Source organism: Labrenzia sp. OB1 (assembly GCF_001624695.1).
In the GTDB taxonomy this organism is placed as follows: domain Bacteria; phylum Pseudomonadota; class Alphaproteobacteria; order Rhizobiales; family Stappiaceae; genus Roseibium.
On sequence record NZ_JSEP01000012.1, the window covers coordinates 57672 to 114507 of the forward strand.

Sequence of the window (56836 nt, forward strand, 5' to 3'; positions counted from 1 at the left end):
GCTGCAGGAAATGCCGTCGGCGTCCCCGGCATCTGCGACCGCCAGCTCGAGCGAAGCACCGGTGGTGAACATCCTGTTCGGCACGCAGACAGGCAATGCTGAAACCGTTGCCATGGATGCCGCCGGTGTCGCGAAATCGAAGGGCCTGAGCCCGGTTGTCCAGGCGCTCGACGATGTCGACCTCCCTGCCCTTCAGACCATGTCCCACGTGATCATCGTCATATCGACCTATGGCGAGGGCGAGATGCCTGACAATGCGCAGCTGTTCTGGGATGCTCTCATTGCTGAAACGGCCCCGAGGCTTGAACGGCTGACCTTCGGCGTGCTGGCCCTTGGCGACACAGGTTACGACGATTTTTGCCAGGCCGGAAAGCTGATCGACATGCGCCTGGAGCAGTTGGGCGCACGGCGCCTGTTGGCGCGTGTCGATTGCGACATCGATTTCGAAGATGCCGCAGCCGGCTGGATCGAAGATGCCCTTCCGAAAGTTGCCAGTGAGCGAAGCGCCACTGCGGCGGAGGCAGGTAGTGACGAACGGCCGATTGGAAAGCCGGCCAGGCCGAAGTGGTCACGCAAGTCTCCCTATCCTTCCCGTGTTGCCGTCAACAGGCTTCTTTCCCGAGAAGGGTCAGACAAGGAAATCCGGCACTTCGAATTTGCTCTTGGCGACAGCGGCATCTCCTACAGTGCAGGCGATGCGCTCGGCGTCATGCCGGTCAACGACAACGCTCTCGTCGATTGGATCCTGCACTGGTTGGGCTCCGGCCATGACGCCTCGGTCGATGGCGTCGAAGGCCCCTTAGGTGAGGCGCTGAAGCACCGGTTCGAGATTTCCACACCATCGAAAGACCTGATTGCCGAGATCGAAAGGCGGGCCGGTGACGGGGAACTCAGCCACATCGTCAAGAACGGCGACAAGGAAGCGCTGGAAGCCTGGCTCTGGGGCCGGGACTGCATCGACCTTCTGGGAATGCTGCCGCAGCAGGGGCTCTCGCCAGCGGAGTTTGCCGGCCTTCTCAAACCATTGCAGCATCGGGCCTATTCCATATCCTCCAGCCCGCTGGAGGCGCCGGACCATATCCATCTGACCGTTGCCAGCGTCAGGTACCGCACCTTCGGGCGCGACCATGGCGGTGTCTGTTCAACCCATCTCGCCGACAGGATCGCCGATGGTGGCAGCACAGGCATTTTCCTGTCGCCCAACAATTCCTTCCGCCTGCCGGAAGATACGGACCGGCCGGTCATCATGGTCGGACCGGGAACAGGAATCGCACCGTTCCGTTCCTTCCTTCAGGAACGGCGGACCTCGGGCGCCAAGGGGTTGAACTGGCTGTTCTTCGGCGATCAGCACAAGTCTCATGATTTTATCTACGAGGACGAACTGAGCACTTTCAGCGAACAGGGCATTCTCAACCGTCTCGATCTCGCATTCTCCCGGGATCAGGATCAGAAGATCTATGTCCAGCACCGCATGAAGGAGAACGGCAGGGATCTGTTTGCATGGCTGGAGGACGGAGCCTGCTTCTATGTCTGCGGTGACGCCACACGCATGGCCAGGGATGTGGATCGAGCCCTGCACGACGTCATTGCCGAATTCGGGTCTTTCTCACCAGAGGAAGCAGACGTCTATGTCGCCAATCTGAAGCGCGAAAAACGTTATCTCCGAGACGTTTACTGAAAACCATTTCCAGATGCACAAGGCCGGGGAGCCAGAGTTCGTGAACAAGATCGTCAGAGGAAATGAGTTCGGGCCGAAGCTGGTGGTGAGCAACAAAACCGGCTCGCGCGGGTCGGCTGCGGGCAGAAGCCACTGCGAGCTTGCAGATCTCTATCTGTCCGCCGGCAGACGAGCGCGCGGACTGGATGAAGGTGTCGATCTTCTGAAGGACTGGTTGCCGGGCTTTGAGCGTGCGATTGCCTCCACCGCGAATGATTGCGCGGTCATGAGCGAAATCGGCGTTTATCAGATGCCGATGATTTTCGGTGAAGAGCTGAAGTTCGACAATTCGGGCATTGCGACCAGATTGCTGCCGGCCGGAATCGAAACCCTGGTCGCCGTAGAAGCGGACGTTTCCCGCAAGGAAGCGCCATCGCTGCAGATCTTCGATTTGGAAGGCCGGACGGTACACAAGTGCCATATCGCCTCTCTTTCGGATCAACTGGCATTCGATGTCCTGATGTACGGCACGCGCGAGAAGGAACTCGCAAACAGCCTGCCAGGCCCCTTTTTCAGCTTTCTGTCCGAGACCCTGAAACCAGCAGGGCAACTGCCTGCTCAAGACTTCAGCCAACTTGGCGTTTCGGAGAACCTGGATGCCTGTCTGCTGAACCAGGGAAAATCCCGCTACGAGCGGTTGAAGAAGATGGGCCGAAGCGAAGCCTGGACGATCGACCGGCAGGTCGTTCCGCATGTTCTGCGTTATTTCAGCGAACTGCGCCAGCCGCTGACTGTCTGTGTTCCAAGCACGACCTGCATGCAACTTAAATCGGGCCGCCTTGACGATGTGATACGGCACGGAGACCTGATCGAGCTGACCGCCGAATCCAACCGGACATTCTTCGATCCGGCAGCAATTGGGGAATTCTGGATTGTGCGGTCACGGCACAGCCTGTCGCTCGAGTGCTATTCGAAATCGGGCACCTGCGTTCTGGTGTTCGTGCAGGACCGGCCTGCGGAGAGCCTGTTCAATCAATCCTGGATGGAAATTCTCAAATCACTGAACCCGGCCACCAGAGCCAATCGCCTCAAAACCGGAAACCGGACCTGAGCAATGCCCTCACAAGATCGAGGAAGCGGAGGAAACGATGTCTGCAAACACGCTGGACGAGACCGGCAACCGCGATACGAAATCGCCTTACTTGGCGGAGCAACTGTTTGTCTTCGGTCTGCGCTGCGTACAAAACGGATTTGACGACAGTTATCTCATGCAATGGCGCGACGTCTGGAACCGTTATACCGGTCTTTTCGGTGCTGACGGCTCCCGGCCCCTGCTGGATGCACTTTGGAACTTTGTGCGGGTTTACCGGTGTCACGCGAAGAATCCGACCGGGTATCACTGTCTTGAATGCCCCTGCATGGCCCGAGACGAATATCTTTTGATGGCCCTGATCTCCGCCTTGCAGCATCAGGATGAAACCTGTGCGGCGAAATGTCTGCGCGAAATCGCACGGGGAGCAGGCTGGTGGGAACTTGAAACCCATGCCTGGCAACTTGCGGCCGAGTACCTCAGCCTCCGGCAGCGCTTTTTCCCAATCTCCGCCAGTGATGTCGACATGACACTCCAGACCACGGACGCACTGCGCGACGCGAAAGACGCCACTTTGCATTGAAACGCGAAACCGACTGCTGCGCTCTCATCCAAAATTGTTTTCAAGAAGACTGGCGGAAGCCCAACATGAATAAGACTGTCACCGACAGCAGATATAAAGCCGTTCCGATCCTGTTTTCTTCGGATCTGCGGCGCAGCTCCATGTTCTACAGCGACGGGTTGGGATTCGCGGTCTACCGGGAGAGCGACGGCCTGAGAGCCCGCCGCACCGAGCTGGATCTGAAGATCACGCCTATGACGGATGCGGAGCTTATGTCCAATCTGAGCGTTGTCTTCCACATCGACGACATCCGCAAACTCCATGACGAGTTTTACGGCCGTTCCCTGCCTGATCTTGGCAATGTCCGACAGGGAATTTGCGGGAAATCTCAATTCTCTCTGACCGATCCGGACGGCAACAGTCTCTATTTCATTGAAGCCGCCTGAAACAATCCAGCCAACCCACGATGAGGAAACATGTCCCAGCCAACCCGTACGGAAACCGACTCCTTCGGCGCCCTTGAGATTCCGGGCGACAGCTATTTCGGTGCCCAGACCGCCCGTTCCCTGATGAATTTCCCGATTGGAAGCGAGACCATGCCCGCGCCTCTGGTGCACGCGCTGGGCGTGATCAAGCAGGCGGCGGCCCGTGTGAACCGGGCGCAGGGAAAGCTTGCTCCGGAAATTGCCGAAGCCATCGAGCAGGCAGCCGGTGAAGTGGCGGCTGGAAGGTTCGATGAGGAATTCCCGCTTGTTGTCTGGCAGACAGGATCCGGCACCCAATCGAACATGAATGCCAATGAAGTCATCGCCAATCGTGCGATCGAGATCCTTGGCGGTGAGATCGGCACAAAGACCCCGGTCCACCCGAACGACCACTGCAACATGAGCCAGTCGTCCAACGACACATTTCCGACGGCCATGCATATTTCCGCGGCACGCGAAATCAAGGAAAGCCTGCTGCCCGCGCTAACCCATCTGAAATCGGCTCTGGCGGCCAAATCGGCCGAGTGGTCGGAAATCGTCAAGATCGGCCGTACCCACACCCAGGACGCCACACCGTTGACCCTCGGCCAGGAGTTCGGCGGCTATGCGGCTCAGCTTGAGCTTGGAATTCGGCGGGTCACTGAAGCACTCGACGGACTTTACGACCTGGCGCAGGGTGGTACCGCCGTGGGCACTGGGCTCAATACGAAAAAGGGCTTTGCGGAACAATTCGCCGCCCAGGTGGCCGACATCACGGGGCTGTCGTTCCGCTCGGCTGCGAACAAGTTCGAAGCGCTGGCGGCGCATGACGCCTATGTTTACGCCCATGGCGCCTTGAACACTGTTGCCGTTTCGCTGTTCAAGATCGCAAACGACATCCGCTTTCTCGGCTCCGGACCAAGGTCCGGCCTCGGGGAGCTTTCCCTGCCGGAAAACGAACCGGGGTCCTCGATCATGCCCGGCAAGGTCAATCCGACGCAATGCGAGGCGCTGACCATGGTCTGTGCCCAGGTGCACGGCAATCAGGCCACGATTTCCTTTGCCGGAAGCCAGGGACATTTCGAACTCAACGTTTTCAAGCCGGTCATGGCATTTGCCATGCTGCAGTCGATCAGGCTGCTTGCCGACGCCTCGGTCAGCTTTGCCGACCGCTGCGTTACAGGCATCAGGGCCAATGAGGCCAACATCACGGCCCTGATGGAGCGTTCTCTGATGCTTGTGACGGCACTGGCGCCGGCCATCGGTTACGACAAGGCGACCGAGATTGCCAAGACCGCGCACAAGAACGGAACCTCCCTGCGCGAAGAGGCCCTCGGTCTCGGCTATGTCACGGCAGAGCAGTTCGACGCACTTGTACGCCCCGAGCAGATGATCGGTCCGAGCGACTGAAGCTCTCGAAAATCCGGGACACAGGTGAACCTGAGCCTTGACCCTGGCCTTCACAAAGCTGGTTTCGGTTGTGAACGAACGCAAACCAGCGCTGTTTCACAACCGAATTCCGACAACCCGGGTTGAGCATGAGCGTTAAAGTCTGATCATCCCAGCATCCACATTGACGCATTGGCCTGTCATCCAGCCCGCATCGTCCGAGACGAGGAATGCCACGACCTTGGCGATGTCGGCCGGCTGGCCCTTTCCGGGCATTGCCTGAAGCATCTCGACAAAACCGAAGCTCTCCGCATGCGGACTGACTTTCACACCGTCGGATTCAGTCAGCCCCGGCGTGACGGCGTTAACGCGAATTCCGTATTTGCCGACTTCTGTTGCCAGCGCACGGGTGAAGCCGATCACACCGCCTTTGGCCGCCACATAAGCCGACATGTTGGGCGTGCCTGCATAAAACGCATTGGACGCGATGTTCAGCACCGTTCCCTTGCGCCCGGCAGCCCGCATCATGTCGGTCGCCTTGCGGCTGGCGATAAAGACGCTCGTCAGATTGGTATCGATGATCTTCTGCCAATGGGCGAGATCGACATCGTCCCAGGCGATGAAGGGAACGATGGATGCGTTGTTGACGAGGATGTCGATCGCACCTTCCTGCGCTGCGTCCTCGAGCATCTTCTCAACCTGTGCGGCATCGGTGGAATCGCAAGTCACACCCTCGGCACCTTGACCGATCTCGGCAGCGGCGGATTTGGCTCCTTCACCATTGATATCGGAGATCACGACCTTGGCGCCGGCATCGGCCAACGCCTGGGCAATTGCCTTGCCGATGCCCTGTGCGCCCCCGGTTACGACTGCCTTGCGGCCATCAAGACTTGTGCTCATTCACTCAATCCTTTCGTTGTTGCAGTGCCCGGTTCTAGTCGTCTATCGCTGCGTCCCACGCGGCCTGAGCAGCAGCAAGTCCTGCCGCCACATCCACCGTTGCACCAGAGGCCTTCAGAGCACCGCCCAGGGCGGAGACCGCCAGAAGGGCGTAGGCCGGTTGTGCGGTCGGTCCCATGTGGCCAATACGGATCAGCTTTCCCAGTGTTTCAGCCCGGCCGGCCGACATGGACACCCCATAGCGAGCCCGCGCCTCCTTGAGCACAGGACCGGCGTCAATGCCGTCAGGCATTCGTACGGCCGTTGCGGTTGGCGATGCGATGTCTTCCGAGGCCGGCCAGAGGTCCACACCCATCGCCTTGATGCCTTCACGGCAAACTCTTGCAGTCAGCGCATGACGCTCCCAGACGGCTTCCGGGCCTTCTTCGAGATAGCGGTCAAGCGCGGCATCGAGACCGTTGATCTCGGCCACGGACGGCGTGAAAGGGAATGGCTCGGTTTTCTTCCAGGCGTTCTTCCAGTCCGTGAAGCTGAGCATGGAAGCAAACGGAGCATCGGGATTGCCCTCGATCTTGGCCCACCCCTGTGCGGAGACGGCGACGAGCGACAGCGATGGCGGGCAGCCCAGGCACTTGTTCGGGCCTGTGACGTAAACAGCTGCCTGACTGGAGGTCGGACCCGTCGGCATTCCGGCCCAGGACGACACCGCGTCTACAAGAAGCAATGCCCCCGATTCAGCGGCAACGGCACCAATGGCATCGATATCATTGATAGTTCCCGACGGAGTGTCATGGTGGCAAACGCAGACCACACTGACCTCTGGGTTTTCCTTGAGGAACGAGCGGACCTGATCGGGATCGATCGCAGTGTCATAGGCCACTTCGATCTCTTCGACCCTCTTGGCATAACGCTTGGCCCAATAGCCAAAGCCCTTGCCATAGACGCCGGAGGCAAGGTTCAGCACCACGTCCTCCTTGCCTATCAGGGACGCTGCTGCGCCTTCGAGCGCTAGAACCGGCTCACCCTGAAGGATGAGCGGCGGCAGATCGCACGCCAACGCCTTTTGCGCCTTCAACGTGACATTCTCGAAAAAGGCTTGGAACGCAGGGTCGTAATCGTAGAGCACTGTTTTACCCAATGCGCGCAGCACCTCGGGATAAGCGTCCACAGGGCCGGCCGTGAGAGTGAAGACCGGCGATTTCGTTTCGGGATACTTCATCGGGTGCTCCTCAGCCGTAGAAATTCACGCCGGTTCTGTAATCCTTGAAGCTCTCAGGATCGTGGCTGAAGAGAACCTCGGCGTTCTTTTCCTTCTCGATTTGCTTCAACCGCCGCATCGAATTCACACCCGCCACCGGATCGATGTGAAAGCCCGCATTGATGTCGTTTTCGTAGTTCTTGCGGGTATAGGCAGCATCGAGCGTCAACAGCAGCGGACGGCGGGTACCGAACTCCACCAGCAGCGAATAGTGACCGACCGTGTGTCCCGGCGTGTAGATCAGGGTCACGCCTGGCGCGAGTTCCACGTCGCCCTCGATCAGTTCAAACTTGGTGTTGCCTGCGGTCTGCCCAGAGGTAAGCTGATCGGCCATCCCGCGCGCTTCGGCCACGTCTTTAGAGAAGGCTAGATCGGAGTAGCCAAGAACCTCGAAAGGCTGGCACCTGGCGGCCTGCGGCAACTCGTCCTTGTGGCAGATCTTCTTTGTGTCGGGGAAAAACTTGTTACCCCCGACATGATCGAAGTGGAAATGCGAGTTGAACAGGACGTCAATGTCCTTCGGCTCCAGTCCCAGAAGCTTCAGTGCTCCCGGAATGGTTTGCTGTTCGCTCTGTAGGGGCTTCTCGAAGGACAACGCCTTGTTCACGTGGTCGATATCATAGCCTGTATCGATCAGGAATTTTCCCTTGGGATGATCGACGAGCACGGAATAGACCGGAAAACGAACTTCACCGCCCGGTCCCTTGTTCCACCAGATATGGAACCCGTCCAGCACCAGCGAACCTCCGTCGAGCAAATAGACTTTGGTATCAGCCATGTCACTTCTCCTTCATGTTGCCCGGTCCCCGTCTTCAGGAATGGGAATGGTAGGTAGCGGCGCGTTAGCGGGCGCCGCGTTCATAGGCAGCGCCCAGTGCCGCGGGCAGTTTCGCCCGGCGGCCGAAAAGCACCAGGACCAGCATCACCGCCGCAAAAGGCAGCATCTGGATAACGTCGGTGGGGATGTTCGACCCCGCGACCTGCAGTGCGGTGGTCAACGACAGCGCGGCTCCGAAAATCAGTGAGCCGATCAAGACCCAGAGGGGCCTGCCCCGCGCCAGCATGGCGAGAACTATGCCGATGAATCCTGCACCGCCGGTCATGAAGGGAATGAACAGCCCTGCCCCGATATTGGCGAGATAGGCACCGCCGAGGCCAGCCATGGCACCGGTGAACAGCACCGCGACGACGCGAATGCCGAGCACGTTGCCGCCGGCCACGTCCAGCGCCGCCGGACGCTCCCCGGCCGCACTCAAGGTCATGCCAAGATTGGTGCGCCGATAAAGGTATGCCAGCACCACGACAGCGATAAGTGCGAGATAGACGATCAGATGCCGCCCGAAGAGGGAAGGTCCAATCACTGGCAGATCGGTCAATCCCGGGATATTCAACCGCTCGGGCGCAGGCAGGCGTGGATAGGTGCGGGAAAACTGAAAATGGTGGAGCAGCGCGGTTAGCCCTTCCACCCCAAGCGTCAGGCCGATGCCGATCACGATCTGGTTCAGGCCCAACCGGACGCACAGCACCGCCATCACAATGGCCGTCAGCACGCCGCCGAGAATGCCCCCGAGAAATCCCAGCCAAAGCGAATTGGTCTCGAAGGCGACGAGAAAGCCGACATAGGCCCCCATCAACATCATGCCCTCGATGCCGATGTTCAGCACCCCCGCCTTCTCCGACATCTGCTCTCCCAATCCCGCGAGCAGTATCGGGATGGCGGCAACGATCGCGCCGGTCAAAAGAGACGAAAGGAACGCTTCAGTCAGCAAGCCACTCATCTCAACGTTCCTTCTTGCGTTTGTGGTGATCGATATACTCGCCCAGCCCCAGGCAGATCAGCAGGCTGGCGACAAGCACAAGAGTGAAGTCCTGCGGCACCCCGAGACGCCGCGCGGCGCTCTCGCTGCCGATCATGAGAGCGGAGTAAAAGAAAACCAGAACGATGGCCCCTACCCCGTTGAACCGCGCAAGAAAGACCAGCGGGATGACCATAAGTCCGTAAGCGGGATTCCAGTTGGCGCGGACATTCCCGGCGACGCCGAGGATCTCCGAGGCGCCGGCAAGCCCTGCAAAACCTGCGGACAACCCGAATGTCGCCAGGGTCAGCAGCGGTACCGACAAGCCAGCATGGGTCGCCGCAAGAGGGTTGGCACCCACCATCCGCAACCGCAATCCGAAGGCAGTGCGGGTCATCATCAGATGGACGGCCAAAACCGCGATCAGACCCCAGATCAAGCCGCTGGAAATGGAAGTATCGAAAAGCCGTGGAAGCCGATCTTCCACCGGCAGGGTGCGCGTCTGCGGTACAGTGGTTTCCGGATCCCTGAAGACCAGCTTGACCAGTGTTGAGGCGAGCAGAACGCCGAGAAAGGACATCATCAAGGTGGTGATGATCTCGTTCACGCCCTGATACGCCTTGAGCAGCGCAGGAATGAGCGACCAAACCGCGCCAACCAGAGCGGCCAGCACAAAGCCCGCCAGAAGCACCGCCCACCCCGGCAAAACGCCAACCAGCAGAGGCGCGCTTGCAGCTGAAATGACTGCACCGAGCAGGAACTGCCCGTCAGTTCCCAAATTCCAGATCCCCGCACGGAAGGCAATGATCAGACTGGCGCAAAGAAACAGAAGTGGCGCCATTCTTGTGGCTGTTTGCTGCAAGCCCAGTCCTGAAAAAAGGGATCTCTCCAGGATATAGCCGTAGTAGGTAAGCGGATTGACCCCGACCAGCATCAGGATGAGCGCAGACAGAAGGAAGGCCGCGAGAATCGGGCCGACGGTCAATGTCAGGACCCGCTGGAGCGCACTGCGCTCAGTCACCGTTCTCGCGATACCGTCCACGTTGGTCTCAGGGTCCGCCGATACCGGATTCATATCGTCTTGTATGGTCATGCCGTCGCCTGTTTGTAGTCTTCTTCACCGGCCATCATCCGGCCGATACGCAAGCGCAAAGCCTCGCCGCTGCCATCGTTTTTCACGATCCCCCGGATACGCCCTCCCTCCATCACCGCGATGCGGTCCGACAACGCCATCAACTCATCCAGATCGGTAGAGATGAGCAGCACCGCCAGGCCCCGTTCGGCGATTTCGGAGATGCGCTGCCGTGAGGTATCGATGTTCTTGAGGTCCAATCCGTATGTGGGTTTGTTGAACACCACGACGCGCGCCTCACCCAGAAGTTCGCGGCCCAGCAGGACCTTCTGAATATTGCCGCCCGAGAGCCGCCCAATCGGCGTGGTCTCGCCCGGCGCATGCACGGAAAATCTCGCAATGAGCTCGCGCGCATGTTGTGCGATGCGTTGCGGACGTTCCAGACCGTTCACCCAAAAAGGCGGTTGGCCGATATCCTTGAGGACCGTGTTCTCGGAAATCGGAAAGGCTGCGACCGAACCTTCCGCAAGCCGGTCGTCCGTGAGGTACCGAAGTCCCTTGCGCCGGCGCTGCGCAACGGTGGCGCTGGTAATGTCTTCGCCGTCAAGTTCGACCCGTCCGGAGTTGAGAGGCCGCTGACCCGCCATGGCTTCCGCCAATTGCTTCTGTCCGTTTCCGTCGATCCCGGCCACACCGACAATCTCGCCGGCCTGCAGGATCAGCGAGATATCCGCGATCCCCATGACATCGGCGTCGCCCTGAGTGGACAGGTTCTCCAGCTTGAGAACGGTGTCATCACGTTTCGTGCTATTGCGTTGCTCGGTGGAACCGGCGCCAGCTTCACGGCCGAACATCAGGCGGACGATTTCGTCGACTGCCTGGTCCTCGGACATAGACTTCAATTGGTCGGGAACCATTTCACCCGCGAGCGCGCCCTGCTTGAGAACCGAAATACGATTGCCGTATCGATAGGCCTCAGCGAGTTTGTGGGTGATAAAGATGACAGCCAGCCCGCTTTTCACCAGCTTCTGCATCCGCTCTCCCAATTCATGCGCCCCCTGGGGCGTAAGCATGGAAGTCGCTTCGTCGAGGATCAGCACCTTGCTGTCACGCAGGAGCGCGCGGGCGATCTCGATCTGCTGCTGCTGGCCGAGCGAAAGCTCGCCGACAATGGCGTCAAGCGGCAGGGAGAGCGCGAACTCCCGTTTCAATTCCTCCATTCGTGCCGCGATCCGGGCACGGGGCGGGCGCTCGTACCAGGGCGCGCCCAGGGTAAGGTTTTCCAGAACCGTAAGTGTAGGCACCAGCATGGAGTGTTGAAAAACCGTGCTGATGCCAGCATCGAGACTGGCCGATGGGCTGGCCAGCCGTATTTTTTTCCCATTCAGCGACAGGTAGCCTTCGTCCGGTTCCTGAAGACCCGAAAGAATGCCTACCAGCGTCGATTTGCCCGCACCGTTCTCGCCAAGAAGAACATGCACCTCACCTTGATGAAATGTGAGCGAGACGTTGTTGACCGCGATCACGCCGGGAAAGCGTTTGGTCACGCCATGTACGCCAATGACACCTGCCCTCGTTTCCGAGGACAGGCTCGTCACAGTTTCCGATGCATTTGACACGGATGCGCTCACTCCGCCACGGTGACCAGAGTACGGACATCGGCAGCTTCGAACTTGGGCTCCACCTTGATGTCCCCAGAGATGATCTGCTCACGCAGTTCCATCACCTCGTCCCACGCCTTTTCGTCTGCCTGCGGGGTCTTGATAAGTTTGACGGAATCGTCGGCCAAGCTTATGGCGTAACCACGCGTACCGAATTTATCGGCCTTCAGGTCTTCGATCATCGCGGTGTAAACCGGGGTCATGTCCCACAACACCGAAGCCAGAAGATGCCCCTTGTCCAGTTCGGACTTGTCGCCGATCACATCGATGAAGAGCACGTCCGATCCGTCAGTGGCCTTGTTCGACTCAACAGCCTGGATCATGCCGAAGCTTGAGCCATTGCCCTGACCGAAAATGATGTCGGCGCCGGCCGCGATGACCGAGGTGGTCACACGGTTTCCGCCGGCTGCGTCTGAATAGGCTGCCGGACCGATGACCGAGTAGAGGATCTTGACGTCCGGGTTCTCCGCGTGCACGCCCTCGGCAAAACCGATTGACTGCGAGTTCCAGGACGGCGGTTCACCGGAGACGACGATGCCGACTGTGCCGGTAGATGTCATCTTGGCGGCCAGACGTCCGGCAAGATAGGCACCTTCGTGGCCCGACAGGGTATAATCGGCCACCAGACCCTTTTCGAGAGCATCGGGACTGTCGACTATGGCGACCGGTACGCCGGTTTCCTTGGCGATCTCGGGACCGGCGGTGTTGTAGCCGCTGGCATGCGCGATCATCAGGTCGGCACCATCGGCCGCCAGCTCGCGCATCGGTGCACGGACGTCACCGTAGCCCAGACCTTCCGCGATGATGACTTCGGTGCCCGTCGCCTTGGCGGCAGCCTTGGCAGCTTCGACACCCTGCTGGTTCCAGCCGAAGTCACTCCCCTGTTCCGGCGTAAGGATGGCTATGGTATCAACCTCGCCAGCAAGTGCCGCCGGGGTGGTCAGCACCACGCTGAGCGCGGCGGATATAAGTAGGTTTCTCATGATGTTGTTCCCACAATGGTTGTCAGATTCCAGTTGGAAGACGAAATCAGTCGGCAGACGTTTCATTGTTTTTGTCGCCCTGTCTGCTGGGCTTTCCTCACTCCCGGCCATGGCCGAAAGCGGAGCTTATGTGCCCTATTCAGGGATCGTTCACGGGACCGAAGGCGCTGACCCGGTCGAAATTTCCATTGTCAACGAGACTGGCGTTCAGCTCGATTGCAAAGCCGCGCTGGCTCACTGGTATTCCGAAGAACTCGGACGCATTGCCCCGAGCGGCGAACTGACGCTGACGCTTTGGCACGACCCCGAGACGGGAGTTCTCAACTTGATGAACGCGACCGACGACCGGATGCCATTGGAAGCGCTCTGGTGCTCCGCCGACACCGTCCGGACGCGGCTCGACCTGCCTATTGCCGCCGGCAAGACAGAAGCGACGCTGCGGTTCCTTTGCCGTACCGGCGGTGACACGGGTCTGAGCTGCAGAGGCACGGGCGGCTAGCTGGATCATTGAGCGCGGACCGCCTCGAGTTTCGAGATGATCTGGTCACGCACTTCCACCACGTCCGCTTGGTCCGAAATGACCTCGTCGGTTACTCTTGCGAAGGTTTCCTGCAGTTCGGCCTGCTGATCGTCGGGAAGGATCTGGATCTCGCCACCGTTGTCCAACCACGCTTTTTCAGCGCGCTGCACATTCTCCACTCCCCAGGGAAAAACGGTTTCCTCAGCCGCCCGGCCAGCCTCGATGATGGCAGTCTTCACCTCGTCGGACTGCGACTGGAACCAGGCTTCGTTGACCAGTGTCACCGAAACAATCTGGTTCATGTTGATGTTGGTGACGTACTTGGCGGTATCGTAAAACTTGAAGGCGGTCAGGATCGGAATCCCCGCCAGCATGCCGTCAATGCCGCCGGCCTGGAGCTGCGGAGTGACTTCGGACAGCGCGAGTGGCGTGGGATTCACGCCGATTGCCTTCATCGGCTCCATCTGAAGCGGCGATGCGAAGGTTCGCACCTTGAGACCTTCGAACCCGTCGATTGAAGTCACCGGCTCTCGTGTGAGGATCTGGGTGGGGGAATTAAAGATCGCGCCGATGATGCGCACGCCCTTGTCCAGGAACAGGGTTTCCATGTAGTCGCGGAATTCCTGGTCGTGGATCACCGCGCTCACTTCATCCGCATTCTTGAAGAGGCCTGGGACATCGAAGGCCTGGAAACGCGGATCGACATTGGTGACGAACGAGGTCGGCGTGGTGAATGCCTCAATCGTGCCGAGCAGCACTCCTTCCGACATCCGCGGTATCGCACCAAGCTGCGAGGCCGGGTAGATTTCAACCTTCAGGGCATCACCGACACGGGCTTCGACTTCTTTCTGGAACTCCTTCTGCCACTCGTGCTGCACGTCGTTGATGGTCGCAGAAGCGAGTTTCATGGTGCTTTGCTGAGCGTGGGCAGCACCGGCGATTGGCAGCATCAGGGCGAGAGCTGTGCCGAATGCACCCACGGCAAGTGACAGGCGTTTGGTGTATGACGTCATATTTATCCTCCATGTGCTTCAATGCACTCACGACATGCCGTTGATCAGCCATAGCGAAAGCGCGGGGATCAGGGTGATGAGGGCTAAAGCGGAGATCTGGACCGCCATGTAAGGCAGAACCCCGCGGTAGATGTCAGAGGTAGGCAAGGAGAGTACCGACTGGGCGACGAAGATGTTCAAGCCGAAGGGAGGCGTGAACATGCCAATGGCGAGATTGACGGTCATGACCACGCCGAAGTGAATGGGATCGATCCCCAGCGACACCGCGATGGGCACGAGAAGCGGAGACAGGACAAGGATCGCCGAAGTCGGGTCCAGAACGCAGCCTATCGCCAGAAGCAGCAGGTTCACGGTCAAGAGGAAGCCTAGGGGCGAAAGGCCCGAATCCGCTGTCATGGCAATCAGCGCCTGGGGCACACCTTCGACCGTGAGGACCCAGCTGATGACGCCCGCCGCGGCGACGACGATCATGATGCGCGCCGTCATCATCGCCGAACTGACGGCTGCCTCCAGCAAAGTGCGGAAGGTGACGGTGCGATAGACGACCATACCGAGGATCGCTGCATAGGCACAGGCAAAGCCGCCGGCTTCAGTGGGCGAAAAGAAACCTGCATAGATGCCCACGATGACGAAGACCGGCATGGTCAATGCCCAGAAGGCCTGTTTGAAAGCCTCCCAGGCGACCCGGGCCTGGAATTTCGTATCCCTCGGAATACGCGCAATCAGAGCCGAGAACGATATGTATCCGGCCATCAGCAACGCCATGACGATGCCGGGAATTATGCCCGCGATGAACAGCTTGGCAATCGACTGCTCGGCCGCCGCGCCATAAAGGATCATGGCGATCGAGGGCGGAATGACGATGTCGATCGCACCGCTGGAAGTGATGATACCGGCTGCGCGCCGCTTGCCGTATCCGCCTGCAATCAGCTGAGGATACATGTTGCGGCCCACGGCGGCGACTGCGGCGGCGGAAGACCCACAGATCGTTCCGATGAGAGTTGATCCGCCGAGCGCCGCAATCCCGAGCGATCCCGGGACCCGGCCGAACAGGGCACGCACCAGAATGATGAGGCGGTCGGCAATGCCGCTGATCGCCATCAGTTCGCCCGCGAAGATGAAAAACGGCACGGACAGCAGAGCATAGGCGTCCAGACCTCCGAAAATCGTCTGGTGAAGAGCAATCAGCGGGGGACCGGGAAAGAACAGGAGCGCCATCGCCGCCGCGAAGAGCAGCGCGACGAAGATTGGCGCGCCCAACGCAATCAGTATCGCGACAGTGATGCCGAGGAGCCAGGTCACTTTTGCACCTCTTGCGAAGTGGTGAACCGGGCGATGTCGACAATGGTCAGGAAGGTTGTGACCGCCACGATGCCAATGAAGCCGACAAGGATTGCGGAGTGCGGGATGACCATAGGCATGCCCAGACCCATGCTCTTCTGGTTGAGGCTCGCGATACGTTCAATGAAGATGAAGCTGTGCCATGCGATGAGAACGGAAACAGAAACAGTCGCAACATCGATCGCGATCTGCAAAACGGCTGCCAGGCGGCCGGTCATCGCATTCGGCAGAAGATTGATCGACAGATGGTCTCGGCTTCGCGCCGCCAGGATCGCTCCCAGCATGACGATCCAGATCATCCCGTAAACCAGCAGTTCATCCGCGCCGACGAGCGAGAACCAGCCGCTGTAGCGGCCAACGGCGTTGGCGACGTTGATCAGGACCATGACGATCAGGCACAGGCCCAACAGGACACAGATGAGCCGAACGGCAAGCGCTTCGGCACGGATAATTCCGTTGCCACTCATGCGCCTTTCTCCATCCTTCGGCCCGGTGTTCATGGCGTTATTCTTTCCCCTCGAGAATGCGGCGGATCGCGACGAGCTTTCGCGCCCGTTCCGGTTGGAGACTGGCGATGCTCTCGGATGTGTAGGAATAGATCCCCTCACCCGACTTGATGCCGAGCTTGCCGGCCGCGATCTGTTCGCGCACCAGAGGCGCAACATCCTTGCGGTTGCATAGGTCTTCGTTGAGGAAGGAGGAGACCGAGTGATAGATGTCCATACCGGCCATGTCGAGAAGCGCCATGGGACCGATCACGGCCAGCTTGTAGCCGATGCCCCAGGAAACGCAGGTATCGATATCTTCTGGTTCGATTACGCCGCGCTCGACAAGATCGACGACCTCGCGCAAGAGCGCATAGAGCACGCGGTTTTCGACAAATCCTGGAACGTCTTTTTTGAGGATCACAGGTAAGAGGCCGAGAGAGCGGATAAAGTCGCGTATGGTTTGAACCGTTTCAGGCGCCGTCTGCTGTCCACCGATAACCTCGATCATGGGAATGATGTGCGGTGGATTGGACCAGTGCATCCCCACCATTCGCGCGGGGTTGGAAATATGCGTCTGTAACTTGGTGATCGGAATGCCGGACGTATCGGATGCCACGATTGTATTCTGGGCGATCAGGTCATCGATCTTTCGATAGACATCCGCCTTGATCTCTTCCTTCTCGGGAACGTTTTCTATGACGAGATCCACGCCCGCGACGGCGTCCTCAACCTTGTCGGTGAACCGCACCGACCCGTTGTTTCCGGAAGGTGAAATCCCGAGATTGTCCAGAACACCTTCGGCAGCAACCAGCATCGACCGGGCGCGCTCGATCGCCTTCGGTGCTATGTCATGGGCCACGACTTCGACGCCGCCTCTTGCAAGACGGGCGGCCATACCGGGGCCCATCGTTCCAAGACCAATAATGGCTACACGCTTGATCACGCCGCTGCCTCGCTTGTCTGGGGTTTCATGATGAGATCAGCCGCTTTTTCGGCGATCATGATGACGGCGGCATTGATGTTTCCACAGACCAGGTCCGGCATGACGGACGCATCGACCACGCGAAGACCGTCAACACCTTTGACACGCAACTGCGGGTCGACAACCGAGGCCGCATCGGAGCCGGCCCGGCAGGTGCCTGCCGGATGATGGACAGTGATGCAGGTCTTGCGGATATGCTCGTCGATCTCCGCGTCGGACTGGCAGCCGGGCCCGGGAAAGAACTCCGCTTCTATGAAGGGCTTCATTGACGGCTGCGCTGCGAGATCCCGCGCTATCCGGAAACCGGCACGAAGAGAATCCCAGTCCTTTGGAGAGGCCAGAAAATTCTGATAGATCAATGGTGCTGCCAACGGATCCGCCGAAGCCAGTTTCACTGATCCTCGGCTTTCCGGCTGTACAGCCACGATCCGGGTGGCGAAGCCGTCCTGGAACGGTGCCTTGAAGGGTTCTAGATAGGGCCATGCGGCAAGCGGAGCGGCTGTGAACAGGAGCTGCACATCCGGCAGCGGCCGATCCTCGCCACTCTTGAGGAAGGCAACCACTCCGCCAGGGACGTCGGCGGAGAAACCCTTGCCCGTCAGATAGGTTTTGAGGAAATCAAGACCGATCCGGTCGGCCCTCATGTTCTTGAAAAACGGACCCGGTTCACGGCGCCTGTACATCTGGATAACGGAAACGTGGTCCTGCAGATTCTTGCCCACGGAAGGCAGGTTGACGCGCGTTTCAATGCCATGCGCGGCGAGCTCCTCCGGGGCCCCCACACCCGACAACATGAGTAGCTGCGGCGAATTGATGACCCCACCCGCCAGAAGAACCTCATTGCGAGCCGTAACCGTCTTTTCAGATCCGTTGTGGTTGATCGTGACACCGGTGGCCCGCTTGCCATCCATCACGATCCTCGTGGCCATGGCTTTTGTCAGAACCGTCAGATTGGGCCGCTTCAGAACCGGCCGCAGATAGGCCGAGGCCGTAGAAGACCGACGGCCCTTCGAAATCGTCATCTGCAACCGGCCGAAGCCTTCCTGCCGGACACCGTTGTAGTCATCGGTCTGCGGATAACCGGCCAGGACACTGGCCTCGGCGAAGGCATCGATCAACGGATCCTCATAGCGACAATGCTGCGTACTGAGAGGACCCGAGCCTCCCCGAGACTTGTCTGCACCGCCTTCCCAGGTTTCCTGCTTGCGGAAATACGGCAGGACTTCGTCATAGGACCAGCCCGGAAGGCCGTTGGCGGCCCAGCGGTCATAGTCGCCGCGATTGCCCCGCACATAGGCCATTGCGTTCGTCGAGGACGATCCGCCGATGACCTTGCCGCGGGCGCATTCGACGCTGCGGCCGCCAACATTGTCTTCCGGCTCGCAAAAATACATCCAGTCATGGCGGCGTTCGGTGAGGATCTTGCCCCAACCGAGCGGAATGTGGATCATCGGATCGCGGTCCCAGCCCCCCGCCTCGAGCAGCAGCACGGAACAGGCCGGATCCGCACTCAGCCGGTGAGCGAGGACGCAGCCGGCCGAACCGGCTCCGACGATGATGTAATTGTAGTTTTCCGCGTGCTGCATGACGTCTCTGCTTTCTGGGGGGCTACTTGAGCAGCCCGGCTTGACGAAGGGTCATGGTCCAGTGGTCCCATCCCCTGTCAATCTGGGCTCCGACGAGCTTTCCAGCGGTCTTGACCTCACCGGGCGACAGGTACTTGATGTTGCCCACCTGCAGACCCGCGGTCTGCGCGGCAGCGTTCTGCTCAGTGTAAAACGCGCGGAACACGACCTCACGGACAGAACCGCCGACGTTGACGACCCCGTGACGGGCCATGAGAACGACGGCTTGCTTACCCAGGCTTTCGGCGATATCGGCACAAACGCTATGGCTGCCGCCGAAAAGATCGGTGTCGTCACCCAGCTTGTCACGGATCTCGTAGACGGGAACCGTCTCGCCGAGAAACGCTCCCATGTGGGTGACAGGCCTTAGCGCCTGGTCTGTAAAGCAATAGGGAAGCACAGCCGGAGAATGGCTGTGAAGCACGCAATTGACGTCCGGCCGGGCCTTGTAGATCTCACTGTGAATGTAGCGTTCAAGATAAGACGGTCGATTGTCGTCGGTCTCACCTTCCAGATTGAACCGCTGGATATCACCGGTCGTGATGTGGCTCGGGGCAAGTTTCTGCGCCAGGAAGAAAGCTTGAGGATCCTCCGGGTCACGGGCACTTATGTGTCCGAATGTATCGAGGATACCCTCATGCAACAAAATTTTGGTAGCTGTGACCAGCTCTTCGAACACGGTCTGCCGGGCTTGGGTGATGGTGGTCATTTCTGAGTTCTCCCGAGTCGCTGAGGTCCCGGCCGGTGGGGTTGGTCTTTTCACCGGCACCTTGCACTTCACTTGTTTTCGTAAAGGCCAACGATCCTGTTTTGCTCGATGATGTTGTCGGCATACCCGGCGAGGAACTCTTCTCGCGAGGGAGTTCCTTCAACCGTCGTGTCGAGGGCGTAGACCCAGAAGTAATAATGATGCTTGCCGTGGCCGGCCGGCGGCTGAGGACCGTAGTACTGCAAGCCTCCGGCCCCGTTCGGCCCGACGCGGTACTTGTCCTGAGCATCTGAAAGATCAGTTGCGGACGGGTCGATGCCGTAAACGGTCCAATGCGTGAAACCCCGAGGCAGCGGCGCATCCGGATCATGGCAGATCACCGCGAGTTCCCTGGTCCCGGCAGGAACCCCGCTGACCGTGAGCCTTGGGAGTACGTTGCCTTTGTCTCCGGCATGCTCGTCGCGCATCATCTCGAGCGGATTGAAATCCGCGGACGTTATCTTGAGGTCTTTGATGTTCAGGGGCATGAAATACGTCCTTCAGTCAATATTCGATCGGGTTATTGTGCAGCAGCCAGGTCCGCGACAGTCTTGCCGCCCACCCGCTGGTGAACGCGCGGGCCGGTTGCCGCCGCGACGCAGATGAGAATTTCATCCGGCCGGGGGCCATCCGGCACCGCGAAGGTGATGGCATCATAGTGAGAGCGGATATAAAGCTCGTCCTTGTGGGCCAGCGGAATATCGATCGACGTCCCGGCTGACGCCACCTTGCTGGCGGAGGAAATCCAGGCGTCGCCGCCCCCCACCTGCTCGCGCAGCGGATTGCCGAACTCTGTCGTGATGCAGGCGACGACATGTTCCTGCTCACCACCCACGCCGGCGATTCCGCCCTTTCCATAGCTTTCGGCGGGCCGGCCGCCGAGGAGCGCCACGGCACGCTCTCCGAGCGCATGACCAATGGCGGCACTCGGCTGCGTAAGTGCCGAAAGATCGGACTGGTAGGTACCCACGAAAGGATTGCGGATAATGACACCCACGGCGACCTTGATCAGCGTTTCGCCGGGCGCGCCGCCATCATGCAAGATTTCCTGAACTGACGAGTACCAGCCACGCACTTCATAGTGTTTCTCGACTGAGGCCGAATGTTTCATTTCTTTCTCCTTGGGAACGCGCGGCTCCGGCGCGAACAAGTGTTTTTGTGGCTGGCCTGCGGACCGCTATTGCGGCCATGAATAGACGCGGCGAATGGGGTCGTAGCGCGCAGCTTCGAGAGCTGCGGGCGTGAACATGTTGCCCTTGGAAAGCGAGCGGTTCGCCGCGTACTCACCCGAAAGCGCCTGGCAGCGGTCGGTCATTGGGCGGATGCGTTTTTCCCAACCGGCCAGCGCGTCCTCGACCGAAGACTGTTCGGCAAGATCCTGAGAAAGGCTGAAGGCGTTGACCATGGCACAGCCCGCGCCCTGGGCAAGGGCCGGACACATGGCATGTGCGGCGTCGCCCACCAGCGCCACTTTGCCATTCACCCAGTTGTCGAGTTTGGTGGTCGCATATTTGTCATAGCGGGCAGATTGCAGCTTCGCGGCTTCGACAAGGCAGGGTTCCAGGAACGGGAACATCTCTACCCAGACCTCGAGATCGAGGGGAACGTGCGAACCACGTGGGTCGGCGGCCGGCGCCATAAGGCCGAGATAGAGCTCGTCCTTGTTACAGGGCGAATAAAGGATGCGCTGGACACGCGGCTCGAAATTCCACATGTCGATCGTGTTGTCCCACTCTCCGTCGCCGAGTTCTTCCTTCTTGCGCGGAACGATGAGACGAATGATGCCGTCGGTGGAGGTCCAGCGATCCTGCTTGAAGTTCAGCGAGTCGCGGACCTTGGAGCCGACGCCATCGGCCCCGACGATCAGGTCGGCTTCCAAAATTTCTCCGGTCTGAAGCGTCAACCGGCCATCCGCATCGGCGGAAACGGCCTCGGAATTGACGCGCATCTCGACACCGACATCGCGGGCGCGCTTGACCAGGGCATTATGCAGGTGGCTGCGGGTCATAATACGCCATGGCAGCCCGTTGAAGGTTTCCTTGGAAACCGACTTGTTCTGCATCCAGGTCTCGTAGGTCGGCGGCGTATGCGACCCCAGAAGGACATCGTCAAGCGCGCCGACCGCTTCAAGCACCCGCAGGCCATTGTGCCATAAATAAATGCCCGCACCGAACGCCCGAAGCTCGGAATCCTTCTCATGCAGCGTAACATCCCAGCCGTTTTGGCGCAGCGCGATTGCCGCCGTCAGGCCGGCAAAGCCCGCGCCGGCGACCTGCGCACGAAGCGCCTTGCCAGATGTCTTGTTAATGTTCGCCATAGTTCAAATCCTGTTGCGTAAAAAAAAACGGAACATCCGCTCTCAGGCATCGATGAAGTTGGTGATTGCCTTGAATGTGATGTCCGGAGACACCTCATTGACGTAGTGATCGGCGCCGGGAACGACGACGACCGGAAGGTCGGGGCGCAATCGGCTGGTTTTCGCCAGCGCCTCGGCGGAGACCAGCTTGCTCTCCTCCCCGCGCATCAAAAGAACCGGCCTGCGGATATCGCGATACGTCCGGGTGAGATCCGCGCGCAGCCCGGCGGCGATCTGGGACATGGCTGAGGGGAACGCCAACGGACGCAGCCCTCCCTCGACCTCGCGGTATCCGCTCTCGGCTCGAATCCTGATGGCCTGCGCCGGAATATTCGGATAGCGGGCGGCGAGATAGGTCTCCACCGCCTTCAGATCGTGGAACAGTTGATCTCCCGCATTCACCCGCGCTTCCAGCGCATCGAAAACTTCCGCTTCGATATACGGTGTGAAATCGATCGCCACGACAGAGCGGATCAGCTCGGGGAACCGGGCCGCGGCAGCGACCGCGTTACGTGATCCAAGGGAGTGGCCGACCAGGACTGCCGGTCCCAGATCAAGCGTCCGGATCAGGGCCGAGATATCATCGGCAAAGTCATCCGCGCCGTATCCGCTCTCGGGCTTGTCACTGAGGCCATGGCCGCGCTGGTCGACCGCGATGGTCGTGAAACGATCGCTGAAATGAGCGGCCAACGGCGCCAGCGTTGCGGAATTGGCGGTGATCCCGTGAAAGAAAAGCATCAACGGGCCGCTCCCGGCCTCACGTATGTTCAAGGTAATGCGGCCGGTGTCGATACGGCGCAAACTCATGTCTTCGTAAGAGGCGGTCGCCACCATGTCCCAGATCCTGCGTCGCTGTCTTTCGGTATTGGAAGCATGACACAAATCTGATAAGCGTCAACTAAATTGTCTGACAATCTTTCAATCTTACGTATTGACAGAATGTGTGATAATGCTGTCAAAATAGAAAGACGCCGCCTATATTCCTTCTGGTTGCGCTCACTCCGGATGTACGAGATCAAAACGATGCTGCCAGACCTGAATTTGAGAGTATTGCCGCGCACCGTGCAGCAGGCGACGGTCGACAAGCTGAGGCTTGCGATCTTCTCCGGGGTTTTCGAACCCGGCAGCCGGCTGGTTGAAAGTCAATTGTGCGTTCAGCTCGGCATCAGCCGACCTTCCCTCCGCGAAGCCTTGCGCAGCCTCGCGGCCGAACGCCTCATCGATATCGTGCCGAACAAGGGCCCCTTTATTCCCGCTCTTTCATGGGAGCAGGTAACCGCCATCTACGAGGCCAGGGAACTTCTGGAAGTTGAGGCTGTCGGCCGCTGCTCTCAGACGATCTCGCAGCAGGAGCTTCAGGCACTCGAAAAAGCACTTTCCGCGTTCGAAGCCGCCGCCTCCAGCAACGACGCCCTGGCGCGGGTGACGACGGCGGCCGATTTCTACTCCATCATCCTCGCCAATTGCGGAAATCCGATCCTTGAGGAAATCCATCGGGGCCTGGTCGCGAGGATCAGCCTTTTCAGATCGCGATCGATGTCACTGGAAGGCCGGGCGCTAAGCAGTCTGGCGGAGATGAAAGAGATCTACAATTCTATCGCCGCAGGTGACGAAAAAGCTGCCCGGAAGGCCGCACGAAAACACGTCCTCAAGGCGATGGCGGCAGCGAAAAAGTCCATGGAGTGCGGTAACTAGGCTCCGCCTCGCCGCCCCCGGCATTCAGGCGGCTGAACCCATCATGACATATCGATTTCCGCGCGTTTCGGAGCGTGCTTGGGAGCGTCCGGCTTTTGAAGCAGCGGTCTCCAGGGCTCTGACACAGGCTGCCGCAAAAGGGGACGGTGATGACTGAGTTTTTTTTAGCAAGCGACATGAACGCGGACGCGCTCGTCATCGGAGGCGGTTCGGCCGGAGTGCTGCTGGCCGCACGACTGAGCGAGGATCCAACCCGAAGCGTGCTTTTGATTGAAGCAGGCGATGAAGCCACGGACCCCGACATCTGGAATCCGGCGGCCTGGCCGGCGCTTCAGGGCCGCAGCTATGATTGGGACTATAAGACGGAGCCGCAGGCGGGCACAGCCGGCAGGGTCCATTCCTGGGCACGCGGCCGTCTTGTGGGTGGGTCGAGCTGCCTGCACGCGATGGGCTACATGCGCGGACATCCCGAAGATTTTGCGCCCTGGGCCGAAGCGACCGGCAGTTCCCGATGGAGCTATAAGGGTTTGTTGCCCGCCTTTGAAGCGAATGAAGACCGAGAAACCCCGGGTCACAAGGGTGGTCCCTTGCCTGTCCACAGGACGGATGCGGACATCAGCCCGCTTACCGATGCCTTCATCGCTGCCGGCAGCGCCCTCGGCCTGCCCCGCCTCAAAGGTCACAATGACGGTGAGATGATCGGCGCAACGCCGAACTCGCTGAACATCCGCGACGGAAGACGGGTGACGGTTGCAGATGCATGGCTGACACCGGAAGTGCGTGCCCGCGGCAATCTGAGGATTCTGACCGGCACCCTCGCCCGGCGTTTCGTTCTGGAGGCCAATCGGGTCCACCACCTCGAGATCGTCGGCAGGGACGGCCTGACCCGCATCTCCGCCGAGCAGGTGTTCTTGTGTGCCGGCTCACTGGAAAGCCCTGCTCTGCTGATGCGCTCCGGCATCGGACCGTCCGAGGTCCTCAATGCCGCAGGCGTGGACTGCCGTTTCGACATGCCCGATATCGGCCGGAATCTCCAGGATCACCTGTTGGGCGCCGGCAATGTCTATTCCACGCGCAAGCCACTTCCGCCTTCTCGCCTGCAGCATTCCGAGTCGATGGCGTATATGAGAGCCGGCGACTTCACCGGGACGGGACGCCCCGATATCGTCGTCGGTTGCGGCGTGGCGCCGATCGTATCCGAGTGCTTTCCGCAGCCGGAAACCGGCACGGCTTACTCTCTGCTCTTCGGGGTGACCCATCCCACGAGCCGGGGCAGCCTTCGCATTACCGGGCCCGAAACCGGCGATCGGCTGATCATCGATCCAGCCTACCTGCAAACAGACCATGACCGAGACATGTTTCGCCAGGCTCTCGAGGCCGCGCAAACAATCGGACACGCGCAGGAGCTTGACGGGTGGCGCGACCGCGAACTTTATCCTGCCCCCCTCAGAACCACGGCCGAGATCGACGATTTCATCACGAAAGCGGTCATCACGCATCACCATCCGTGCGGCACTTGCAGGATGGGCAATGACGACACCGCTGTTGTCGGCCCGGATCTACGGCTTCGATCTGTCGATAACCTTTACGTGGTGGACGCCTCGGTCATGCCCAGCCTTACTGCGGGACCGATTCACGCAGCCGTTCTGGCTATCGCGGAGACCTTTGTCCGGACCCTGGGTGATGGCACAACGGAAAACTGACGATGGCGCTCGAAGCCAAACCGCGGTGCTGCCGGCTGCGACACGGATCGTAGCGGTACAAAGGAAAATTGAATTGACCGACAAACACCGCGGCTTTCAGGGAGAGCGCTTGGAAAAAGCCTCCGATCCGCCACGAAGTTCCTGGCGACAAATATGCCGACCGCTCGATTGCTTCCGCGAACGAAGCCTCCGCTCCCCTGCAAAAACTGATCACCGAATATTGGATCATTTGATGCTTCTCGCGACGTGGCATCAGATGGGCGTTAAAGAACCAGAATGACTTGAAACAGGCCGGGATCATGTCAAAATCGACAATGCTCACATCGGTGTCATATCATCAGCGGATATAATGAAAACGAATATGACCTGAAGGCGTCAAGATCGTTTGCACGACCGGCTTCGGTCGGAATTTATCCGGGGAACCAGATGCAAGAGCGCGTGCTTGCCGTTTATACGTTCAATCAGTTTGTTGCGCCGTATCAGTCGGAACAAATCAGGGGTTTCAGAGAAGCTGAACCGGGAACATTTTCCACCCTCGAAACTTCAGAGGGGTTTATTGCTCGCTCCGGCTACGATGGCGAGGAAGGGCCTCCAACCTGGGGAGAACAGGTTTTTCCTGACTGCTGGTCGAACAGCAACGGAGACGGCTGGGCGCCTTCAACTCTCTCCCTCTGGTCCTCCCTGGAGGCACTCATGGCGGCAACATACCAGGGACCACATGGACGGCTGCTGCGGCACGGCAAAGACTGGCACATTCCCGCGGATCATATTCCGGAGTATGTCCTATGGTGGAAAGGCGACGGAGACAGGCCTGACTGGGCTGAAGCCGTGGCACGCTTTGAGGACTTGATGTCGAATGGCCCTGGCCCGGCCGCCTTCTCGTTCAAGAATGCGTTTGATCCCGCAGGAAGGCCCTTCAAGCCGGATATCGGGAAGATGAAGAATCTCGCGAAACTGAATGCCCTGAAGATCTGATCGGCTCTGCGGGTCCATGCATTGCTCCTGCCCTGTCCGCACCGGCAAACGGTGACCGTATGAGCGCCCAGGATGCAAAGTTTACAAATGGAACGCTGTATTTTTTGAGCGATCGCCGCTGGCCGGCACCTTGCCGGTTGCGCAAACAAGCTGCGGAAACTGATGGCACCGACCCTTCGCCGGCATTCATCAGCTTTCATATCTCACATAGGCGAAACGCTTGCTGTCCGGCGCCCACGAGGGAACATTGATCGTCCCCTGCCCTCCATGCAGCGAACAAAGAATTTTCGGTGAACCGCCGTCTGCCGGCATGAGCCGCAATTGCACGGTCTTTCCGCCCGGGTGGCCTGTGGTTCCACGTTCATAAGCCAGGTAGACCACCTTTTGACCGTCCGGCGACGGATGCGGGAACCAGTTGACCCGCTCGTCGTCTGTCATGGCCTCCAACCCGCTGCCGTCCGGATGAATACGCCAGAGCTGAACCGATCCGTCACGCTCGCCGTTGAACCAGATCCACTGCCCGTCCGGCGTATAGTCCGGTCCGTCGCAATGGTCGAAGTCCGAGGTGATTTGAAACTCTTCTCCTCCGTCAACGGAACAACTGAAAATCTGATAGGTCGCGCTGCGCCGCGCCGTGTAGGCAATCGTCCGGCCGTCCGGTGCATAGCCGTGCCAGTAGGACGGTACCTTTCCGGTCACTCTTTTCGGCGTGCCGCCGGTGGAGGGCAAAACGTAGATGCAGCTTTCCTTCGTCTGTGAAGAGTCGCTGATCGCCAGCTGCGATCCGTCAGGTGACAGGCCGTGATCGTTGTTGAGCTTGTCCGCAAAGCCGGTATCGATTTCAGCAAGCACCGGTTCGGCGAGCGGCAGCCTGTAAAGCCTACCGCCACTGTTGACGATCAACTCCGCGCTGTCGCGGGTCCAGTTCGGTGCCTCCAGATGGCGTTCGGCCGCAAGAACGAGCGTTTCCTGGCCTGTTTCGATATCGAATGTGCAGATAAAACTCTTCATGGATGAATTCCTCATTTACGCGAATGAACTCCTGGTTCGTCAGTCGAAAAAGGCGCCGTCTTCAGGAGACAGATATTTGCCGGCTTTTGCCGGGTTGATCGTGATGCCGAGGCCCGGTGTGTCCGGAACCGCCACATGGCCGTCGCGAACGATCGGTTCAGGAAAACCGTCGACGATGTCGTACCACCAGTCCGGCTCACCAACCGGGTACTCGAAGGCAATGAAATTGCGCGGCAGCGTGGCGCAGACCTGCACAAGCGCGGCAAGCCCCAGCAGGCCGTTCGCGATACCGTGCGGCGCGATCTGGATGCCGTGTAGATCGGCGTATTCGGCAATCCATTTCAGTTCCGCCAGGCCGCCGACATCGCAAGGATCCGGACCGATGACATTCACAGCCTTGGTCTCGATCAGTGGTCTGAAATTCTGGCGCAGGTAGATCTGTTCGCCCGTATGGATCGGCGTTGTCGTGGCGCGCGTCAGGCCGGCATAAAGATCCGCATCGACATAGGGCACATAATCGCCGCTCAGAAGATCCTCCAGCCAGAGAAGACTATGCTTCTCGACGCCTATCGCAAACCGCGTCGCATCGCCCACCGTCCAGCCCGGTCCGCAATCGAGAGCCAACCCGGCCCTGTCGCCGGTCACTTCCTTCATTGCCTGCACGCAATCGGCCATATGCGCCAGGCCATATTCGCTCAAGACGCCGCGTTCATGGGTTCCGTGCTGGCCGCAAAACATCCTGTCTCCGTAGAAGAAATTCGCAACGCCTGCCTCCATCCGGCCGTGAAAGCCGATGGGCTGTTTGACTATCGTGAAGCCTTCCTCCTGCATGAGCATGGCGGCCGTATTGCGAGCGTAGTCCTCAGGCGAAAAGCCGGTCAGCGGTTCCCGCTTGCCCCCGTTGTAGACCCTGACACGATCGCGCTGCTTGCCGCCCAGAAGCTTGTAAACGGGAAGCCCCGCCGCCTTGCCTGCGATGTCCCAAAGGGCGATTTCGACGACGCTGACGGCCGCCCCCCAGGGTTTGAAACCACCGAGATGACGGATATGCAGCATGACCTGCTCCACATCCGTCGGGTCAAGCCCGACAATCTTGTCTCTGAGCTGCAGCACCAGCGGCTTGAGAAACGGCTTCCAGCTTTCGGCCTGGGCAAAGCCGTCAATTCCGGCATCCGTGACGATCCGCACGACAGGGCTCGATCCCAGCATTGCGCATTTCAGATCGGTGATTTTCAACTGTCAGGCTCCGATCCTAAATGCCAAGCGTGCGCAGATAGTCGATCGAGCGCTTCGCGAACCTTTTCCAGTCCGCCGGATTGTCGTGCTCGGTGACGATCAGGTCGGCATTGGTCTGCTTGAACAAGGGGGCCAGAGCAGGCCAGTCGATGATCCCGTCACCGGTGGCGGTCCATCCGTCCTCCGCCTGTGTGCCCGGAGGTGCGGTATCCTTTGGCTGAATGGCGAATATGCGGTCCGCGTATTTGCACAGTTCCCGCGCAGGATCTGCGCCAGCGCGGGCAATCCAGCCGCAATCGATCTCGAAGAGCACTTCCTCACCGGCTGTCAGGATATGGTCGATCGGACGGCTGCCGTCCGGCAGTGGCGCATATTCGAAATCATGGTTGTGCCAGAGGACCTTGAGGCCATGCGGAGCGGCAAGTCGCGCGCCTTCGGCGAGCCGATCTCCGATCCCCTTCCAGAAATCACTGCTGTTCTCTCGCTCTGCCACGGGAACGAAGGGCGGGATCATGTACCGGGCGCCAAGTGTCAGCGCGATGTCGATGAACCGCCCGGGCTCGTCGACAAGCCCGGACAGCGGCATGTGAAAGCTGTAACAGGCCAGTCCCGCGTCGTCGATCTGACGGCGCAGCAGCGCGGGATCCTCCTGATAGGCGGGCAACCATGGCTCTACACCGTCATATCCCATGTCCTTGAGAACCGGCAGATGACTGGCCAAGGGTGGAAAATTGCGTGACGAATAGAGCTGGTAGGAAATCTTGTATGTCATGATCGATTGGCTTTCGGACAGGACGAGCAGGAACCGTCAGGACTGCGATTCCTTGTCATTGTCGAATTCAAGAAGTTCAATCATCGCGCCGAGATCGGCGACCGTGTCGTAATAGGCATAGCGCCCGTGACCGCCGTCGAACTCTCCGCGTTGCAGCAGCCTGTGGCCCTGCTTTTCCAGATAGGCATTGCGCCGGGTCAGATTGCGGGTCCGGAAAGCAATATGGTGACATCCCGGCCCTCGGCTTTCCAGAAGATCGCGCCAGGCGCTTTTTTCAGGTCCCGGTTGCAGAAACTCAACGTCAATGTTGCCGAACTCGAACATCATGATGCGACATCCGACATTTGCCGGTTTGCCCTCATAAATTGCCTGCGCCTGGTCGGCATCAGCGGCCCCGCCCTCCGGAGGCAGGGGCTTTCCCGTCAGGTCGGAGAACCACTTCGCGGATTTTTGAACGTCATGTGTCACGAAGCAGATCTGCATCACTGCATCTTCATCCAGCAGGCGCTTGTCCATCTTTGGTATCCCGATGAAAATGTAAAAAAAGCGGGACGCCCCCAAGGAGAGACCGCCCCGCCAGGAGGATCAGTTGAGGATGATGTCGTAGTTATCCTTTAGTTCCTCGATGGCTTCGTCGGTGGTCATGCTGTCATCGCTCCAGAAATTGAACGCGACTTCCCAGATCGAGGCCTGCCAGTCCGCGTCCACCATGGAGTGCGGGTTCTGGACCTGCCGTGCCGGGTCCTTCAAGATCGCCTGAACTTCCCTGGAACAGGGGTCGAGCGAAGACTGATCGATGTCGGTCCTGACCGGTGTCGACCCTTTTTTTGCGGCAAAGGCGGAATTGATGTCCGGGCTGACGGTCATCAACGCGAATTCCAGCTGCTTGCCATCCACGTCCGCCGGCTGATTGCCGAGCAGACCCCAGGCATCCACCGTGACCGACAGGGCCTTGGCGCCCGGGATCTGGATACATCCGAAATCCTTGCCCGCTTCCTTGCCGGCAACACGCCATTCACCCTTCATCCAGTCCCCGTGAATTTGCATCAGGGCCTTTTCGGAGATGACGAAATTGGTCGTCATGTTCCAATCGCGATTCACCGATCCTTCATCCGCAGCCTGCTGGAACTTGCGCAGCCAGTCGAATGTCTCGCGCAACGGCGCCTCGTCCAGCGCTGCAGCATCGGGCTCCGGCCCGTAAATGCGCGTGAAGTAATCGGCCCCGCCGACAGTCGCGACAAGCGCGTGGGTCAGGTAGCCGATCTGCCAGGCTTGCGCCCCGACGGCCAGGGGCACATAGCCGGCTTCACGAATCTTGCCGAATTCGGAGAACATGTCGTCAAGCGAGGTCCACGATGCAGGGTCTACGCCCGCTTTCTCGGCAACCGCCTTGTTGTAAAAGACCATGCCGTCAATATGAATTCCAAGCGGGAATTTCATGATCTCGCCGTCCACCGTGATGGATTTCACCACCGAAGGCGGCAGGTTCGCTGTGACGCCTGCTTCCTCGAAATCCTTTGTCAGCGGCCGGCCGAGACCCATCTGCGTCAGGTCGCGGTAGACGGCGGGGTTGTTCTCCGAAAAGATGTTGGGCGGTTGTCCGCCGGTCACCAGATTCAGCAGATTGACGTTCGAACCGGTGTCATGAGGAATGGTGATATCGATCCACTCGATGCCGCGTTCCTCCGCCCCGTCCTTCAGAACGTTTAGCGCCGCCACTTCCGCCGGTGAGGACCATTTCTGATAGATTATCAGTTCCTGCGGTTCGGCCCAGGCCGCTCCGGCCGCCAAGATGGCCGACGCCGACACGATCATTGCAAACTTCTTCAACATGACTTCCTCCCTTAGTCGAAGACCTAGAGCCGCAGGCCGGAACCGGCGGCGAAAACATTGAGCTTGTTTTTCGGGTAGGCGACCGAAACCGTGTCCCCCGGATGCAACGCACTCGCCCGATCCGGTTCGGTGCGCACGGCCAGCAGCCGGTCCTCATAGGCAAGCGACAGGATCGTGTCCGATCCGGTTCGCTCTATGATCTTGACCGTCAGGTCGAATGTCGCCGCAGGTTCGGCCACTGTGCCGTTCGGTGCACTGAAATGCTCCGGCCGGAAACCGACGATGATCTCCTCCCCCTCCTGCGGTGTGTGCCCGAAGGCATAACCAGACAGATCCACCTGTACACCCGACCTGAGCGCAGCGAGCGGATGCCCTGTGCTCAGCGAGAAAACGCCCGGATTGAGATTCATCTGCGGCGAGCCGATGAAACCGGCAACAAAGAGATTCTGCGGCCGTTCGTAGACCTCGTCCGGAGACCCGAACTGCTGGATCTCGCCGCCGTTCATGACCGCGATCTTTGTTGCCATCGTCATCGCTTCGATCTGGTCATGCGTCACATAGACGATGGTTGGCTTCAGTTCGTCGTGCAGCTTCTTGATCTCAAGCCGCATTTCCGTGCGCAGCTTGGCGTCGAGGTTGGAAAGCGGCTCGTCAAAGAGAAGTACATCGGCGTGTTTTACCAGGGCGCGTCCAATGGCGACGCGCTGGCGCTGACCACCGGAGAGTTGCGCCGGTTTGCGGCCAAGCAGAGGATCGAGCTGAAGCAGATTGCTGGCCCAGGCGATGCGCCGTTCGATTTCTGCGGCATCCAGCTTGCGTGCGGCAAGTCCGAAGCGCAGGTTGCCGCGCACCGTTTTGGTCGGATAGAGCGCATAGGACTGGAAAACCATGGCAAGGCCCCGGTCCTTCGGGTCCAGTTCGGTGACGTCGCGATCGCCGATCATGATCCTGCCGCTGGTGACTTCCACCAGTCCGGCCAAGAGGTTCAACAGCGTGGTCTTGCCGCAGCCGGACGGGCCGAGAAGTACCAGAAAATCGCTGTCCTCTACGTCGAGATTCAGCCCGTCGAGCACGGCCAGATTGCCGTATGACTTGTTGATATGTTCGAAGGAAACGTTTGGCATATTTCTCTCAGCCCTTGATCGCGCCGGCGGAAATGCCCTGGACAAAGAACTTGCCGAGCACGAAATAGATGACAAGCGGCGGGATGGCTGTCAGCAGCGCCGCCGCCATGTTGGCGTTGTAGGAAACCGTTCCGGTAGACACGGTCACCAGGTTCGCCAGATTGACCGTCATGGGTTGCCCGCCCGGCCCGCCAAAGGTCACGCCGATCAGATAGTCGTTCCAGATGTGGGTGATCTGCATGATCAGGACGACGATCAGGATGTTGGCGGACATGGGCAGAATGATTTCGCCGAAGATGCGCCAGAACGACCCGCTGTCGATCATTGCCGCCTTGATCAACTCGTCCGGGATGTCCTTGTAATAGTTGCGAAAAATCAGCGTAACGATCGGCATGGTCATGACCGTGTGAATGAACGCGACCGCCCACAGCGAACCGTAGATGCCCATGTGCACTGTCAGTTGAATGAGCGGGAACATGATGATCTGGAAAGGCACGAAGGCCGCCATGAAGAGAATGAACAGGAAAGTGCCCGCCCATCTGACGTTCCACAGCGCCAAGGCATATCCGGTTACCGCCGAAAGCGAGATCGAGGCGATCAGCGAGGGAATGAGGATCTTGACCGAATTCCAGAACCCGACCTTCAGGCCTTCGCAGGTGATGCCGGAACAGGCTTCGTTCCAGGCAAAGTTCCACGGTTCCCAGGTCCATTCCGTCGGCAACGCGAATATCGCACCCTGGCGGATCTGTTCCATGGTTTTGAAAGACGTGACCACCAGGACATAAAGCGGAACGCAGTAAAAAGCGGCCGCCATGGCGAGAAAAACAAGGACCGCAACAGACCGGCCGTTGATACGGGACTTTCTTCGCGGAAAGAGCACCGGTTTTTCCTGCGTGCCCGCGTTGAGACGGATTGCCGGTCGAACGGCGAGAGGATCGCTCATCAGGCAACCTCCTTGCGGACCAGCCGCTGCTGCCAGGCGGTCAGAAGCACGAGAGGAAGGAAGACGGCCAGCGTGATCAGCAGCATCATGGTCGCAGCGGCGGAGGCATAGCCGAGATTGCCGCGCTGGGTCATGGCGTTAATGGTGAAGTAGGCCGGAACCCATGTGGACTGACCCGGCCCGCCATTGGTCATGGCGACGATGATGTCGTAGGCCTTGATCACCCCCAGCGACAGCAGAATGGCGCAGGTGAGGAAGGTGAACTTCATCATCGGAATGATGATCTCGATATAGACTCGCATCAGACTGACACCGTCCAGCCGCGCCGCGTTCCAGATTTCCTCGTTGATGCCCTTGAGGCCGGCCAGCATCAGCGCCAGATAGAAACCGGAGCTCTGCCAGACGGAGGCAATGATGACGGCGTACATCGCCGTTTCGCCTTCAGCGAGCCAGTTGAAATGCACGCCGGTAAATCCGAGGCCATGCATGAAATTCTGCAGTCCGAGATCGGGATTGAATATCCAGCGCCAGGCAACGCCCGTCACGATAAGGGAGACAGCCAGGGGATAGAGAAACACCGTACGGAAGAAATCCTCTCCCCGGCGTTCCCGTTCGATCATCGCGGCCAGAATGAAACCGAAGACGATGGCAAGCGCGCTGCCAAGCGCAAGCACGATCAGATTGGTGAGAGAAATACTCCAGGCATTGTCCTGAAACAGCCTTTCATACTGGCGAAAGGGCCTGGAAAAATCGATCGCGGCTTCCGGCAGCCTGCGGCTGCGCGTGAAAGAGACATAGACCGTCCATGCAATTGCCCCGATGAAGGCGACCAATGTGATGATAACGGCTGGCGTCAGAGCCAACTGGGGTGCCAACCGGTTCAACCGGTATCTCATATGCGCCTCCCTGCGCGTTCCTCCGATAACCGGCTTTCTTGTTGGGTTGCCCAGAGCCGTATTATCGTTAATATGACTGCAAATTCCGCACTGCAGGTCAAGCGCAAAATTGGAAATGCCGGAGAAAATCGGTGGCCACATGTCGGGCCTGAAACTCAGGGAGCAATTTAGATGCACAAAATCAGAGGTTTGATGCCCGCGCTGGGCTTCGGCACATTCGGGCGCGTCGGAGAAGACGGAATTGAAGCGATCCGTTTCGCCCTCGAATGCGGTTACCGGCATCTCGACACAGCCCAATCCTACGAGAACGAAAGCGAGGTAGGGACCGCAGTCAGGCGCTCCGGGCTGGATCGCGGCGAAATCTTCGTGACCACCAAGGTTGGCGCATCTCATTTCGGTCCCGGCCGGTTGATCCCGTCCCTTGAGGCCAGTCTCCACAAATTGCAACTGGACACGGTGGACCTGACCCTTATCCACTGGCCGTCTCCCAACGGTGAAGTCCCCCTGGCGGTCTATCTGGAGCAACTGGTGGAGGCGAAGGAGAAAGGACTGACAAGGTCGATTGGCGTCTCCAATTTCACCATCGCGCTTTTGAAAAAGGCTGAAACAATCGTTGGAAAATCACACCTGCTGACCAACCAGGTGGAGCTGAATCCGCTTTTCCAGAACAGGAAGCTGGCGGAATACTGCGACAGGTCCGGAATTTCCATCACATGTTACCGTCCCCTCGCCCAGGGAGCACTGCTCGACAACAAGGTCCTGCAGGCAATCGCCGAAAAGCGGGACGCAACCGCTTCGCAGGTCGCCCTGGCGTGGGAACTGGCGAAGGGATATGCCGCCATCCCCACATCGTCGTCACGGGAGCGGATTGCCAGCAATCTGGCGGCCCAAAACGTGACACTGAGCGCTGAGGACATGACCGCTATCGCCGGCGCCGGGCAGATCTCCAGGGTCATCAATCCGGTTTGGGGGCCGGAGTGGGACTAGATACGAGCTGATCATAGGGGGAGAAATGACAGTTGCCCTTCCCCTTACCCGGTTGTATTAACGTTCGCCCTGAGACACGCGGAGAAAACAGGTTTATGCCAAAGTCGGGAGCAAGACTGAAAGACGTCGCGGAACTGACCGGTTTCTCTGTCAACACTGTCTCTCTCGCCTTGCGGGACAGCCCGCGCATACCCGACGACACACGCGACAGGATCAAGGCGGCGGCCGATCAGCTCAACTACCTGCCCAATCAGGTCGCCAAGTCCCTGGTGAGCAGGGAGACAAGGGCAATCGGTCTCATCCTCACCGACATGCAGAACCCGATCCTCACGAATGTCGCCCAATCCGTGGAACGCAAACTGGCGGCCCGCGGTTACACGACGCTTTTCGCGACATCGAACAACAATCAGGAAGAAGAAGTCCGGATGATCGACGCCTTCCGTGCGCGCCGCGCCGACGGGATGCTGATCTTCCCTTTCCGGCATGGCGATCTTGATCACATCCGCCGCCTGCGCAACAATAATTACCCGGTTGTCCTTCTGGTCGGCGATCTGGATGCCGGTATCGACGCCGTGTCGATGGATGAAAGAGCGGGCGCCAGCAAGGCGACAGGTCACCTTCTGGCCACCGGCCACCGGCGGATCGCACTGATAGACGGAGGCTCTGCGCTTGGAAATCCGGAAAAGATGGATGGGTACCGGTCAGCTCACCAGGCCGCCGGAATTCCCGTCTGCGATGAGCTTCTGATCAACCCGGCAGGTCATTCGGTGGAGACCGGGTACTGGGCCATGGACCTGTTGGTGAAGTCGAGGCATGACTTCTCGGCCGTTTTCGCAACCAATGATTCATTGGCGCTCGGGATCATCCGCTACTGCAAGAAACACGCGATCAAAGTGCCCGAAGACCTTTCGGTGGTCGGGTTCGACAACACGGAATTCGGGGCCTTCGCCGAAACCGCGCTGACAACGGTCAGCTATGATGTAGAGCGCATCACCTCCCTGGCTGTCGACCGCGTTCTCGACCTGATTGCCCACAAGACCGGTCTTCCCGATCCGCGCATCATCCAGCTTGAGCCGGACCTGCTGGTCCGCGAAAGTTCTGCGAAGGCTGCCTCGGCGCAGTAGCCGTCCCAGGCCACCGCCCTCCTCTCAAAACCGGATAAGGAGACGAAAAAGGCCGTGCAGTTTGATGCCGATCATTTTTCCGTCGCCACACCCATCTAATATCGCCTCGCGATCCAAGAACGCCCGACCAGCTCCCTTGTGGACGGCGTTGCGCAATTGACTTTGCCCATGAGCCTTACAATCCGCTGACCCTCACAATCTGTTCGGCAGGTTCGATGCCAAGGACAATCGCCGCTTTTGCTACCGGAGACTTTTGTGAAACAAACTGTCCAGCCTGCCCTGCCCGATTCCACTGTCGATTCAATGATCGGCCGGCATCTGTCAGGAGCGCTTGCGGAGACGGGAGATCCCGATGACAGGATGTTCCTGATCGCCGACCGCTTCCATCATGCTTCCCTCGCCGCCATGACACTCGGCATTTCGCCAATCAGTCTCCTGCAGGCCTGGCAGGACTGGATACTGCATCTAGGCATTTCTCCCGGCAAGCAACAGCAGATCCTGAGACAACTCGGCCGCAAGCAGATCCGGCTCGGCAAGTATATCTTGAATTGTGCACTGAACGGCGAAGAGACCGATTGCTGCATTCAGCCGCCGCCCCATGACCACCGTTTCAAGTCTCCGGCCTGGAAGAAATTCCCCTTCAATATCTGCGCGCAGTCTTTTCTGCTGACGGAGCAATGGTGGCATGAAGCAGCGATGGGAGTGAGCGGCGTCACCGGACAGCACGAAAGGCTTGTCGAGTTCTACACCCGGCAGTTTCTGGACGTCTTTTCACCCGCCAATTTCGCACTCACCAATCCGGATGTGATCGAGGCAACGCTCCGGGAAGGCGGCGTCAATTTTCTGCGCGGTCTGGGTTACCTGCTGAGCGATGTAACAAAAGCCGCTCAGGCCCAGGAAGAGGATGCGGCCTTCAAGCCGGGCGCGAATGTCGCGATCACTCCGGGCGAGGTCGTCTTTCGCAACGACCTCATCGAACTCATCCAATATGCGCCTGAAGCCGACACCGTTCGGGCGGAACCTCTCCTGATCGTTCCGGCCTGGATCATGAAATATTACATTCTCGACCTGTCACCGGATAACTCTCTCATTCGTTATCTGGTCGCTCAAGGCTTCACGGTGTTCTGCATATCCTGGATCAACCCGGACGAAAGCCTCCGGAATGTGAGCCTTGAAGACTATATCGATCGCGGCGTCATGATGGCGCTTGATGCCGTCGAGACAATAACCGGGTCCGAAAAAATCCATGCGGCAGGCTATTGCCTGGGAGGTACATTGCTGGCCATGGCCTCCGCTGCGATGGCTCGTGACGGCGACGACCGCCTCCAGAGCCAGACGATACTCGCCGCTCAGGTCGATTTCGACGCGCCGGGCGAGCTCGGCCTGTTCATGGACGAAAGCCAGCTATCCTTCATCGAGGACGTGATGTGGCTGAAAGGTTATCTGGATCAGTGGCAGATGGCCGGAGCCTTCCAGATGTTGCGCTCACAGGACCTGATCTGGTCCCGCATGGTGCTGGAATACCTGCTGGGCCAGCGCCCCGGCACCAGCGACCTGATGGCATGGAACGCGGATGGAACCCGTATGCCCTACCGGATGCATTCGGACTACTTGCGCCAGCTCTACCTCAACAACGACCTGTCCCAGGGACGCTACAAGGTCGGCGGACACGATGTCCATCTCGAGGACATCCGTGTTCCTGTTTTCGCCGTCGGCACCACGACCGATCACGTCGCACCGTGGAGATCGGTCTTCAAGCTGGTGCATCTGTTCGACACAGACGTCGATTTCATCCTGACCTCCGGCGGGCACAATGCCGGCATCGTTTCCGAGCCCGGCCATCCGCACCGCAGTTACCGCAAGCTTTTCTACAAGCATGGCGGCCCGCACCCGAATGCGGACGATTGGGCAGAGCAGGCAGAGGTTTCGGACGGCTCCTGGTGGCCGCAATGGAGCGACTGGCTGACAAGGCAGTCCTCGGGAACCGTACCGGCCCGGGCCGTGGGCAACCCGGAGCGCGGATATCCTCCGCTTTGCAAAGCTCCCGGCGCCTACGTGAAGATAAAGTGAGACCGCGTTCAACATAGCCGCGCAGCAACCGCGGCCCGCCTCAAGCCTCCAGAATTCGCTCACGCAGAACGATGAAGAGACCGCTCAGGATGATGACACCGGCGCCGATATAGGTAGCCATATCGGGGATTTCGTTCCAGATCAGCCAGCCGAGCATCGATGCCCAGATCAAGGCACTGTAGTCGAAAGGCGCCACAACGGCCGCCGGGGCAAAGCGAAAGGCCTGGGTCATCATGGTCATGCCTGCCGTGCCGAAAAGTGCAATGGCGAAAAACAGCCAGGCATCCTCGAGCCTGAGGTCGACCCAGACGAACGGAACCAGCAGTGCACTGAGCAGCCCCCCTGCCCCGACAAGATAGATCATCAGCGTCCAGACGCTTTCGCGCGGGTCGACCCAACGGGCGCTGATCATCAGGAAGGCGTAAAGGACCGCGGTTCCCACAGGATACAGCGAAGCAGTCTGGAAAGTTCCCGTTCCGGGGCGCACGATAATCAGCACCCCCACAAAACCGATCACGACGGCGAACCAGCGCCGCCATCCCACCTGTTCGCGCAGCAGAACGGCGGAGAGCGCTGTCATGAAAATCGGAGCGGCGAAGACAAGCGCGGTGGCTTCGGCAAGTTCGAGAAGACTGAGGCCGGTAAAAAAGAGCGTCGCGGCGCCAAGCCAGAGAATGCCGCGCAGCAGATGCGCCGCTGGCCGATAGGAACGCAGCGCCGCCGGTCCACCCATCTTCAATGCGATTAGTACCGCGATGGGCAAGGCGATCACATTGCGCAGAAAGAGGATCTGTATCGGGTGATATCCCGCGGTCAATGTCTTGGCGACGGCATCATTGACACACAGACAGGCAACACCCGCACACATCAATAAAATACCTGTACTCACCTGGTACCGCACACCTGCGGAAGCTGAAGTCATAGCTCTCTTCCTGGGGTATCCTGTCTGGGTTTACGCGCCAGAACAGATAAACAATCGGACCTCCAATCATTTCCTATGAGGTCTGACAGCTGACATGGCAGCGGCCTGGACATAATCACCACAAACGGCTTGCGACAAGGTGGACCAACCGTATTTCCGTTCGCTTTGTGCGCGTAGACCGGACGCCAAGGACATTAACTTTTACGGGCTCAGTCACGGCGCCTTGCCGCCAAACCGGCGTCACGCTTGTGCAACATCTGGTTGGTAAGTCACGGAACCAGATATCACTTCTCAATTCCGGCTATTTTTACACCATGTCCCCTTACGCGTCATACGTCATCTGTACGTCTCCACGCAGCGGCAGCACGCTCTTTTGCAACCTTCTGTCCGCGACAGGCGTAGCCGGAGATCCGAAATCCTACTTTCACGAATCCTCTGTTTCGGACTGGCTTCGGTATTTTGACCTGGAGATGGCGGAAACGGCTGACGAAACTGAGAAACTGGCTCAGATCTTCCGCGCCGCAATCGAAAAAGGCAGCCGTGAAACACGTATTTTCAGTCTGCGCCTGCAAAGGCACAGCTTTGATTTCTTGTTGCGGAAACTGGCGGTTCTTCATCCGAACCAGGCAACGGACAGGGACATGTTTCAGGCCGCCTTCGGCCGAACTCTGTTCATTCACCTGACGAGAAAGGACAAGATCGAACAGGCCGTCTCTTACGTGAAGGCGGAGCAAACCGGACTGTGGCACGTGGCGCCGAACGGAACGGAGCTGGAACGTCTCGGCCCGCCTCACCCTCCGCTTTATGACGCCACCGAGATCGCGCGCTGGGTTGATAGGTTTACAGCCTACGATCTTGACTGGAGCAATTGGTTCGACACGCAAGGCATCAACCCGGTCCGCTTCACATATGAAGCGCTGTCTTCCGATCCCGCTGCCATATTGGGCGAGGCTCTGGAGGCGCTAGGCCTGGATCGCGGCTGCGCAGACGGTATAACTCCCGGCATCGCCAAGCTGGCCGACGCGACAAGTCGGGAGTGGGTCGCGCGGTTCCGAGGGGAAAGGTCTCTTGCCTGACGCGCCGCCCCCTGTGGAGCCGTGATTTTGGCATCGCCCGGTCACGTGACGTCTGTCAGTCGGTCATCTGTCCGGACCGGCCGCGCATCTTCTTGATCTGGCCGCGTTGCTTTTTGGATTCCAGCCGCCGTTTTTTGGATCCCAGGGTGGGTCTGGTGGCCTTGCGCGGCTTGGGTCGTTCCGATGCCTTTCGCAGCAGTTCCAGAAGCCGTTCCAGCGCATCTTCCCGGTTGCGTTCGCGTGTCCTGTGCCTGTCGGCCTGAAGCAGAATCTCTCCGTTCAGGGTCAGACGGCTGCCGGCAAGCTTCGCGGCGCGCGACTTGACATCCGCCGGCAGCGTTTCGTTGCGCTCCAGATCGAAGCGCAACTGGACCGCGGTCGAAACCTTGTTGACATTCTGACCGCCCGGCCCGGAAGCCCTGACAAATTCCTCGGAGAGATCGTCTCGTGAAATATAAAGCTGTCCCGTGACCGGAATCCGGGATGAAGCCTTGAAATCGGACGGCTCGTCCGTCATGCGCCCGGGTCGCCTTCCCGCGGCCATTTCAGGCCGACACCATTCAGGATCAGAGACGTCACCGCGGCCACGGTTGACCGGTGAAAGTCCGGATCGCTGAGATCCGTTCCCGTCAGTGCCCGGATCTGAACCGAGAAATCCGCATAATGCTGTGTCGTCGCCCAGATCGTGAAGATCAGATGGACCGGATCGACCGCTTGCATCTTGCCGGCTTCGATCCAGTCCTTGATGACCTGGCTTTTTTCAAGAACAAGGCGCTTCAGATCCGTTTCCAGAACGGGCAGGATCTGCGGGGCACCCTGCATGACTTCATTGGCGAACAGCCGTGAGGCTTCCGGAAAATCCGCCGACAATTCGATTTTCTGCCGAATATAGGCGGCCAGTTCGTCCGCCGGGTCGCCAAGTGGATCGAGCGTCTTGAGGGGTGCCAGCCAGATTTCAAGAATATGGGCAAGCGTCGCGTTATAGATCGATTCCTTGGAGGAAAAATAATACAGCAAGTTCGACTTCGACATGCCCGCTTCGGCAGCAATGCGTTCGACCGTTGCGCCCGAAAACCCTTTTTTTGAAAATTCACCCAGTGCGGCTTCGAGAATCAGCGACCGGTTCTTTTCCTGTATTCTGCTCAATCCGACTTGTTTGGGTGATGCAGGCGATTGCCCACTGAGACCTGTCATCAATAAGTCCACTTCCCCGGCCGCTTGGCCGCCCTTCACTTGCCGGTTTCCGGGGGATGAACACCCCGCGATCGGCAGTTTCACGCCGGTCTCAACCCACTCCGCAGAACAATGACCGGAAATTAGCCATGTCGAACAGATTTGCATCTTGACCATTTGGTCAAATCACACCTAGGGTAAATTGACCAGGTGGCTGGAAGGCTAGACGATCCGAAAAGGCCCTGCAATGGGGATGTCTTGAAGGATGGTCAGCTTATGGTCATCATAAGGAAACCCGGGAAAACCGGGACAGGCCCACAGGCCATCCAGAGACAGTCGGCGATGACAAGGGGCGAAAGCCTGCGTGAAATCGCCGGGAACAGAGTGGGGAGAGGATTTGAGCTGCCGCACCGCCTTGACGAGAGCGGTGGTTGCGCCATGACCTCTTTTCCCTACAGACACCGAACGCCGGCCGCATCAGCAGGCCGCAAGGAGGACATATGTCAGCACCGGCATCTCCGGCAGCACAGAGCCAGGCTGCAACCAACAATCTCGAAGCCTTCTGGATGCCGTTCACGGCCAATCGCCAGTTCAAACAGGCGCCCCGGATGTTTGTCGCGGCCAAGGACATGCATTACACGACCGCCGACGGCCGTCAGGTCCTCGACGGTACGGCTGGATTGTGGTGCTGCAATGCCGGTCACTCCCGCCCGAGGGTGGTAGAAGCCGTTCAGCGGCAGATTGCCGAACTCGACTATGCGCCGGCCTTCCAGATGGGGCATCCGAAAGCCTTTGAACTGGCCGCCCGTCTGGCGGCCATGACGCCTTCACCGCTTGACCATGTCTTTTTCACCAATTCCGGATCGGAAAGTGTCGATACCGCGCTCAAAATCGCGCTCGCCTATCAGCGCGCCATCGGCCAGGGCACGCGCACTCGGCTGATCGGCCGCGAGCGGGGCTATCATGGAGTCGGCTTCGGCGGCATTTCGGTCGGCGGCATCGTCTCCAACCGCAAGACCTTCGGCACGATGCTCACCGGCGTCGACCACATGCGACATACTCACGATCCAGAGCGCAACGCCTTCACGCGCGGCATGCCGGAAAACGGCGCTGAATATGTCGAGGACCTGATCCGCATCATCCAGTTGCATGACCCGTCCACGATTGCCGCGGTCATCGTTGAGCCCGTTGCCGGGTCGACCGGTGTCCTGATCCCGCCCAAGGGCTACCTGGAACGCCTGCGCGAGATCTGTACACAGCACGGCATCCTGCTGATCTTCGACGAAGTCATCACCGGTTTCGGCAGACTCGGCGCGCCTTTCGCGACGGATTTCTTCGGTGTAACCCCGGATCTGATCACCACCGCAAAAGGCCTGACGTCCGGTGTCATTCCGATGGGCGCGGTGTTCTGTTCGGCGGATATCTACAATGCGTTCATGACCGGTCCGGACCACATGATCGAGCTGTTCCACGGTTACACCTACTCGGCGCACCCCCTGGCCTGCGCCGCCGCGCTCGCCACGCTCGACACCTATGAGGAAGAAGGGCTTCTCACCCGCGCCGCCGACCTGGCGCAATACTGGGAAGACGGACTGCATTCCCTGAAAGACTGTCCCAATGTCATCGATATCCGCAATCTGGGTCTGATTGGCGCGGTCGAGTTGTCGCCAATCGAGGGCGAACCGACCAAACGGGCCTTCTCGGCCTTCCTGAAAGCCTATGATGACGGCCTCCTGATCCGCACGACGGGCGACATCATTGCCCTGTCGCCGCCGCTGATCATATCGAAGGACCAGATTGACGAATTGTTCGGCAAGCTGCGCGATGTGCTGCACGCCATCGACTGACGGCGGACACACCGCGCATGCTTCTCACCTTCTGCGATTAACTCCTTCCAAGGGGCGAAACTTGATGAGCAGACCACAGGCCACCGCCAGCCAGCTAATCGATGACGACAGGGTCAGGGTCACCCGGTTCGACTTCGCACCTGGTGCGGAGACCGGCTGGCACCGGCACTCGATGGACTACGTCATCACCGCCCTGACGGAATGTCAGATGACGCTGGAGGAACCAGATGGCGAGACGCGTACCGTTCTCGTCCCCGCCGGAACCGTGTACCGCCGGGACGAAGGCGTCGAACACAATGTGATCAACGGCGGCGACATCCCCATGTCCTTTGTCGAAATAGAACTGAAGTAACAGGAGAGTTAGCGAATGGCAGCTCCGGGTGAAAATCTGAGAATCAATGCTGACCGGCTCTGGGACAGCCTGATGGAGATGGCGAAAATCGGCCCGGGCGTTGCCGGCGGCAACAACCGTCAGACGTTGACGGACGCGGATTCCGAAGGCCGCAAGCTTTTCCAGAAATGGTGTGAGGACGCAGGCCTTTCCATGGCGGTCGATACCATGGGCAACATGTTCATGACGCGCCCGGGCACCGACCCGGACGCCCTGCCCGTCTATGTCGGTTCTCATCTCGACACGCAGCCGACTGGCGGCAAATATGACGGCGTTCTCGGTGTTCTCGGCGGACTGGAGATGGTCCGTACGATGAACGATCTCGGCATCAAGACCAGACACCCGATCGTGGTCACCAACTGGACTAACGAGGAAGGCACACGTTTTGCGCCGGCCATGCTGGCTTCAGGCGTCTTTGCCGGTGTCCATACCCAGGACTGGGCCTATGCAAAGGAAGATGCCGAAGGCAAGACATTCGGCGAGGAACTGAAGCGCATCGGCTGGGTCGGCGACGAGGAAGTTGGCGCCCGCAAGGACAAGATGCACGCCATGTTCGAACTCCACATCGAACAGGGGCCCATTCTGGAAGCCGAAGGCAAGGAAATCGGAGTCGTGACTCACGGTCAGGGCCTGTCCTGGACGCAGGTGACGGTAACCGGCAAGGACAGCCACACCGGCTCAACGCCGATGCCGATGCGCAAGAATGCCGGCCTTGCCATGGCCCGCATTCTGGAACTTGTCGACGAAATCGCCTGGTCGCATGCCCCGCATGCCGTGGGCGCTGCCGGTCACATCGACGTCTTTCCGAATTCGCGCAACGTCATACCCGGCAAGACCGTCTTCACCATCGACTTCCGCTCCCCCGACATCACCGTGATCAAGGACATGGAAGACAGGCTGAAGGCCGGTGGCAAGAAGATCTGCGACGACATGGGGCTTGAAGTCGAATTCGAAAAGGTCGGCGGTTTCGACCCGGTGGAATTCGACAAGACTTGCGTCGAAGCGGTTCGAAATGCAGCAGAACGCCTCGGATATTCCCACAGGGATCTCATTTCCGGCGCCGGCCACGATGCCTGCTGGGTCAACAAGGTCGCCCCCACGGCGATGATCATGTGCCCCTGCGTCGATGGTCTGTCACACAACGAAGCCGAAGAGATTTCCAGGGACTGGGCCAAGGCGGGCGCGGACGTGTTGTTCCATGCGGTGGTCGAGACGGCGGTGATCGTGGAATGAGGAATCTCGTATGAACCGGTCCCGGCTCAAGGCCGGGACGGCGAAACAAAAAACGGTGCCGTCCCGGACTTGATTCGGGACCTGACCCGGAGCAGACATACAAACAACGAGGGAAACAGCAATGGCGAGCAAAGTGATCAAGGGCGGCACGGTTGTAACCGCTGACCTTTCCTATGAAGCCGATGTGAAGATCGAGGGCGGCAGGATTGTCGAAATCGGCCCGAACCTTTCCGGTGACGAGACTCTGGACGCGGCCGGTTGTTTTGTGATGCCCGGCGGCATCGATCCGCACACCCATCTGGAAATGCCCTTCATGGGCACTTTCTCCTCAGACAACTTCGATTCAGGTACACGGGCGGCGCTTGCCGGCGGCACGACAATGGTGGTCGATTTTGCTCTGCCTTCTCCCGGTCAGTCCCTCCTCGAAGCCCTGCAGATGTGGGACAACAAGTCCTCCATGGCGCATTGCGACTACTCCTTCCACATGGCGATCACCTGGTGGGGCGAGCAGGTCTTCAACGACATGCAGACCGTGGTTCAGGAACGCGGCATCAACACCTTCAAGCACTTCATGGCCTACAAGGGCGCCTTGATGGTCAATGACGACGAGATGTTCGCCTCCTTCTCGCGCTGTGCGGAACTCGGAGCCCTGCCGCTGGTGCATGCGGAAAATGGCGATGTCGTCGCGACCCTGCAGCAGAAACTGCTGGCGGAAGGCAATAACGGGCCGGAGGCGCATGCCTATTCCCGCCCGCCCGAAGTGGAAGGTGAAGCCACCAACCGGGCCATCATGATCGCCGATATGGCCGGCGTTCCGGTCTATATCGTGCACACCTCTTCCGAACAGGCCCACGAAGCCATCCGCCGGGCCCGCCAGAACGGCATCCGCGCCTATGGAGAGCCGCTGATCCAGCATCTGACGCTCGACGACAGCGAATACAGGAACGCCGACTGGGATCATGCCGCACGCCGGGTGATGTCGCCGCCGTTCCGCGACAAGAAACACCAGGACAGCCTCTGGGCCGGTCTTGCCTCCGGCTCGCTGCAGGTGGTCGCGACCGATCACTGCGCCTTCTCCACCGACCAGAAACGCACCGGCGTCGGCGATTTCACCAAGATCCCCAATGGCACCGGCGGGCTCGAAGACCGCATGCCGATGCTGTGGACCTATGGTGTCGGCACCGGCCGCCTGACGCCGAACGAGTTCGTTGCCGTCACCTCGACCAATATTGCCAAGATCCTCAACGTTTATCCGAAAAAGGGTGCCATTCTGGTCGGAGCAGATGCGGATCTGGTGGTCTGGGATCCGGAAAAGGAAAAGACCATCTCCGCCTCCAGCCAGCAGTCAGCCATCGACTACAACGTCTTCGAAGGCAAGAAGGTCAAGGGCCTGCCGCGCTACACGCTCACCCGTGGACGCGTTGCCGTGGAAGACGGAACGGTCAACCCTCAACAGGGTCATGGCGAATTCGTTTCCCGCAAGCCTTTCCAGGCTGTCAACAAGGCGCTCAGCACCTGGAAGGAACTGACCGCACCGCGAAAGGTGGAACGCAGCGGTATTCCCGCCAGCGGCGTATAGGAACAGGCTCTCCCCATATCGGGGAGGCCCGTGTCTTCGAACCTGACCTCTCGATCTGAACCGCGCCGTGGCATACAAATCTGAGTATGTTCGGCGCAGAAGAACAACATTCGACTTGCCCAGGAAACACATGACCGCACTTGCCGGCGCAAAGGACACCGAGATGGTGGATAACCACAAGAGCGCAAGCCCGGACCGGGTAATCGATATTGAGAAACTGTCCCTCACCTTTGAGACCGGTGACGGTCCGGTGCATGCTCTTTCCGATATCGACCTGAAGATCGAGCAGGGAGATTTTGTCTCCTTCATCGGCCCCTCGGGCTGCGGCAAGACCACGCTGCTCAGGGTCATCGCCGATCTGGAACAACCCACTGCGGGGTCGATCACCGTCAACGGCGTCTCCCCGGAAGAAGCCCGGCTCAATCGCGCTTATGGATATGTCTTTCAGGCCGCCGCGCTTTACTCTTGGAGGACCATTGCCAAGAATGTGGCTCTGCCACTGGAAATAATGGGACTTTCAAGATCCGAGCGGCAGGAGCGCATCGCCAGAAACCTGGAACTGGTGAACCTTACCGGCTTTGAAAAGAAATATCCCTGGCAGCTTTCCGGCGGCATGCAGCAGCGTGCCTCAATCGCCCGGGCCCTGGCCGTCGAGCCCGATCTCCTGTTGATGGACGAGCCCTTCGGTGCGCTCGACGAAATCGTCCGCGATCACCTCAACGAACAACTTCTCCAGCTCTGGGCGAAGACCAGCAAGACCGTCGCCTTCGTCACCCACTCCATTCCCGAAGCGGTGTTCCTTTCCACCAAGATCGTCGTCCTGTGCCCACGGCCAGGCCGGATCTATGACGTCATCGAAAGCGACCTGCCGCGCGAGCGCACGCTCGACATCCGCGAAAGCCCGGAGTTTCTCAAGATCGCCCACCGCGTGCGGGAAGGGTTGAAAGCGGGGCATTCCTATGAGGATTGAACGTCTTCAGCCCTGCCATTCGCGGCCAAACCCCGCTTCCTGTGTTGAACCAGAGACTGGCGACTTCGGGACTTCCCGCGGAATGGGGCTCGCGATCAAACAATGGGATGATCAGGGATACATGGACGCATGACCTCGACCGCCCTCACCCCAAGCCGCAGTCTGAACCCTTTTACCGGTCTCCTGTCCGGAACGACCGGACCGGTGATCGTCGTCGTTATCGCCATCATCGGCGCCTGGTATATTGGCGCTGTTGCGCTCAACACGCCGTTTCAGCTCGATACATATGAACGCGCAGACCGGACCAATGTCCCTTTCAGTGAACTTGTGTCCGATACGCTCGCGCAGGAACGGCCTGTGCTGCCCGCGCCGCATCAGATCGCCATTGAAATCTGGCAAACGACCGCCGAGAAGAAAATCACCTCGAAACGCTCGCTGATATATCATTCGGGCATCACCTTATCTTCCACCTTGCTGGGTTTTCTCATCGGCACGACGCTCGGAATTCTTCTTGCCATCGGCATAATCCATTCACGTGTGCTGGAAAAATCCCTGATGCCGTGGATCATCGCGTCGCAGACAATTCCGATCCTGGCCATTGCACCGATGATCATCGTTGTCCTCAATGCCGTCGGCATATCCGGTCTGTTGCCCAAGGCGATGATCTCGACCTACCTGTCCTTCTTCCCTGTCGCGGTTGGAATGGTGAAGGGCCTGCGCTCGCCGGAAGTGATTGACATGGACCTGATGCACACCTATTCGGCGACCCGCGTTCAGACGCTCTGGAAACTGCGCCTGCCCTATGCCGTGCCGTTTCTGTTCACCTCCATGAAGATCGGCATGGCGGCTTCCCTGGTGGGAGCCATTGTCGGCGAATTGCCGACGGGAGCCGTTGCCGGGCTCGGGGCACGCCTTCTGTCGGGATCGTATTACGGCCAGACACTTCAAATCTGGTCCGCCCTGATCATGGCCGCGTTTCTGGCAGGCTCTCTGGTCGCGTTGATCGGACTGGTTGAAAAACTTGCGTTGAAACGCATGGGGATGACGCGATGAGCACCCGAACCCTTTCCAAAAGCCGGCTGGATATATCCGCCCTGCTTGCCTGGCTCATCGTCGCGCTGGTAGTCGTCGGGCTGTTCAGCACGATTTTCAACCCTGATATAGGTGTGATGGACGTTCCACGTCTTGCGCTTTGCCTGGTCATCCTGGCCATCGCCGCCGTCCGCTATGAACTCGGTTTCATGCGCAATCGTTTCGGAGATGTCATGCTCGGGCTGGTCACAGCCTTTGCAACCTGGCTGCTCATCGACACGGGATCAAACCATCCTGGAGACGCCGCACTCGGCTACTGGGCGCTGACAGCCGCTGCATGGGCTTCTGCATGGTTGTTCGTGGAACGTCTCGCCTCCTGGCAGATTGCGTCCAGAACCGCCGCAAGGTTCACCAATCTGGCCATCCCCACCCTTTTCGGCATCACCCTTCTGGTCCTTTGGCAGATCATCGTCACCGGAGCCGGTGTTCCAAAGGTTCTGCTGCCCGCGCCGACCGAAATCTGGCTGCGCCTGCTGAACTCCGTGCCTATACTGTGGGCAGATTTCCAGCAGACGTTCCTGAAGGCGGTTCTCGCAGGTTATGCCATCGGCTGCGGCTCGGCGTTCCTGACCGCCGTTCTCGTCGATCGGGTGCCGTTCCTGCGCCGTGGCCTGTTGCCCATCGGCAATCTGGTCTCTGCATTGCCGATCATCGGCGTTGCCCCGATCATGGTCATGTGGTTCGGCTTTGATTGGCCATCAAAGGCCGCTGTCGTCATCATCATGACCTTCTTCCCGATGCTGGTGAACACGGTCGCCGGTCTGTCCGCATCGGACCCGATGCAACGCGACCTGATGCGAACTTATGCTTCCGGGTACTGGCAGACGCTGATCAAGATGCGCCTGCCGATGGCCATGCCCTTCATTTTCAACGCCCTGAAGATCAACTCCACCCTTGCCATGATCGGCGCAATCGTGGCCGAATTCTTCGGCACGCCGACCGTCGGCATGGGCTTTCGCATATCAACTGAAGTCGGCCGCATGAATGTCGACATGGTCTGGGCGGAAATTGCCGTCGCCGCTCTGGCAGGGTCGCTCTTCTACGGCCTTATCGCACTCATTGAACGCGCCGTGACCTTCTGGCACCCGTCGGTCAGGGGATAACTCTCTCCGCTTGCCATGACCGAACCCTATCGAGTACCCGTGTAGCGCCAGCAAAAACATCCAAGGCCTGTCCATGCCCCCCAGTCGCGACATTTCCCGCCTCATCGAGATCATGGCGGCGCTCAGAACGCCCGTGACCGGCTGCCCCTGGGATCTGGAGCAAACCTTTGCGACGATTGCGCCCTATACGCTTGAAGAAGCCTACGAAGTGGCCGATGCAATCGCCAAGAACGATCTTCTGGAACTGCGCGAGGAGCTCGGCGACCTGCTGCTCCAGGTGGTCTATCACGCCCGAATGGCGCAGGAAGAAGAGCAATTCGATTTCGGCGATGTGGTTGAGGGAATTACAAAAAAGATGATCCGGCGGCATCCGCATGTCTTCGGCGATGAAAACGGCGACAAGCCGGACCTGGTCAAGGGGATCTGGGAGCGCATCAAGGCGGAAGAGCGTACCGAGAAGCGGGCCGAGCGGGAAACGCTGGGCCTGGCCGAACCGGAAAAAGGCTTTCTTGACGACGTCCCGACCGCCTTCCCGGCCCTTCAGGAGGCAGACAAGCTGCAGAGGCGCGCCTCAAGGGTCGGCTTCGACTGGAACGACGCCCGCCTGGTTCTCGAAAAGATCCGCGAGGAAACTCACGAGCTTGACGAAGAGCTTGCCAAGGGTGACCCGGACAAGGACCGCATCACCGACGAACTCGGCGACACTCTCTTCGCTCTTGCCAATCTCGCCCGGCACCTGGACATTGATCCGGAAGAAGCCCTGCGACGGACAAACCGCAAGTTCCGCAAGCGCTTCGCCGCCATCGAAGACCATGCCGCGAAATCGGACACGACGCTGGAAGCGATGACGCTGGACGAGATGGAGGCCGCGTGGCAGGAAGCCAAGGGAAAGTAGGCTTCTGGATCAATTCCCGGAGATTTGCAGTATACTGAACGCAAGGATGCCTAGTCGACGATATGGGCACCGAACGTATCGCGGAACGGCCCGCGCTGCTTGTCCGAAACGCGCACCTCGGCTGTGACGAAATCCTCGGCATCGGTCCGCTCCAGCACCTCCGCCAACTGGTAGAGTTTCGCCAGCAAGGCCCCTTCGGCGACCGGAATTTTCAGGGCCAGAATATCGTCATGCTGCGCCATGAAGGCATCCATGCGCGCCAGCAGGCCACCGACGCCCTCTCCGGTCAACGCAGACAGGGCGATAGGTCCCTCCTCGCCTGCATCTTCCAGAAGTTTTTGCCGGTAAGCGGGATCGAGGCAGTCGATCTTGTTCCAGACCTCAACGACCGGCGCCCCGGAAATGGCGTCGACCCCGAGATCGCTCAGGGTCTTCCTGACGTCTTCCGCCTGGGCGTCCGTGTCGGCATGCGAAATGTCACGCACGTGCAGGATCAGATCGGCTTCCAGCACTTCTTCCAGCGTTGCCCGGAACGCCGCGACCAGATGGGTCGGCAGATCGGAGATGAACCCGACGGTGTCCGAAACGATCACTTCCCTGCCGTGTGGCAGAGAAACCTTGCGCAATGTCGGATCGAGCGTTGCGAACAGCAGATCCTTGGCAAAGACATCGGCTTCCGTCAGCCGATTGAAAAGCGTCGATTTGCCGGCATTGGTATAGCCGACCAGCGCCACCACCGGCTGGGGTATCTTCTTGCGTTTCTTGCGGTGAAGATCACGTGTGCGGCGCACACCCTGCAATTGTTTCTGCAGGGCAATGATGCGGTCCTGGATCTGACGGCGATCGGCCTCGATCTGGGTTTCGCCGGGTCCGCCCATGAACCCGGCACCGCCGCGCTGGCGTTCCAGGTGGGTCCATGACCGGACAAGGCGGCTCTTCTGCCAGCTCAGATGGGCCAGATCGACCTGCAGACGGCCTTCCTTGGTACGCGCGCGGTCCCCGAAAATTTCCAGAATGAGACCCGTCCGGTCGATCACCTTGGTTTTCAGGCGGCGCTCAAGGTTACGTTGCTGAACAGGCGAAAGAGGATGATCGATAACGACCAGATCAAGGTCCTCGCTTGCAACAATCCCGGCAAATTCCGCAACCTTGCCTTCGCCGAACAAAGTGGCGGGCTTGGGATTGCTGATCCGCACTATACCCGAGTGGACGATATTAAGATTGATGGCGGCGCTGAGGCCGATGGCTTCCTCCAGGCGCGCTTCCGGGCTCCGGTTGGACCGCAGATCATGCTGCCCACCGTCACCACGCAATTGCAGCACCGGTTCCAGAATCATGGCGCGAAAAGCCTGAGGAAGCCGGTCGACACCGGTTTCCTTAAGCCTTAGTGACGCCTGCCCTGGCTCTTCGGAACCATTTGATTTTGAAAAATCGTCTGCGCGAGACTTGGGTTTCAATCAGCTTGCCTTTTCCGCGTTTTCCTCAGCCTGATCGAACAGTTGAACAGGTCCGTTAGGCATTATTGTGGAAATCGCGTGTTTATAGACAAGCTGAGAATGTCCGTCGCGCCGCAGCAGGACACAAAAGTTATCGAACCAGGTCACGACACCCTGCAACTTCACACCGTTGATGAGAAAAATCGTCAGGGGAGTTTTTTGTTTGCGAACGTGATTAAGGAAAGTGTCTTGAAGATTTTGTGCGCGCTCAGCCATCAGTCTTTTTATCCTGTTTGTCCCGGATGCGGCCGAGCATCCGGCGTTTACGCGGCTTACCGTCGAAAACCTTTCAAATTCAAACACTAAGGTTTAACGTGCCGCTCGCTTTTTGCATTGCCCACCAGATAGAACTGTCTGCCCCAGTTCCATATTGTATCTAATTTCTGCCCAACAAGCCCAGTCGAATCATACCATCTGGAAATCAGTAGCAGTATGGAACAGTTCGCGCAATCGGGTTGCAACCGTACCCGGGTGCCCATTTCCGATCACCTTGTCGTCCACACGCACGACCGGCAAAACGATGCTCGTGGCCGCCGTTACGAATGCTTCCTTCGCATCGAATGCCTCTTCGAGGCTAAATGGCCTTTCTTCAAAAGTCAGCCCCTCTCGGCGAATAAGCTCAAGGACAACTGCCCGGGTGATACCCTTGAGGATCCCGCTCTCGGCCGGCCGCGTGACGAGCGTCCCCTCCTTCGTGACGATCCAGGCATTCGTTGACCCGCCTTCGGTGACGAAGCCGCTTGTATCGACATACCAAGCCTCCTTGCCACCATGCTCCTTGGCATTCTGCTTTGCGAGCACATTGGGCAGCAACGCCACGGTCTTGATATCGACCCTCGGCCAGCGATTCTCGGGATAGCTGACCACAGCGATGCCTTGCGCTGCCTGCTTGTTCGCAGCTTCGGGACTGGTTGAACGGGCGGTTACGACAATGGAAGGCGCAACGTCATCGGGCGGGAAAAAGTGATCGCGCCTTGATACACCCCGGGTGACCTGAATATAGACCAGACCGTTACGCACCATGTTGCGCCGCGCGACCTGACGCACCACGAACTCAACCGCAGCCCTTGTCATCGGCCAGCCGATGCGCAATTCTCCCAAGGATCTGTCGAGACGGTCCAGATGCCGGGGCATGTCGACGATCTGCCCCTGCCAGACTTCGCAGACTTCGTAGACGCCGTCGGCAAACTGGTAGCCCCGGTCTTCCACGTGCACTGCGGCATCCGCATGACGGACATACTGACCGTTGACATAGGCAATCCGGCTCATGTTTCCTCCAATGAAGGGCGGTCCTATCCGAACCGATTGGTTTCTCGTGAAATTTGACCAGAAGATGCGTCAAACGCAAGGCCAGAAAGCAAGCGAAACGCCTTAAAAGAAATCCAGGCTGACCCGGAACATCTGTTCGACCTGACGCACCCTATTCGCAACCGCAAAAATGACGATGCGATCCTGGGCCTGGATCTGAAGATCGCCGTTCGGTGTCAGGACTTCTCCGCCGCGGAAAACCGCCCCCACACGGATACCGGAAGGCAGATCGATCTCCCGCAGGGGTTTTCCGACCAACGGGGACGTGTCCAGCGCCTCGGCCTCGACGATTTCCGCCGCACCGTTCTGGAGGGAATGAACCCCCCTGATACGGCCCCGGCGCACGTGTTGCAGAATGCGCGAAATCGTCACTGCCCGGGGATTAATGAAGGCATCGATCCCCAGGGCATTGGCAAAAGCCGGATAGCTGGGATTGTTCAACAGGGACAGAGACCGCTTGCAGCCGAGCTTCTTCGCCATCACCGACGAAAGGATGTTGACCTCGTCGTCGTTGGTCAAAGCCACCATCGTGTCGGCATCGCCTGCATCGGCCTCGTGCAGGATGGTTTGATCCAGTGCGCTGCCATGCAGGATCACGGACCGTTTGAGATCGTCCGCCACTTCCATGGCCCGCTCGCGCGACGCCTCGATCAGCTTGATCTTCGTTCCCGACTGCCTCTGCTCCAGCGCCTTTGCGACATAAAGGCCGATATTGCCTCCGCCGGCGATCACCACCTTGGCCGCTTCCGGCTCTTCATGGCCGAAAATGCTCAGCGTGCGGCGCACCTGGTCGCGCCGCGCCACTACGTAGGCCAGGTCGCCGGTCAGAATGGAATCGCTGCTCTTGGGCACGAAAAGCCGGTTGTTCCGGTAAATTCCGACGACAACGGCACCCAAGTCCGGAAACAGTTCCGTCAACTGGCGCAACGGCGTGTCGACGACCGGGCAGTCCTCCTCGCAGATAATCCCGACAACCACCACGTGGTCGTCCGCGAACCGCACTGTTTCCACCGCACCCGGCAAAGCCAGACGGCGCAGCACCATTTCGCCAACTTCGATTTCCGGCGAAATGATCACGTCGATCGGCATGTGGTCACGGGAAAAGAGATTGCGCCACCGACCCTGCAGATAGGATTGCGCCCGGATACGGGCGACCTTGGTCGGCACGTTGAACAGCGAGTGCGCCACCTGACAGGCCACCATGTTGACTTCGTCGTACAGGGTGACGGCGACAATCATGTCGGCTTCTTCGGCACCGGCCTGGGCCAGAATATCCGGATGTGCCCCGTGCCCCACGAATCCGCGCACGTCGAGCTGGTCGCCTATGGCATTGATCAGTTGCGGAGAGGAATCGATCACCGACACATCGTTCTGCTCCGCAGCGAGGCGTTCGGCAATGCCGTAGCCCACCTGTCCAGCGCCGCAAATAACGATTTTCATGGGAGAAACCCTTTCCCGCTCTGCCGTCTAATTCTTGGCTTCACGCCCCTCAGGTCATGCCCAGGGTTTTGAGTTTGCGGTGAAGCGCAGACCGTTCCATACCCACAAATTCAGCCGTCCGCGAGATGTTCCCGTCAAATCTTTTGATCTGGGCCTGCAGATACTCGCGTTCGAATATCTCGCGCGCCTCCCTCAAGGGAACAGACATCAGGTGCTCGCCAGTTCCCGATGTCGGCAGATTCGGCAGCGTTTCGCCGATTTCGGCGGGCAGCAGGTCGGCGGTTATCGTACTGTCCGGGTCGCCGCGGCTCAGGATCAACAAGCGCTCGACGTTGTTGCGCAACTGGCGGACGTTTCCCGGCCAGTCATGTGTCTGCAGAACCGCCATGGCATCGTCCCCGATAGGCCGGAGCGGGAGGCCGGAAGCCGACGAGATCTGTTCCATGAAGTGGTGGACCAGAACGGGAATATCCTCGCGCCGTTCCGCCAGACCCGGTACGCGCAGGGGCACCACGCTGAGCCGGTGATAGAGGTCCTGCCGGAAAAGCCCGGACCCGATGTGTTCTTCCAGGTTCTTGGACGTGGAGGACAGGATCCGGATATCCACCTGCACCTTCTGCGTACCGCCGACACGGGAAAAACTCTGCTCGACAAGCACCCTGAGGATCTTTCCCTGGGTCTCCGCCGGCATGTCGGCAACCTCGTCCAGATAGAGCGTGCCGCCGTGAGCCTCCTCAAGAGCGCCGATTTTCCGAAGGCTGCCGCTGTCGTCCTCGATCCCGAACAGCTCTTCCTCCATACGCGCCGGCGTGATGGTCGCCGCGTTGAGAACAACAAACGGGCTTTTGGCGCGCGCCGAAAGATCGTGGATCATTCTGGCCGCACGTTCCTTGCCCGCCCCGGAGGGGCCGATGATCAGGATGCGGCTGTTGGTGGCGGAAATCTTCTGAATGGTCTGTCGCAGGTTATGTGCTGCGGAAGAGTTGCCGACAATATCGCTGGTTTCACCACTGCGCTGTTTCAGATCGCGGATTTCGCGCTTCAGGCTCGAAGCTTCCAGCGCGCGTTCGACAATATGAACAAGACGATCTGCCTTGAAGGGTTTTTCGATGTAATCGTAAGCGCCCCGCTTGATCGCCGAAACGGCCGTCTCGATATTGCCGTGACCGGAAATGATCACCACTGGCAGATCCGGATCGGATTCCTTCAGAACATCCAGAAGCGCCAACCCGTCGAGCCGGCTGCCCTGCAGCCAGATATCCAGAATGACGAGAGATGGCCTGCGTTCCTTCACCGCGGCCAGCGCGCGGTCGGAATCCGCGGCTGTCCGGGTTCCGTAGCCGTCGTCGTCAAGGATACCGGCAATCATTTCCCGGATATCGGTTTCGTCGTCTACGACAAGAATATCATGCGCCATGGGCAGTCACTGCTTGATCTCTGTCCTCGGTCTCCGGTTCGCTTTCGGCATGGGCTGCCAGTGTCAGGCGAACGAGAGTTCCCGTGTCTTCAGGGTTGGATTTGGGAGCGTCGAGCAATTCGATACCACCCCCGTGGTCTTCAAGAATTTTCCGTACGATGGCAAGGCCGAGGCCCGTCCCCTTTTCACGCGTGGTCATATAGGGCTCCAGCAGGCGGCTTCTGTTTTCTTCCGGCAAGCCGATGCCGTTGTCTGTGACGTCGATCACGATCCGCCCACCGGCATCCGCGCGCAGAGTCACCGTGACACGTCCGTCCGGCTGACCCTCGCCCGTCCTGGCGCTGACCGCTTCGGTCGCGTTTTTCACAACGTTCGTAAGCGCTTGTCCGACAAGCCTTGCATCGAAAACAGCCTCGACCGGTTTATCCGGCACCTCTGCTTTCACACTGATTTCCGGATTTGCGACCGACTGCATGAAGGCGGCATCCCGCACCGCTTCGCGAAGATCGCCCTTAGACTTTGTGGGTTTGCGCATACGTGCAAAGGAGGAAAATTCATCCACCATCTGACCGATGTCGCCAACTTGCCTGACGATCGTATCTATACATTGATCGAACACC

General features: G+C 59.2%; 55 protein-coding genes (2 of these 55 only partly in view). 21 read left to right on the forward strand and 34 right to left on the reverse strand.

Features of this window, described 5'->3' with window-relative positions; all coding sequences use genetic code 11:
- From OA90_RS16635 to fumC, 5 genes are all read left to right on the forward strand, one after another.
- Positions 1–1678, forward strand: partial view of a sulfite reductase flavoprotein subunit alpha gene (locus tag OA90_RS16635; RefSeq protein WP_068414334.1) — the 3' portion only. Its footprint begins 95 nt before the window's first position; 1678 of the gene's 1773 nt are visible here — the last part of the coding sequence; its start codon lies off the left edge, out of view; its stop codon occupies positions 1676–1678.
- A 40-nt stretch (positions 1679–1718) separates the two neighbouring features.
- A complete protein-coding gene (locus tag OA90_RS16640; protein WP_199823739.1) occupies positions 1719–2768 on the forward strand; it encodes a ChuX/HutX family heme-like substrate-binding protein in 1050 nt (349 codons plus the stop codon).
- A 37-nt stretch (positions 2769–2805) separates the two neighbouring features.
- On the forward strand, positions 2806–3330 hold the full coding sequence (locus OA90_RS16645; protein WP_068414342.1) for a hypothetical protein: 525 nt from the start codon (positions 2806–2808) through the stop codon (positions 3328–3330).
- Between the two features lie 65 nt (positions 3331–3395).
- Positions 3396–3755 carry a VOC family protein gene (locus OA90_RS16650; protein ID WP_068414344.1) on the forward strand — a complete coding sequence of 120 codons (360 nt, stop codon included), beginning with the start codon at positions 3396–3398 and terminating at the stop codon, positions 3753–3755.
- A 30-nt stretch (positions 3756–3785) separates the two neighbouring features.
- Positions 3786–5183 carry a class II fumarate hydratase gene (gene fumC, locus OA90_RS16655; RefSeq protein WP_068414345.1) on the forward strand — a complete coding sequence of 466 codons (1398 nt, stop codon included), beginning with the start codon at positions 3786–3788 and terminating at the stop codon, positions 5181–5183.
- A 135-nt stretch (positions 5184–5318) separates the two neighbouring features.
- On the opposite strand, the gene OA90_RS16660 is transcribed toward fumC, so the two are convergent.
- The 7 genes from OA90_RS16660 to OA90_RS16690 form a co-directional block, all read right to left on the reverse strand.
- Positions 5319–6062: an SDR family NAD(P)-dependent oxidoreductase gene (locus OA90_RS16660; protein WP_068414346.1), complete on the reverse strand. Its 744-nt coding sequence runs from the start codon at positions 6060–6062 to the stop codon at positions 5319–5321.
- Positions 6063–6096: 34 nt separating this feature from the next.
- On the reverse strand, positions 6097–7281 hold the full coding sequence (locus tag OA90_RS16665) for an alanine--glyoxylate aminotransferase family protein (protein ID WP_068414348.1): 1185 nt from the start codon (positions 7279–7281) through the stop codon (positions 6097–6099).
- 10 nt (positions 7282–7291) lie between these two features.
- Complete coding sequence (locus OA90_RS16670; RefSeq protein ID WP_068414354.1) at positions 7292–8098, reverse strand: N-acyl homoserine lactonase family protein; 807 nt, start codon at positions 8096–8098, stop codon at positions 7292–7294.
- A 64-nt stretch (positions 8099–8162) separates the two neighbouring features.
- Positions 8163–9098, reverse strand: coding sequence for an ABC transporter permease (locus OA90_RS16675; protein ID WP_068414357.1), 936 nt, complete (start codon positions 9096–9098; stop codon positions 8163–8165).
- A gap of 1 nt (position 9099) precedes the next feature.
- Positions 9100–10209 (reverse strand): ABC transporter permease, encoded by a 1110-nt coding sequence (locus OA90_RS16680; protein ID WP_199823740.1) that lies wholly within the window; start codon positions 10207–10209, stop codon positions 9100–9102.
- The gene (locus tag OA90_RS16685) at positions 10206–11807 is read right to left on the reverse strand and encodes an ABC transporter ATP-binding protein (protein ID WP_199823741.1); all 1602 of its coding nucleotides are present in this window, start codon (positions 11805–11807) and stop codon (positions 10206–10208) included. The genes OA90_RS16680 and OA90_RS16685 overlap by 4 nt, the downstream gene beginning before the upstream one ends.
- Positions 11808–11815: 8 nt before the next feature.
- The gene (locus tag OA90_RS16690; RefSeq protein ID WP_068414588.1) at positions 11816–12832 is read right to left on the reverse strand and encodes a BMP family protein; all 1017 of its coding nucleotides are present in this window, start codon (positions 12830–12832) and stop codon (positions 11816–11818) included.
- Positions 12833–12941: 109 nt separating this feature from the next.
- On the opposite strand from OA90_RS16690, the gene OA90_RS16695 reads away from it, so the two are divergent.
- Complete coding sequence (locus tag OA90_RS16695; protein ID WP_068414362.1) at positions 12942–13331, forward strand: hypothetical protein; 390 nt, start codon at positions 12942–12944, stop codon at positions 13329–13331.
- 5 nt (positions 13332–13336) lie between these two features.
- Here the strand turns inward: OA90_RS16695 and OA90_RS16700 are convergent, their stop codons facing one another.
- The 10 genes from OA90_RS16700 to OA90_RS16745 all read right to left on the reverse strand — a co-directional run bounded on the left by OA90_RS16700 (position 13337) and on the right by OA90_RS16745 (position 22739).
- Entirely contained in the window at positions 13337–14365 is a 1029-nt protein-coding gene (locus tag OA90_RS16700; RefSeq protein WP_068414365.1) for a TRAP transporter substrate-binding protein, read from the reverse strand.
- Positions 14366–14392: 27 nt separating this feature from the next.
- Complete coding sequence (locus OA90_RS16705; protein ID WP_068414368.1) at positions 14393–15667, reverse strand: TRAP transporter large permease; 1275 nt, start codon at positions 15665–15667, stop codon at positions 14393–14395.
- Positions 15664–16173 carry a TRAP transporter small permease gene (locus OA90_RS16710; protein WP_199823742.1) on the reverse strand — a complete coding sequence of 170 codons (510 nt, stop codon included), beginning with the start codon at positions 16171–16173 and terminating at the stop codon, positions 15664–15666. Before OA90_RS16710 ends, OA90_RS16705 begins: the two co-directional genes overlap by 4 nt.
- 37 nt (positions 16174–16210) lie before the next feature.
- Positions 16211–17137, reverse strand: a complete 927-nt coding sequence (fhmpcd1, locus tag OA90_RS16715; protein ID WP_068414373.1) for a 5-formyl-3-hydroxy-2-methylpyridine 4-carboxylate 5-dehydrogenase — start codon at positions 17135–17137, stop codon at positions 16211–16213.
- On the reverse strand, positions 17134–18762 hold the full coding sequence (locus OA90_RS16720) for a choline dehydrogenase (RefSeq protein ID WP_068414375.1): 1629 nt from the start codon (positions 18760–18762) through the stop codon (positions 17134–17136). Before OA90_RS16720 ends, fhmpcd1 begins: the two co-directional genes overlap by 4 nt.
- Before the next feature lie 22 nt (positions 18763–18784).
- A complete protein-coding gene (locus OA90_RS16725) occupies positions 18785–19510 on the reverse strand; it encodes a class II aldolase/adducin family protein (protein ID WP_068414378.1) in 726 nt (241 codons plus the stop codon).
- Between the two features lie 68 nt (positions 19511–19578).
- Positions 19579–20037: a YbhB/YbcL family Raf kinase inhibitor-like protein gene (locus OA90_RS16730; RefSeq protein ID WP_068414381.1), complete on the reverse strand. Its 459-nt coding sequence runs from the start codon at positions 20035–20037 to the stop codon at positions 19579–19581.
- A 32-nt stretch (positions 20038–20069) separates the two neighbouring features.
- Entirely contained in the window at positions 20070–20660 is a 591-nt protein-coding gene (locus tag OA90_RS16735; protein ID WP_068414383.1) for an amino acid synthesis family protein, read from the reverse strand.
- 66 nt (positions 20661–20726) lie between these two features.
- Positions 20727–21866, reverse strand: coding sequence for an NAD(P)/FAD-dependent oxidoreductase (locus OA90_RS16740; RefSeq protein WP_068414388.1), 1140 nt, complete (start codon positions 21864–21866; stop codon positions 20727–20729).
- Positions 21867–21908: 42 nt separating this feature from the next.
- Complete coding sequence (locus OA90_RS16745; protein WP_068414390.1) at positions 21909–22739, reverse strand: alpha/beta hydrolase; 831 nt, start codon at positions 22737–22739, stop codon at positions 21909–21911.
- Between the two features lie 189 nt (positions 22740–22928).
- On the opposite strand from OA90_RS16745, the gene OA90_RS16750 reads away from it, so the two are divergent.
- The 3 genes from OA90_RS16750 (at position 22929) to OA90_RS16760 (ending at position 26278) form a co-directional block, all read left to right on the forward strand.
- A complete protein-coding gene (locus tag OA90_RS16750; protein WP_068414393.1) occupies positions 22929–23600 on the forward strand; it encodes a GntR family transcriptional regulator in 672 nt (223 codons plus the stop codon).
- Positions 23601–23749: 149 nt separating this feature from the next.
- Complete coding sequence (locus OA90_RS16755) at positions 23750–25303, forward strand: GMC family oxidoreductase (RefSeq protein ID WP_068414397.1); 1554 nt, start codon at positions 23750–23752, stop codon at positions 25301–25303.
- Between the two features lie 438 nt (positions 25304–25741).
- Complete coding sequence (locus tag OA90_RS16760) at positions 25742–26278, forward strand: DUF3291 domain-containing protein (RefSeq protein WP_199823743.1); 537 nt, start codon at positions 25742–25744, stop codon at positions 26276–26278.
- A gap of 189 nt (positions 26279–26467) precedes the next feature.
- Here OA90_RS16760 and OA90_RS16765 read toward each other — a convergent pair whose 3' ends face one another.
- The 8 genes from OA90_RS16765 to OA90_RS16800 form a co-directional block, all read right to left on the reverse strand.
- Positions 26468–27289 (reverse strand): TolB family protein, encoded by an 822-nt coding sequence (locus OA90_RS16765; protein ID WP_068414402.1) that lies wholly within the window; start codon positions 27287–27289, stop codon positions 26468–26470.
- 39 nt (positions 27290–27328) lie between these two features.
- Positions 27329–28525 carry a mandelate racemase/muconate lactonizing enzyme family protein gene (locus OA90_RS16770; protein WP_068414404.1) on the reverse strand — a complete coding sequence of 399 codons (1197 nt, stop codon included), beginning with the start codon at positions 28523–28525 and terminating at the stop codon, positions 27329–27331.
- Between the two features lie 16 nt (positions 28526–28541).
- The gene (locus OA90_RS16775; protein ID WP_068414406.1) at positions 28542–29297 is read right to left on the reverse strand and encodes a sugar phosphate isomerase/epimerase; all 756 of its coding nucleotides are present in this window, start codon (positions 29295–29297) and stop codon (positions 28542–28544) included.
- A 36-nt stretch (positions 29298–29333) separates the two neighbouring features.
- Positions 29334–29813, reverse strand: a complete 480-nt coding sequence (locus OA90_RS16780) for a VOC family protein (protein ID WP_068414408.1) — start codon at positions 29811–29813, stop codon at positions 29334–29336.
- A gap of 69 nt (positions 29814–29882) precedes the next feature.
- Positions 29883–31130: an ABC transporter substrate-binding protein gene (locus OA90_RS16785; protein ID WP_068414410.1), complete on the reverse strand. Its 1248-nt coding sequence runs from the start codon at positions 31128–31130 to the stop codon at positions 29883–29885.
- A gap of 23 nt (positions 31131–31153) precedes the next feature.
- Positions 31154–32254 carry an ABC transporter ATP-binding protein gene (locus OA90_RS16790; protein ID WP_068414413.1) on the reverse strand — a complete coding sequence of 367 codons (1101 nt, stop codon included), beginning with the start codon at positions 32252–32254 and terminating at the stop codon, positions 31154–31156.
- A 7-nt stretch (positions 32255–32261) separates the two neighbouring features.
- Positions 32262–33197: a carbohydrate ABC transporter permease gene (locus OA90_RS16795; protein WP_068414416.1), complete on the reverse strand. Its 936-nt coding sequence runs from the start codon at positions 33195–33197 to the stop codon at positions 32262–32264.
- The gene (locus tag OA90_RS16800; protein WP_068414419.1) at positions 33197–34093 is read right to left on the reverse strand and encodes a sugar ABC transporter permease; all 897 of its coding nucleotides are present in this window, start codon (positions 34091–34093) and stop codon (positions 33197–33199) included. The genes OA90_RS16795 and OA90_RS16800 overlap by 1 nt, the downstream gene beginning before the upstream one ends.
- A 171-nt stretch (positions 34094–34264) precedes the next feature.
- Between OA90_RS16800 and dkgB the strand changes: the two genes are divergently transcribed.
- The 3 genes from dkgB (at position 34265) to OA90_RS16815 (ending at position 38274) form a co-directional block, all read left to right on the forward strand.
- Positions 34265–35080, forward strand: a complete 816-nt coding sequence (gene dkgB / locus OA90_RS16805; protein WP_068414422.1) for a 2,5-didehydrogluconate reductase DkgB — start codon at positions 34265–34267, stop codon at positions 35078–35080.
- A gap of 95 nt (positions 35081–35175) precedes the next feature.
- A complete protein-coding gene (locus tag OA90_RS16810) occupies positions 35176–36204 on the forward strand; it encodes a LacI family DNA-binding transcriptional regulator (RefSeq protein ID WP_068414425.1) in 1029 nt (342 codons plus the stop codon).
- 255 nt (positions 36205–36459) lie between these two features.
- On the forward strand, positions 36460–38274 hold the full coding sequence (locus OA90_RS16815) for an alpha/beta fold hydrolase (RefSeq protein ID WP_199823744.1): 1815 nt from the start codon (positions 36460–36462) through the stop codon (positions 38272–38274).
- A gap of 40 nt (positions 38275–38314) precedes the next feature.
- On the opposite strand, the gene OA90_RS16820 is transcribed toward OA90_RS16815, so the two are convergent.
- Positions 38315–39196, reverse strand: a complete 882-nt coding sequence (locus OA90_RS16820) for a DMT family transporter (protein WP_068414428.1) — start codon at positions 39194–39196, stop codon at positions 38315–38317.
- A 314-nt stretch (positions 39197–39510) separates the two neighbouring features.
- Between OA90_RS16820 and OA90_RS16825 the strand changes: the two genes are divergently transcribed.
- The gene (locus OA90_RS16825) at positions 39511–40272 is read left to right on the forward strand and encodes a Stf0 family sulfotransferase (protein WP_068414595.1); all 762 of its coding nucleotides are present in this window, start codon (positions 39511–39513) and stop codon (positions 40270–40272) included.
- A gap of 55 nt (positions 40273–40327) precedes the next feature.
- Here the strand turns inward: OA90_RS16825 and arfB are convergent, their stop codons facing one another.
- Positions 40328–40789 carry an alternative ribosome rescue aminoacyl-tRNA hydrolase ArfB gene (gene arfB / locus OA90_RS16830; RefSeq protein ID WP_068414431.1) on the reverse strand — a complete coding sequence of 154 codons (462 nt, stop codon included), beginning with the start codon at positions 40787–40789 and terminating at the stop codon, positions 40328–40330.
- The gene (locus tag OA90_RS16835; RefSeq protein ID WP_347876840.1) at positions 40786–41418 is read right to left on the reverse strand and encodes a TetR family transcriptional regulator C-terminal domain-containing protein; all 633 of its coding nucleotides are present in this window, start codon (positions 41416–41418) and stop codon (positions 40786–40788) included. The genes arfB and OA90_RS16835 overlap by 4 nt, the downstream gene beginning before the upstream one ends.
- 527 nt (positions 41419–41945) lie before the next feature.
- On the opposite strand from OA90_RS16835, the gene OA90_RS16840 reads away from it, so the two are divergent.
- The 8 genes from OA90_RS16840 (at position 41946) to mazG (ending at position 50555) form a co-directional block, all read left to right on the forward strand.
- Positions 41946–43292 carry an aspartate aminotransferase family protein gene (locus tag OA90_RS16840; RefSeq protein WP_068414434.1) on the forward strand — a complete coding sequence of 449 codons (1347 nt, stop codon included), beginning with the start codon at positions 41946–41948 and terminating at the stop codon, positions 43290–43292.
- A 64-nt stretch (positions 43293–43356) separates the two neighbouring features.
- Positions 43357–43644, forward strand: coding sequence for a cupin domain-containing protein (locus OA90_RS16845; RefSeq protein WP_068414437.1), 288 nt, complete (start codon positions 43357–43359; stop codon positions 43642–43644).
- Between the two features lie 15 nt (positions 43645–43659).
- The gene (locus tag OA90_RS16850; RefSeq protein WP_068414440.1) at positions 43660–44916 is read left to right on the forward strand and encodes a Zn-dependent hydrolase; all 1257 of its coding nucleotides are present in this window, start codon (positions 43660–43662) and stop codon (positions 44914–44916) included.
- 121 nt (positions 44917–45037) lie between these two features.
- Positions 45038–46495: a dihydropyrimidinase gene (hydA, locus tag OA90_RS16855; RefSeq protein WP_068414443.1), complete on the forward strand. Its 1458-nt coding sequence runs from the start codon at positions 45038–45040 to the stop codon at positions 46493–46495.
- A gap of 163 nt (positions 46496–46658) precedes the next feature.
- Positions 46659–47465: an ABC transporter ATP-binding protein gene (locus tag OA90_RS16860; protein ID WP_068414601.1), complete on the forward strand. Its 807-nt coding sequence runs from the start codon at positions 46659–46661 to the stop codon at positions 47463–47465.
- Between the two features lie 129 nt (positions 47466–47594).
- Entirely contained in the window at positions 47595–48518 is a 924-nt protein-coding gene (locus OA90_RS16865) for an ABC transporter permease (RefSeq protein WP_082837098.1), read from the forward strand.
- Positions 48515–49660: an ABC transporter permease gene (locus tag OA90_RS16870; protein WP_068414447.1), complete on the forward strand. Its 1146-nt coding sequence runs from the start codon at positions 48515–48517 to the stop codon at positions 49658–49660. The genes OA90_RS16865 and OA90_RS16870 overlap by 4 nt, the downstream gene beginning before the upstream one ends.
- Positions 49661–49733: 73 nt before the next feature.
- Positions 49734–50555 carry a nucleoside triphosphate pyrophosphohydrolase gene (gene mazG / locus OA90_RS16875; protein WP_068414450.1) on the forward strand — a complete coding sequence of 274 codons (822 nt, stop codon included), beginning with the start codon at positions 49734–49736 and terminating at the stop codon, positions 50553–50555.
- Between the two features lie 50 nt (positions 50556–50605).
- Here the strand turns inward: mazG and hflX are convergent, their stop codons facing one another.
- The 6 genes from hflX to OA90_RS16905 all read right to left on the reverse strand — a co-directional run.
- A complete protein-coding gene (hflX, locus tag OA90_RS16880; RefSeq protein ID WP_068414453.1) occupies positions 50606–51892 on the reverse strand; it encodes a GTPase HflX in 1287 nt (428 codons plus the stop codon).
- Between the two features lie 120 nt (positions 51893–52012).
- Complete coding sequence (gene hfq, locus OA90_RS16885; RefSeq protein ID WP_173006241.1) at positions 52013–52270, reverse strand: RNA chaperone Hfq; 258 nt, start codon at positions 52268–52270, stop codon at positions 52013–52015.
- Positions 52271–52456: 186 nt separating this feature from the next.
- The gene (locus OA90_RS16890) at positions 52457–53320 is read right to left on the reverse strand and encodes a D-amino-acid transaminase (protein WP_068414455.1); all 864 of its coding nucleotides are present in this window, start codon (positions 53318–53320) and stop codon (positions 52457–52459) included.
- Positions 53321–53422: 102 nt separating this feature from the next.
- Positions 53423–54799 carry a Trk system potassium transporter TrkA gene (trkA, locus tag OA90_RS16895; protein WP_068414459.1) on the reverse strand — a complete coding sequence of 459 codons (1377 nt, stop codon included), beginning with the start codon at positions 54797–54799 and terminating at the stop codon, positions 53423–53425.
- A 49-nt stretch (positions 54800–54848) separates the two neighbouring features.
- Positions 54849–56216, reverse strand: a complete 1368-nt coding sequence (locus tag OA90_RS16900; RefSeq protein ID WP_068414462.1) for a sigma-54 dependent transcriptional regulator — start codon at positions 56214–56216, stop codon at positions 54849–54851.
- Positions 56206–56836: the final stretch of a PAS domain-containing sensor histidine kinase gene (locus OA90_RS16905; protein ID WP_068414465.1), read on the reverse strand. The gene runs 1625 nt beyond the window's last position; 631 of the gene's 2256 nt are visible here — the last part of the coding sequence; its start codon lies off the right edge, out of view; its stop codon occupies positions 56206–56208. Before OA90_RS16905 ends, OA90_RS16900 begins: the two co-directional genes overlap by 11 nt.

What these genes read in the sequence shown, in the direction of transcription:
- OA90_RS16755 (WP_068414397.1), top strand. Translation starts at nt 23,750, where the DNA reads ATGACTGAGTTTTTTTTAGCAAGCGACATGAACGCGGACGCGCTCGTC.
- OA90_RS16765 (WP_068414402.1), bottom strand. Translation starts at nt 27,289, where the DNA reads ATGAAGAGTTTTATCTGCACATTCGATATCGAAACAGGCCAGGAAACG.
- OA90_RS16840 (WP_068414434.1), top strand. Translation starts at nt 41,946, where the DNA reads ATGTCAGCACCGGCATCTCCGGCAGCACAGAGCCAGGCTGCAACCAAC.
- OA90_RS16750 (WP_068414393.1), top strand. Translation starts at nt 22,929, where the DNA reads ATGCTGCCAGACCTGAATTTGAGAGTATTGCCGCGCACCGTGCAGCAG.
- OA90_RS16775 (WP_068414406.1), bottom strand. Translation starts at nt 29,297, where the DNA reads ATGACATACAAGATTTCCTACCAGCTCTATTCGTCACGCAATTTTCCA.
- OA90_RS16650 (WP_068414344.1), top strand. Translation starts at nt 3,396, where the DNA reads ATGAATAAGACTGTCACCGACAGCAGATATAAAGCCGTTCCGATCCTG.
- OA90_RS16675 (WP_068414357.1), bottom strand. Translation starts at nt 9,098, where the DNA reads ATGAGTGGCTTGCTGACTGAAGCGTTCCTTTCGTCTCTTTTGACCGGC.
- OA90_RS16730 (WP_068414381.1), bottom strand. Translation starts at nt 20,037, where the DNA reads ATGCCCCTGAACATCAAAGACCTCAAGATAACGTCCGCGGATTTCAAT.
- OA90_RS16860 (WP_068414601.1), top strand. Translation starts at nt 46,659, where the DNA reads ATGGTGGATAACCACAAGAGCGCAAGCCCGGACCGGGTAATCGATATT.
- OA90_RS16785 (WP_068414410.1), bottom strand. Translation starts at nt 31,130, where the DNA reads ATGTTGAAGAAGTTTGCAATGATCGTGTCGGCGTCGGCCATCTTGGCG.
- OA90_RS16740 (WP_068414388.1), bottom strand. Translation starts at nt 21,866, where the DNA reads ATGGCGAACATTAACAAGACATCTGGCAAGGCGCTTCGTGCGCAGGTC.
- hydA (WP_068414443.1), top strand. Translation starts at nt 45,038, where the DNA reads ATGGCGAGCAAAGTGATCAAGGGCGGCACGGTTGTAACCGCTGACCTT.
- arfB (WP_068414431.1), bottom strand. Translation starts at nt 40,789, where the DNA reads ATGACGGACGAGCCGTCCGATTTCAAGGCTTCATCCCGGATTCCGGTC.
- OA90_RS16695 (WP_068414362.1), top strand. Translation starts at nt 12,942, where the DNA reads ATGGCCGAAAGCGGAGCTTATGTGCCCTATTCAGGGATCGTTCACGGG.
- OA90_RS16660 (WP_068414346.1), bottom strand. Translation starts at nt 6,062, where the DNA reads ATGAGCACAAGTCTTGATGGCCGCAAGGCAGTCGTAACCGGGGGCGCA.
- OA90_RS16820 (WP_068414428.1), bottom strand. Translation starts at nt 39,196, where the DNA reads ATGACTTCAGCTTCCGCAGGTGTGCGGTACCAGGTGAGTACAGGTATT.
- OA90_RS16735 (WP_068414383.1), bottom strand. Translation starts at nt 20,660, where the DNA reads ATGAAACATTCGGCCTCAGTCGAGAAACACTATGAAGTGCGTGGCTGG.
- OA90_RS16745 (WP_068414390.1), bottom strand. Translation starts at nt 22,739, where the DNA reads ATGGTGGCGACCGCCTCTTACGAAGACATGAGTTTGCGCCGTATCGAC.
- OA90_RS16850 (WP_068414440.1), top strand. Translation starts at nt 43,660, where the DNA reads ATGGCAGCTCCGGGTGAAAATCTGAGAATCAATGCTGACCGGCTCTGG.
- OA90_RS16780 (WP_068414408.1), bottom strand. Translation starts at nt 29,813, where the DNA reads ATGGACAAGCGCCTGCTGGATGAAGATGCAGTGATGCAGATCTGCTTC.
- hflX (WP_068414453.1), bottom strand. Translation starts at nt 51,892, where the DNA reads ATGATTCTGGAACCGGTGCTGCAATTGCGTGGTGACGGTGGGCAGCAT.
- OA90_RS16680 (WP_199823740.1), bottom strand. Translation starts at nt 10,209, where the DNA reads ATGACCATACAAGACGATATGAATCCGGTATCGGCGGACCCTGAGACC.
- OA90_RS16645 (WP_068414342.1), top strand. Translation starts at nt 2,806, where the DNA reads ATGTCTGCAAACACGCTGGACGAGACCGGCAACCGCGATACGAAATCG.
- OA90_RS16900 (WP_068414462.1), bottom strand. Translation starts at nt 56,216, where the DNA reads ATGGCGCATGATATTCTTGTCGTAGACGACGAAACCGATATCCGGGAA.
- OA90_RS16790 (WP_068414413.1), bottom strand. Translation starts at nt 32,254, where the DNA reads ATGCCAAACGTTTCCTTCGAACATATCAACAAGTCATACGGCAATCTG.
- dkgB (WP_068414422.1), top strand. Translation starts at nt 34,265, where the DNA reads ATGCACAAAATCAGAGGTTTGATGCCCGCGCTGGGCTTCGGCACATTC.
- OA90_RS16810 (WP_068414425.1), top strand. Translation starts at nt 35,176, where the DNA reads ATGCCAAAGTCGGGAGCAAGACTGAAAGACGTCGCGGAACTGACCGGT.
- OA90_RS16870 (WP_068414447.1), top strand. Translation starts at nt 48,515, where the DNA reads ATGAGCACCCGAACCCTTTCCAAAAGCCGGCTGGATATATCCGCCCTG.
- OA90_RS16700 (WP_068414365.1), bottom strand. Translation starts at nt 14,365, where the DNA reads ATGACGTCATACACCAAACGCCTGTCACTTGCCGTGGGTGCATTCGGC.
- fumC (WP_068414345.1), top strand. Translation starts at nt 3,786, where the DNA reads ATGTCCCAGCCAACCCGTACGGAAACCGACTCCTTCGGCGCCCTTGAG.
- OA90_RS16890 (WP_068414455.1), bottom strand. Translation starts at nt 53,320, where the DNA reads ATGAGCCGGATTGCCTATGTCAACGGTCAGTATGTCCGTCATGCGGAT.
- trkA (WP_068414459.1), bottom strand. Translation starts at nt 54,799, where the DNA reads ATGAAAATCGTTATTTGCGGCGCTGGACAGGTGGGCTACGGCATTGCC.
- OA90_RS16795 (WP_068414416.1), bottom strand. Translation starts at nt 33,197, where the DNA reads ATGAGCGATCCTCTCGCCGTTCGACCGGCAATCCGTCTCAACGCGGGC.
- OA90_RS16800 (WP_068414419.1), bottom strand. Translation starts at nt 34,093, where the DNA reads ATGAGATACCGGTTGAACCGGTTGGCACCCCAGTTGGCTCTGACGCCA.
- OA90_RS16825 (WP_068414595.1), top strand. Translation starts at nt 39,511, where the DNA reads ATGTCCCCTTACGCGTCATACGTCATCTGTACGTCTCCACGCAGCGGC.
- mazG (WP_068414450.1), top strand. Translation starts at nt 49,734, where the DNA reads ATGCCCCCCAGTCGCGACATTTCCCGCCTCATCGAGATCATGGCGGCG.
- OA90_RS16665 (WP_068414348.1), bottom strand. Translation starts at nt 7,281, where the DNA reads ATGAAGTATCCCGAAACGAAATCGCCGGTCTTCACTCTCACGGCCGGC.
- OA90_RS16690 (WP_068414588.1), bottom strand. Translation starts at nt 12,832, where the DNA reads ATGAGAAACCTACTTATATCCGCCGCGCTCAGCGTGGTGCTGACCACC.
- OA90_RS16845 (WP_068414437.1), top strand. Translation starts at nt 43,357, where the DNA reads ATGAGCAGACCACAGGCCACCGCCAGCCAGCTAATCGATGACGACAGG.
- OA90_RS16720 (WP_068414375.1), bottom strand. Translation starts at nt 18,762, where the DNA reads ATGCAGCACGCGGAAAACTACAATTACATCATCGTCGGAGCCGGTTCG.
- OA90_RS16725 (WP_068414378.1), bottom strand. Translation starts at nt 19,510, where the DNA reads ATGACCACCATCACCCAAGCCCGGCAGACCGTGTTCGAAGAGCTGGTC.
- OA90_RS16865 (WP_082837098.1), top strand. Translation starts at nt 47,595, where the DNA reads ATGACCTCGACCGCCCTCACCCCAAGCCGCAGTCTGAACCCTTTTACC.
- OA90_RS16670 (WP_068414354.1), bottom strand. Translation starts at nt 8,098, where the DNA reads ATGGCTGATACCAAAGTCTATTTGCTCGACGGAGGTTCGCTGGTGCTG.
- OA90_RS16710 (WP_199823742.1), bottom strand. Translation starts at nt 16,173, where the DNA reads ATGAGTGGCAACGGAATTATCCGTGCCGAAGCGCTTGCCGTTCGGCTC.